A 57,671-nucleotide genomic window follows, 5' to 3' on the forward strand; every position below is an offset into this window, starting at 1 on the left:
ACTAAACCCAAGCAGCAATGCTTGGGTTTTTTTATACCCGTTATTTATAGTTCGTCCTTCGAACGAGTGAGCCCCGGTCGTGTGCGACCCCATCCCTCCGCCACTTATACTAAGCCCAAGTCTTTCGACTCGGGCTTTTTTACGTTTGGAGTTATTGTTTTGCCTGTGGACGAAGGCGTTCTGCAGGCCTTCGCCATTCAGTCATTTCCCCACGATTTATGAATCACATAACAAGGCATTTCATTCTAGATCATTTGATACGTTACTCTTTACCATCTTGGTACAGCTGGCTCTTCCTCCGGGATGAACAAAATGCTGTCTATACCGTAAGGAATTCCATCAAAATAGCCCCCAACAGGTGAAGAGAGATCGATAAAGCTGTCGGGATATCCGTAAGTATAAAGTTGATGCTCCAATGAGCCATCTGGAAATTGGATGGCGATCTTTTCCGGGTGCCATTTGGATGTATCTGGAGTTTCGGCAGCGATATAGCCGGTGTAGCTGAGTTGAAGCATGCTGTAGGTTGAGATATCGGGGTAGTTTTTATGCGTCGCATCGATTACAGATGAGCCGTAGTAAGGTGTTGCGTGTATATTGTGAGCAAAGATCGCGATTTGACCGGGATTTTGGAACCATTCTTTTTGTAGCCAGTGAAGGTTCTCTGCGGACTGAGCATCGGTAATGTCGTGTGCAAAGTCGTGATGAATAAACTGGACTTGGGCCTTTAAGCTCTTGGTTATTTGCAGCCAGAATGACGCGTATTGACGGAACGGGCGTGGCTGATTTGGATTGTACGGCGGTATAGTTTCTAGTTGTTTTTGGGGTGTGAGTACCTCTTGCAGCTCTTCAAGCAATGGGAGCAGGTTGTCGTGATCCTGGGTGTTATATGGGTCGTTTGGGTAGTACCAGGAACACATTGCCTTCGGGGCCAGGGTTTTGATACTTTCAAAGTCGCTGATATAAAGGTTATTGCGGCTGAGGTAGTGCGCCAGCTCGTCAAACATTACACTGCAGCCGGGATCGCTGTTGATACGTGAATCATAGCCCGTGAGGATTAGCGGATCGCTTCCCTGCTGATCAACATCATTCACATAGTTAAAGAGATCTGCCATTTCCAGGCTCAGGCGATGTCCAAACATGTAGTTCGCATCAGGGCCAGTCACGGCATCCAGCAGTGTTTGTTCTTTGGTCAAATAATTTTGCCAGGCCACCAAGCCATCATAGAGGCCGGCCTCAACGGCTATCAGATCCAAGTTACTTTCCTGGTGCATCGCTTTTAGCATTCGCGCCCTTAGGCTGAACGCTTTTGAGCCTGAGTGGCTCATCTCGCCCAACCCTATCATGTCATAGCCTTTGGTGGCTGCAACAAATTCGGTTAAGTCAGAGTTGCCATAGTCAATATTGGTGCTTACGAGCGGATGAATCCCTGGGTTTTTGTCTGAATCTGATGAATTACATCCAACGAGCAAAGGCAATAGAAGCCAACTGAGTCTTTTCATTACAAGTCCTCCTTGATTTAATTCGTTGATATTAAAGAGATCCCTTGAAAGGAAAATGGTGCCGTAGCGCAAAATGTGAGCGTGGGGCGAATGAAGGAGGATAAATGCGATGAGGTTTGTGATCTTAAGAAAAGCGGAAATGAGGGTTACATAAGCGGTGATATCACCGCTTTATTTAGTGATAGATACAAAATCACAGGTATATCAGTGCGGGGGCTGCAAGCCTGCAACGCAGGAGAGAGAAGAACCTATTTGGGTGTGGGCTGATTGTCAATGATATCCCACAGAGCTTTGATCAGAGGGTTATCAAGCCGGGTACGCAGGCAACAGATTCCGAGCTTGAGTGGAGCGATGGGAGCCAGTTTGAGACGTTCAACCTTTTCTTTAACCGGGCTATTATCGATGACCACATCAGGTGCAATACCCACGCCACAGCCCAGTGCCACCATGCTGACAATTGCTTCATGACCGCCGACCTGGGCATAAATGTTGGGTTTGATTTTATTTTGCTTAAACCATTTGTCAGCGCGTTCTCTAGCTGAGCCAGATTCCGGAAGGATGAAAGGGATATGTGCCCAGTCAGGCGTTTCCGAGAAGCTTTTTTGCAAACCAGGTGGTGGGATGAGCGGCGCAATGACAGACATACTGACCTTGTCCAGTTCAAGAAAGGTGAGCTTGCCCGGCATCTGCTCGGGTAGGGCTGTAATGGCGATATCCGCTTCATCTTGCTGTATTTTTTCTACCGCCTGGGCCGGGTCTCCGGTGAGAAGCTGAATCTCAATCTGTGGGTAGAGTTGACGGAATTTGTTGAGGATCCCTGGTAGGTGGCTATAGCTGGCAGTAACGGAGCAAAAGAGCTTCAGCTTTCCTTTTAGTTGTTGTTCCTGTTGGTTGAGCTGCGCCTTGATATCTAGCCAGCTTGAGACTATTTGGGCGGCGACGGGAAGTAATGCTTGGCCAGCAGAGGTCAGTTCAACACTGCGGTTGTCGCGGATAAACACAGGTTGCCCGGTTTCTTCCTCCAGGCGCTGGATAATGCGACTCAGAGCCGATGGGCTGATATGCATGGCTTGTGCTGTCTGGCTAAAGCTTTTGGAGTCACACAAATGCAGAAATAGTTGCAGATTCTTTACGTTCATCGTCCATGTTGCACTTTTTGCAATGAGTTATTGTGAATATATCACTTTGCGCAACATAGTGCCTGATCTACTATCAGGTTATTCGACAGGCAGATGTCGACCCAAGGAAAAGAATTCACGGAGTTTGTAGTTATGGCTAATTATTTCAATACCCTAAACCTGCGCCAGCAGCTTGATCAGCTAGGTCGTTGTCGTTTTATGGATCGTGCTGAGTTCGCAACAGAAGCCGATTACCTGAAAGGCAAGAAGGTCGTTATCGTAGGTTGTGGTGCTCAGGGCCTTAACCAAGGCTTGAATATGCGTGATTCAGGTCTGGATGTTGCCTATGCACTACGTCAGGCTGCGATTGATGAGCAGCGTCAGTCGTTTAAGAATGCCAAAGAAAACGGTTTTGAAGTTGATAGCTACGAAAAGCTTATTCCGCAAGCAGATCTTGTGGTTAACCTAACCCCAGACAAACAGCACACCAATGTGGTTGAGACGGTAATGCCGCTGATGAAGCAAGGTGCGGCGCTAGGCTATTCGCATGGCTTCAATATTGTTGAAGAAGGCATGCAGATCCGTGATGATTTGACGGTTGTGATGGTTGCCCCTAAATGTCCGGGTACCGAGGTGCGTGAGGAATACAAGCGTGGCTTTGGTGTTCCTACCCTGATTGCAGTCCACCCAGAAAATGACCCGAAAGGTGAAGGCCTGGATATTGCCAAAGCTTGGGCTGCAGCAACAGGTGGTCACCGTGCCGGTGTGCTTGAGTCTTCGTTTGTTGCTGAAGTGAAGTCGGATCTAATGGGTGAGCAGACAATCCTATGTGGCATGCTGCAAGCTGGCTCGATTGTTTGTTATGAGAAAATGGTTGCCGAGGGTGTTGAACCTGCTTATGCCGGTAAACTTCTGCAATTTGGCTGGGAAACGATCACTGAGGCGCTGAAGTTTGGTGGTATCACTCATATGATGGATCGCCTCTCTAATCCGGCGAAAGTCAAAGCTTTTGAGCTATCTGAAGAGCTGAAGGAGCTGATGCGTCCACTGTATAACAAGCATATGGATGATATTATCACTGGCCACTTCTCAAGCACGATGATGGCTGACTGGGCTAATGATGATGCAAACCTATTGGGCTGGCGTGCCGAAACGGCAGAAACTGCTTTTGAAAACTATCCTGATTCAGATCTTCAGATTGAAGAGCAGGAATATTTTGATAACGGTATCCTGATGGTGGCAATGGTTCGTGCTGGGGTGGAATTGGCGTTTGAAGCCATGACGGCCTCTGGCATTATCGAAGAGTCGGCATACTATGAATCTCTGCATGAGCTACCGCTTATTGCAAACACGATCGCACGTAAGCGCCTGTATGAGATGAACGTGGTGATCTCTGATACCGCTGAATATGGCAACTACCTGTTTGCTAACGTCGCAACTCCTTTGCTGCGTGAGAAGTTCATGCCTTCTGTGGGTACTGATGTTATTGGCAAAGGCCTGGCTGAAACCAGCAATCAGGTAGATAACCAGCAGCTGATTGATGTGAACGAAGCGGTTCGCAATCACCCTGTTGAGTGGGTAGGCCAGGAACTTCGGGGTTACATGACAGACATGAAGCGCATCGCAGTCGGTGGCTAACTCCACAAGATAAATAAAAAGCCCGGCTAATGCCGGGCTTTTTGTTACCAGTTCAGTGCTGACGGTTGATTACGCTTCGCTATCTTTGTTGCTGTCAGTCAGCTTGCCTTCCAGCTCGCTCATCTTTTGTTCCAGTTCTGTTAGCTTCTGGCGCGTACGCAGCAGTACCTGAGTCTGTACATCAAACTCTTCGCGGCTTACGACGTCCAGTTTGCCAAGCTGTGCCTGAATTACCTGACGAACTTTCTGTTCAACATCATTGCCGAGCTCTTTGACAGGCTGAGGCATTGATTCATGGATCTGCTTTGCAACTTGCTCAAGCTTTTTTGGATCAAACATAGCTTAGTTAACTCCGTAACGGGATTTAATCTGTTGCGGTTATTTTATTCAAATCAACACGGGTTGTCGTCGGTGAATCGTGAAAATAAAAGAGGCCGCACATGGCGGCCTCTTTTACTTACGATTTCACTTAACAATCACGAGCTTTCAGAGCATTGCGTGCCTCATCAGCTCGCTTGAGCTTTTCCAGATCTTTGTCCTCGACAAAAATTGGCAGTGGCTTGTGGATGCTTGCCAAGTAAGTGTAGATAACTGGCAGCACAAACAAGGTAAAGATAGTACCGATCGCTAGGCCCGATACGATAACAATACCGATGCTGAAGCGCTGAGCCGCACCTGCACCTGTTGCGTAAAGCAGCGGGATCAGGCCGGCGATCATCGCCGCCGTTGTCATCAGGATCGGACGTAGACGTACTTTTGCCGCTTCCATAACGGCAGCCATACGATCTTTCTTGTGGTGTAACTGCTCTTCTTTGGCAACCTCACAGATCAAGATACCGTGCTTGGTGATAAGACCAATCAGGGTGATCAGGCCGACCTGAGAGTAGATGTTCATCGAGGCCGCACCCCAGGAAAGGGCAATCAATGCGCCACAGATAGCCAATGGTACCGATACCAGGATAACCAGCGGATCGCGTAGTGATTCGAACTGAATCGCCAGAACCAGGAAGATGATAGCCAGTGCCAGGGCAAAGGTCATGTACAGGGCATTACCTTCGGTAACGAACTGACGAGCCTCACCCATGAAGTCGTACTGATAACCGGCTGGTAGCTTGTTGGCTGCATCGGTCTGGAACCAGTTAATTGCCGTACCCATCGCCGTTCCTGGCGCAGGAACGGCACCAATGGTCGCTGAGTTTAGCTGGTTGAAGTGAGGCAGTGCACGAGGCTCTGCGACAACATCAATGGTGATCAGACTGCCCAGAGGGATAGCCTTACCGTCAGCGGCACGTACGTAGTAGCCTTTAATCGATTCAGGATTTAGGCGGTACTTACGTTCAACCTGAGGGATCACCTCGTAAGAGCGGCCGTTGAGGTCGATACGATTGACATAACCATCGGCCATCATAGTACTCAAGGTGATACCGATGTCCTGCATGGTCACACCGTAAGCGCCGGCTTTGTCTTTATCGATATTGATCTTCATGGTTGCCGAGTCGTAGTTCAGATCGAGATCGGAATAAACGAACATCGGGTTTGATTTCACATCGGTCAGAATGTCGGTCGCAACCTGGAACAGGCTTTCGAACTGGTTCGGCGTGGTGATAACAAACTGGATCGGCAGGCCTGAGCCCGCACCAGGAAGCTCTGGCATCTGGAATGCTGTCACAGCCATTTCAGGTACCTCTTTCACTTGTTCCGTTACACGCTTAACCACTTCAGCCTGGCTGGCTTCACGCTCACTCCAAGGAACCATAGAGGCAATACCAAACGCCTGGTTGGAGTTAGGTACCCCAGAGAAAACCTGAGCGAAAGCCACCTCAGGCTGATCAGTCAGCATCTGGTTGACCTTGGTCATGGTGTTCTCAATGTAGTCCAGGTTGGCATTAGATGGCGCAGTACCCATCATCATCAGAACGCCTTTATCCTCTGCGGGAGCCAGTTCACTCGGAATGAACTTGAACAGCATCGGTAGGCTGGTAAATACGATGATCGCAAAGACGATAACTACCGGACGCATTTTCATGATACCGCCAAGCATCTTCTCGTAGCGGTTGGTCATGCGGTCCAGGAAGTTATGAACAGACGTTTCAAACTTGCTTGGCTTTTCATTGGCCTTAAGCATTTTTGAACACATCATTGGCGACAGGGTCAGAGCGACAATACCTGAGACAAAAACGGCACCGGCCAAAGTCAGGGCAAACTCTTTGAACAGTGAGCCAGTGATCCCGCCCATCATTGCGATTGGTGCATATACGGCACCCAGCGTCAGGGTCATTGCGATAACCGGTACGGCAATTTCGCGTGTACCGATAATCGCAGCACGAAATGGCGATTCACCCAGCTTGAGGTGACGGTCGACGTTCTCCAAGACTACGATGGCATCATCAACCACCAAGCCGATGGCCAGTACCATTGCCAGCAGGGTCATCAAGTTCCAGGAGAAACCAAAGGCTTGCATGACCATCGCTACACCAATCAGAGATAGCGGAATAGTGATGATTGGAATGATAACCGCACGGAACGAGCCCAGGAACAGGGTGATCACAACCAGTACGATCAGTGCCGCTTCAGCGATAGTCTTGATAACTTCGTTGATCGACTCATTGATAGCGATGGTCGAATCGTACATCACGTTCATCTTGATATTGCTTGGCATGTTACGTTCAAGTTCAGGTAACAGTTCAAGTATATCGGCCGCGATGTTGATTGGGTTGGCACTCGGTGCCGCATTGATCGCTGCAACAACCGCTTCTTCACCATTGGCTGAGGCGCGGTAGATATCATGGCTCTTTTCTAGGGTGACTTTGGCGATATCACCGAGGCGGATAACCTGGCCTTCCTTGGTGGAAACAACCAGTTTTTCCAGATCGTCGGTACTTGATACCTGGGTGTCGGCCGTACCGTTATACAGCACAAATTCACCCACAGCCTGACCTGTTGCGGACTGATAGTTGTTAGCGTTTAGAACGCCCATAACATCTGTTGCAGTTAGGTTGTAGGCAGCCATTTTCGATGGATCTAGCCATACGCGAAGCGCGTATTTCATACCACCGTAGAGATCGACCTTGGAGACACCGTTTACCGTGAAGAACTGCGGGTTGATCACACGCTCAAGGTAATCGGTGATCTGGCTTGATGCCAGTTCGTCACTGGTAAAGCCGATGTACATAACCGCGGTTGTCGAACCTGTTGACATCGTTACTGTCGGGTCTTCGGCTTCTTTCGGTAGTTGAGAACGCACCGAGTTGGTTTTGGCCAGAATATCAGCCAACGCCGCATTCGGATCGGTATTGAGCTTCATTGTCACCGTTATGGTGGATGAGCCTAGTACCGACGACGAGGTCATGAAGTCGATATTATCAGCCTGGGCGATGGCCTGTTCCAGTGGCTGGGTGATAAAGCCCTGGATCAGGTCGGCACTTGCCCCGTAGTAACTGGTTGATACCGTTACTACGGTGTTCGTCATATCGGGGTATTCCCGTACCTGCATCTTGAAGATAGCCTGCAGGCCGAGCAGGGCAATCAGAAAGCTGATTGATACCGCCAGGACAGGACGTTTTATAAAAACATCAGTAAAGCGCATTAATCCTCCGGATTACAGCATTGGTGTTTCTGCTGGCGCCTGAAGTGCATCGCTTTCAACAATATGCACTTTAGCGTCATTACTCAGACGAACCTGACCCGATGTGACAACGGTATCACCGGCCTTCACACCGTCAAGAATGTGGACGATATCTCCCTTACGCTCACCTGTTTTAACAACAGACTGGCGAACGCGTAGATCACCGTTGTCGTCTTTGTTTACTAGGTAGACATTGTCACCATAAAGAGTGAAGGTGATTGCAGTCTGTGGCAGGGTGATCTGGTTTTCCAGTGTCGGCAGAATGATGTGCGCACGGGCAAACATACCGCTACGTAGCTGGCCTTCGTTATTCGGGATATCAGCTTGTACCTGAACGAGACCGCTCTGGTAGTTTACTGCCGGTTCAATCGCGCTGATTTTGCCGCTGAACGGTGTTTCAGGGTAAGCATCAACAAAGATTTCGACATCCTGACCGAGGTGGATATCAGAAATATCGGTTTGCGGTACCGTGAAACGCAGCTTCATCAGGGTGGTATCTTCAAGGCGAACAATATCGTCGCTCGGCTGGATGTACTGACCCAGGAAGACATTACGCAGGCCGACCACACCATCGAACGGTGCTTGGATCATACGGCGGTCAATGGTTGCCTTCAGGCTTTCAATATCTGCCGATAGTGAAAAATAAGATGCTTCGGCATCGTCAAAGGCTTCTTTGGAGATAGAACCTTTCTTATATAGGCCCTGGTAGCGGATATACTTGGCTTTGGCTGCCGGCAGGCGTGCCTCGGCACTTTTCAGGTTGGCAAGCTCGACCTCAGAGTCAAGGCTAACCAGCAGCTGCCCTTTCTTTACTGCTGCACCTGATTCGAAATCAATGTCGTTGATCACACCAGAGACTTCTGACGTGATGGTTACCCCCTGATTCGGCTCGATAAAGCCGATAGCTTCAATCGCCGGGATCCAATTAGTCTGCTGGGTCTCCAGTACGGTGACCGGGAACTCGGGCTCAGGCATGTTCGCCATGTATTGTGCTATTCCTCTCTGTTTCATTATGTTGAAACCAATCACACTGCCGAACAGCAGTAGCGCGAGAAATAACATCACTATCCATTTTTTCATTTTGTGGTGTGCTCCGGAATTACTAATGTTAATGCTGTGTAATGGCATCCCAACAGGCTTCGATCGCTGCATCTAGTGCATCGTCGCTAACTGTGAAGACACCGTTAACATGTTTGCGAGCTAAGCAACCGCTTGGCTCAAGGCTTAAAACACTTAAAATTTCATTATCGAGTTGTTTGAACAGGCCGCAGGCTTTCCCTTCATCAAACAGCTGGTTGACCTTGGCAAATAGCTTTTGTTCAAGCAGGTGTTGTTCCTGACCTTGGCGGCGTGGCAGGTTTTCAAACTGGCCACGGTTGATCAGTGGCGCATCTTCTTGATTTGCCATCTCCCAGATATTTAGCCACATGGTACGAAAGCGTTTTTTCAGAGGCATCTCATCAGACACGCCCTGAGTAATTTTGTTCGCTACATGGCTTAAAATATGATCGTGAAGCTGGTGGAGGAGGTCGTCTTTATCTTCAAAGTAGCGATAAATGGTTCCTGCCGCGACGCCAGCTTCCTTGGCCACCATCTGCATGGAGATACCGTGGAAGCCATACATTGCCAGCAGCTTTTCTGTTGCTTGCAATATGCGTTTTTTCTTATCACTCATAAAGGTCACAAATGTAAAAAAAGGTAATGAATGAATGTTCATTCATTATTCTAGGGGGTGCATTTTTTTGTGCAAGTGTTTTCTTAACCTAGAAAGGTTGTGGCAGTGAATATTCGAGGGTGAATAGACATGTGACAGGAACCCGCTACAATGCGCCTGCTGACCTCTAGATGATCAAAAACGACACAGGATACGCTGATGAAACTGAACCCAAGGCAAACCGAAGCGGTAAATTACGTCGCTGGACCGTGTTTAGTGCTGGCTGGTGCCGGCTCGGGCAAAACCCGGGTAATTACCAACAAAATCGCGTACCTGGTCCAACATTGCGGCTATAAAGCCCGCAATATTGCGGCTCTGACATTTACCAACAAAGCGGCGCGTGAGATGAAAGAGCGTGTCGGGCAGACATTGGGGCGTCAGGAGTCCAAAGGCCTGATGGTCTCTACTTTCCACACCTTGGGGCTGAATATTATCCGCCGGGAATATAAGGTGCTGGGCCTAAAGGCCAGCTTTTCTCTGTTTGATGATCAGGACCAGATGGCACTGCTGAAAGAGCTGACCGAGGCAGAAATTGACGGTGACAAAGACTTACTCAAGCAGTTGCTGTCGACGATTTCTAACTGGAAAAATGACATGCTGTCGCCGGGCGAAGCCATGGCGTACGCGAAATCAGAAAAGGATCAGCTATTTGCTCACTGTTACGATATGTACCAGAAGCAGATGAAAGCCTATAACGCCCTCGACTTTGATGATCTGATCCTGATGCCAGTACTGTTGCTACGGGACAACCAGGAGGTGCGTCAGCGTTGGCAGAACCGAATTCGCTACTTACTGGTGGATGAATATCAGGATACCAATACCAGCCAGTACCTGTTTGTGAAGCTGCTGGTGGGTGAGCGATCGCGCTTTACCGTGGTTGGAGACGATGATCAGTCGATCTATTCTTGGCGTGGCGCCCAGCCGGAGAATCTGGGCTTGCTAAACAAAGATTTCCCCTCTCTGCGGGTGATTAAGCTGGAGCAGAACTACCGCTCGACCAGTCGGATCCTGCGTACCGCCAATATCTTGATTGCCAATAACCCGCACTTGTTCGACAAGGCGTTGTTTTCCGAGATCCCTGATGGTGAGATGCTCAAGGTTATTACTGCCAAGAATGAAGAGCATGAAGCGGAGAAGGTGGTGGGGGAGCTGATTGCCCATCGCTTCCTTAATAATACCGCCTACAAGGATTATGCGATTTTGTATCGTGGTAACCATCAGTCACGGCTGTTTGAAAAAGCCCTGATGCAAAACCGGATCCCTTACAAAATCTCCGGTGGTACCTCGTTCTTCTCGCGGGCTGAAATCAAAGACATCATGGCGTACCTGCGATTGCTGACCAACCTTGATGACGATAATGCCTTCCTGCGCATCGTGAACACACCGCGTCGCGAGATTGGCCCGGTAACGCTGGAAAAACTCGGTACCTATGCCAATATGCGAGGCAAAAGTCTGTTTGCCGCCAGTTTCGAGCTGGGGTTGGAACAGCACTTGAGCGGGCGGGGGTTGGAGTCGTTGCAACGCTTTACCCGCTGGGTGGTGGAGTTGTCTGATAATGCCGAGCGCGGCGATACGGTCGCAGCGGTTCGCCAGTTGGTACGTGATATCAACTATGAAGACTGGTTGTACGAAAGCTCTCCGAGTCCGAAGGCGGCCGAGATGCGAATGAAGAACGTTTCTGATCTCTATAGTTGGATCACTGCCGACCTGGAAGGGGATAACTATGATCAGGAAGAGAAGACCCTGAAAGAGGTGGTACAGCGACTGACACTGCGCGATATGATGGAGCGCGGTGAAGATGATGATGACGCCGATCAGGTTCAGTTGATGACATTGCATGCTTCAAAAGGTTTGGAGTTTCCTTATGTCTACCTGATTGGCACCGAGGAAGGTATCTTGCCGCACCAGACCAGCATTGACGAAGACAATGTCGAGGAAGAGCGCCGTCTGGCGTATGTAGGCATAACCCGAGCCCAGAAAGAGCTGACCTTTACCCTGTGTAAAGAGCGCCGCCAGTTTGGTGAATTGCTGAAGCCGGAGCCGAGCCGCTTCCTGTATGAACTTCCCCAGGATGATCTGGAGTGGGAGGCTGATAAGAAACCGGTCACCCAGCAAGAGCGAATGCAGAAAGGCCAGGCACATATTGCCAATATCCGGGCGCTGTTTAAGAAATAGGTTTTAAAAAAGGGTTGATGCGTAGGCATCAACCCTTTTCATTTTCTAGCTTCTAGCTTCTAGCTTCTAGCTTCTAGCTTCTAGCTTAAAGCCCTTCAATCATGTGGTTGATGGCCGCGATAATTTCGTCATCACTACAGTCCATACAGGATCCTTTGGCAGGCATCGCGTTGAAGCCGTTGATGGCGTGATCCGCCAGGACATCGTTACCCTTGGCAAGACGAGGCTCCCAGTCGGTGGCATCTCCTTTTTTCGGTGCGCCCATAACGCCAGAGCCGTGACAGGCTGCACAGAAGGTGCCGTATACGGTGTCGCCGCTACGCGGGCCTGCAGCAACCGCTGGCGTGGCAGGGGCATCACCTTCTAGATATACAGAGCCCACAGGCTTAATTCTTTCTGCAATAGCTTCGTCTGACATATCGGCGGCCAAAGCAGAGCCGGCAAAGGTCATTGCTGCTACTGCGGCTACCATTAGTTGTCGAAGAGATAATTCCATTGAGCTCACCTTACACTTCCAAAATTTTATGTGCGATTGCCACAGTCGTCTTGCTTGAGTTGTTGTTAATCGTACTGTTGAGACAAGGCAGTGATTATTTACAGATTGTTTAAATTGTAACAACTAAGTGATTATATCCGCTAAATTTGCAGTGATAAACTAGGGGGCTGTATTTGTATGATACGAATCAACAGTTATTTGTTTATATTTAAAGCGAACGATAAAAAAAATAAAAAAAAGACTAGACGAGGGGCGGCCTGATCCGTAATATTCACCTCCGCCGATAGGGCAAGGCGCCCGTAGCTCAGCTGGATAGAGCGTTGGCCTCCGGAGCCAAAGGTCGAAGGTTCGAATCCTTTCGGGCGCGCCATTCCGGATTAAATATTGGCAAAAAATAGTGGTGGCTATAGCTCAGTTGGTAGAGCCCTGGATTGTGATTCCGGTGGTCGCGAGTTCGAATCTCGTTAGCCACCCCATTATTCGGTAACTTAGGTTCCCAGTTTTGATTTATTTCGAAACGAAACGTTCTTACAAAGAACATTGTCGGTGAATAGCGCAGCTTGGTAGCGCATCTGGTTTGGGACCAGAGGGTCGGGGGTTCGAATCCCTCTTCACCGACCACTATTTCAATAATCGCCAAGGCGATTATATAAAAAGTTAGTGGTGGCTATAGCTCAGTTGGTAGAGCCCTGGATTGTGATTCCGGTGGTCGCGAGTTCGAATCTCGTTAGCCACCCCATTAACTCGGTAACCAAGTTTACTCAGTAGATGAGGTTTCCCATTTTGATTGTTCAAAATAAAACTTAGTCGGTGAATAGCGCAGCTTGGTAGCGCATCTGGTTTGGGACCAGAGGGTCGGGGGTTCGAATCCCTCTTCACCGACCACTTTAAGAAAGCCTGCTCAACGAGCAGGTTTTTTTTCGTCTGGAGAAAATCGCAACAAGGTGCCAGTTATCTCCTTCCCTTGTATTAAAGCGAGTGAATAGTCCCGCTGGGTAGCGTGCATCAACCCTTGCTCTGAGCAAAGGCGGACGAGAGGGGGAGGGAGGCCTGAAACCCTCAAACCGTTTCTTCAGCGACGACTTTACGAAAACCTGCTCAATGAGCAGGTTTTTTTTCGTCTGGAGAAAATAGCGAGCTAATGAGTATGTTCTGCTTTAGGTACTTCGATGGATAAGTTGCGTTGCTTGGTAGTGTATCGCTCTGGCTCTGAGCTGAGTAAAAAGGCTAGATCGTGCGGGTTAGATTAGCTCCTCAAAAATGCACATTAGGTTCCCTTTTCCTCTACAGCTAAATGATCAGCTCTTAATTAGTGTGATCAACTGCAAGATTGGCTTGTTTACAGTCTGCTGTCTGGGTTTACCCAAAAAGGGTGACTTTTAACACTGAGTTTATGGCTTTTCCTGGGTTTTTGTTTAATGAATGTTAAGGGGTTAGTTTGTGTGTCTGAGGATTTATTCATCGCTGGTTTTGGGGTTGTAATAGCTTATAACCAGACTTTTAGCTTGATGTGCTGATAAATAAAGGGCTTTGCATTGTTGCAAGCTAAGTTGAAGTATTAGCTTGTTTGCTTTTTGAATAGTCTTGAGTGATTATTTATTCGAATATTATTCAATATTGCAGTTTTTCAGCTTGTTTTGTTGATTTTCTGTGAAATCTTTGCCAAATTGTCTGCTGAACATATATTCAGCAATTTGTGCTGATTGTGAAGGGATTCAATTTTTCAGACAGGGCAGAACGCTGCCAAGCAGTTGGGGTCTGGTAATGGCATTATTAGAAGTTAAAAATCTCCGTATTGAATATCCATCTCGTCATGGTATTCATGCCGCCGTGAAATCACTGTCGTTTTCTATTGAACGAGGTGAGATTGTCGGTGTGGTTGGAGAATCAGGGGCCGGTAAATCGACGGTAGGGAATGCCGTGATTGATCTACTGAGCCCGCCGGGACAAATCGCCAGCGGCGATGTCTATCTCGACGGCGAGAAAATATCAGGCTTATCTCCTGAGCAGATGCGGCAAGTACGCGGGTCAAAAATCGGGTTTATTTTCCAGGATCCGATGACTTCGCTCAATCCGCTGTTTACGGTTGAGCAGCAGCTGACCGAAACGATTTTGACCAACCTGGATGTTAGCAAGGAAGAAGCTTATTCCCGTGCGCTGAGCTTGATGGAGCAAGTGGGGATCCCTCAGCCAGAGCTGCGGATTAAACAGTATCCTCATCAGTTTTCAGGAGGGATGCGTCAGCGGGTGGTGATTGCGATTGCCTTGGCTGGCGAACCGGATCTTATTATCGCCGATGAACCGACCACCGCGCTGGATGTTTCTATTCAGGATCAGATCCTCAACCTTATCCGCGAGCTGTGCGTCAAGAAAAACGTCGGTTGTATGTTGGTCACCCACGATATGGGTGTCGTGTCCAATGTGACGGATCGTGTTGCGGTTATGTATCGCGGGGATCTGGTTGAAATTGGTACCACAGAGCAGGTACTTGGTCAGCCTAACCATGCATATACCCAGAGTTTGATTTCGGCCGTACCGCGTTCGGATATTAAGCTGAAGCGATTCCCGCTGGTCAGCTATATCGAAGAGGCACAGGAAATGAGCCAGCTGGATGTGAAAAATCACTGGCTGGGTCAAAGCGAGGATCAGCGTAGCTATACCGGTGCGCTGCTGCAGGTTGAGAATGTCAATTTGCGCTTTATTACCAAGAACTCATTCTTTGAAAGCCGGCGCGAGTACGTGCAGGCGTCCAATAATGTCAGCTTTGAAATCTTCGAAGGCGAGACCTTCGGCCTGGTTGGTGAGTCCGGTTCGGGTAAATCAACCATTGCTCGGGTGATTGCGGGGCTGTACCCGCCTAATTCCGGCAAGGTAGTGTTTGAAGGTATCGATATGACGGCACTGAAAACAGAAGCCCAGCGCCGCCCGCTGCGTCGCCAGATGCAGATGGTATTCCAGAATCCATATTCATCCATGAACCCACGGATGAAAATTGCAGATATTATTGCCGAGCCGATCCGCTTCCATAAGCTGACAGAAAACGAAGCCCAGACCCGCCAGATTGTGAATGACCTTCTGGATCACGTTGGGCTTGGCCGAGCGGCTGCAGTGAAATATCCCCATGAATTCTCCGGTGGTCAACGCCAGCGTATTTCTATCGCCCGCGCATTGGCAACCCGTCCGCGTTTGTTGATTTGTGATGAGCCAACGTCGGCGCTGGATGTATCGGTACAGGCGCAAATACTTAACCTGCTGAAGGATCTGCAGGATGAGCTCAACCTTACCATGCTATTTATCAGCCACGACTTACCGGTTATTCGTCAGATGTGTGACCGTATTGGTGTTATGCAGATGGGGACTCTGCTGGAAGTTTCACCTACCGAACAGCTGTTCACATCACCGCAGCATGAGTACAGCAAACAACTTATATCGCTGATGCCCGAGTTCAAGGGCATGAGCCAGGAAGGATTGAAGTTAGCTTAACCCCTGTTATTCCTGCGAGCAGGCAGTAACAGGGCTGGTATTAAAACAACCTATAACAAGCAAACACAACAGCAAGGGAGTTATCTCCCCGCATAAAGGAGCTATGCAATGAAAACCATCAAGACCAAGCTGGCAGTCGCTTTAATGGCCGCAGGCCTCAGTTTTAGTGCCGCTGCCGCCGACATCAAAGTTGCCTACGATGCCGATCCTGTCTCACTTGATCCGCATGAGCAGCTATCTGGTGGTACGCTGCAAATGTCACATATGGTCTTTGACCCATTGGTCCGTTATACCCAGGAACTGGATTTCGAGCCGCGTCTGGCCGAGAGCTGGGAGCGTGTCGATGCCAATACCTTCCGCTTTAAGCTGCGTCAGGGAGTGAAATTCCACTCTGGTAATGAGCTGACGGCCGATGACGTTGTCTGGACATTCAAGCGTTTGAAAGACTCACCGGACTTTAAAGCCATCTTTGAACCGTACACCGATCTGAAGAAGGTGGATAATTATACGGTTGAGCTGATCTCGAAAGGCCCTTACCCGCTGGTACTGCAGACAGCAACCTACATTTTCCCGATGGACAGCAAGTTCTACTCCGGCAAGACGGCAGACGGCAAAGACAAGGCTGAGCTGGTCAAGCATGGTAACTCGTTTGCCTCGACCAATGTATCTGGTACCGGTCCTTTCATCGTGACTGAGCGTGAGCAGGGCGTGAAGGTCGAGTTCCAGCGCTTTGCTGATTACTGGGACAAAGAATCAAAAGGTAACGTCGACAAGCTGACGCTGGTACCGATCAAAGAAGATGCGACCCGAGTTGCCGCACTGCTGTCTGGCGGTGTCGACATGATTGCACCGGTTGCACCGAACGATCACAAGCGTGTTCAACAAGCCAAGGGCATTGATCTGGTGACCCTGCCGGGCACCCGTATCATCACCTTCCAGATGAACCAGAGCAGCAACGAAGCGCTGAAGGACGTACGTGTTCGTCAGGCGATTGTCCATGCTATCAACAACGAAGGTATCGTCAAGAAAATCATGAAAGGCTTCGCGACAGCGGCAGGCCAGCAAGGTCCTTCGGGCTATGCCGGCTATAGTGACGAGCTGGTTCCGCGCTACGACGTGAAAAAAGCCAAGCAGCTGATGAAGGAAGCCGGTTACGAGAAGGGCTTCAAGCTTACCATGATGGCACCGAACAACCGCTACGTGAACGATGCCAAGGTGGCACAGGCCGCTGCGGCGATGCTGTCGAAGATCGGCATCAAGGTCGACCTGAAGACCCTGCCAAAAGCACAGTACTGGCCTGAATTTGATGTATGTGCGGCAGACATGATGATGATCGGCTGGCACTCGGATACCGAAGATTCGGCGAACTTCTCGGAATTCCTAACCATGACCCGCAATGAGGAAACCGGTAAAGGCCAGTATAACTGTGGCCATTACTCGAATGCGGAAGTCGACAAGCTGGTTGAGGCTTCTAACGTAGAAACCGATCCGGCGAAGCGTGCCCAGATCCTGCAGAAGGTTGAGGCAACACTGTATAACGAGGCTGCGTTTGTTCCTCTGCACTGGCAAAACCTAGCATGGGGCGCGAGCTCGAGCCTGCAGATCAAACCTATTGTGAATGCGATGAACTTCCCGTACTTCGGCGATCTGGTTGTTGAAGGCAAGTAAGTAGGAATGTTGGCTGATTGAACAGCCAATAGTATTCAGTGCCGGAACGGTTTCCGGCACTGATTTTCAGGATGATAAAAGGGGCAAGGAATGTTTACGTTTCTGGTCAAGCGCCTGTTTCAGGCACTGATAGTGATGTTTGTGATCAGTCTGGTGGCGTTTGCCATTCAGGACAACCTGGGTGACCCATTGCGAGAGCTGGTGGGCCAGTCGGTATCAGAAGCTGAACGTCAACAATTGCGTGATGATCTGGGCCTGAACGACCCGTTTGTGACTAAATACAGCCGTTTTCTCGGCAATGCGCTGCAGGGAGACTTGGGAACCTCATACTTCTTCAAGCGTCCGGCGGCAGAAGTGATCCTCGACAAGCTGGTGGCAACATTGGAGCTGGTCTTCGGGGCAACGCTCATTATTATCGTGGTGTCGATACCACTCGGGGTCTATTCCGCTATCCACCCCAATAGCCTGTTTACCAAAATCGTGATGGCCTTCAGTAGTATCGGGATCTCCATTCCGGTATTCCTGACAGCGATCATGCTGATGTATGTGTTCTCGATTGAACTCGGCTGGCTGCCTTCTTACGGACGGGGAGAAACCTATAACCTCCTTGGCTGGGAGTCGGGCTACTTTACCCTCGATGGCCTAAGGCATTTGGTGCTACCGTGTATTGCCCTCGCATCGATTATGCTGCCGTTGTTTATTCGTTTGGTACGTTCTGAAATGCTGGAAGTTCTGAGCTCGGAATACATCAAGTTCGCCAAGGCAAAAGGCTTGGCGATGAACAAAATTTATTATCAACATGCGCTTAAAAATACCATGCTGCCGGTACTGACCGTCGGTGGCGTGCAGATCGGGACCATGGTGGCCTATACCATCCTGACCGAAACGGTATTTCAATGGCCGGGCACCGGGTTCCTGTTTCTGGAAGCGATCAACCGGGTCGATACCCCGCTGATCACCGCCTACGTCATTTTTGTCGGCCTGATTTTCGTTGTAACCAATACCATTGTTGACCTGCTGTACGGCCTGGTTAACCCGACCGTAAACCTGACTGGCAAGGGAGAGTAAGTCATGAGTAGTACGACAGCAGCAGCCCCGAGCCGTTGGGAGCGTTTTAAAAAATCCGACATTTTGTATTACTTCCTGAAAGACAAAGTGGCGATGTTCAGCTTTGCGGTGTTTATGGTGTTCGTGGTGTCGGCCGTGTTGGCACCTTGGGTCGCACCTACCAATCCGTATGATCTCTCGTCAATCGATATCATGGACTCCGAGTTGCCGCCGTCATGGATGGAAGAAGGCGATAGCCGCTTCCTGCTGGGGACCGACGATCAGGGCCGTGATATTTTCTCGACCATTCTCTATGGCTCTCGCCTGTCGCTGACTATCGGTTTGCTGGCGGTTGGCCTGCAGCTGATCCTCGGGGTGGTCATTGGCCTGAGTGCGGGTTACTTTGGTGGCCGTGTCGATAGCTTCCTGATGCGCTTTGCCGATGTCCAGTTGTCTTTCTCGACCATGATGGTGGCAATCATTGTGTCGGCTATTTTCCGTACCGCGCTCGGGGCCGAGATGTTTGCCCAGTATGCGGTGGTGATGCTGGTGGTGATTATCGGGGTCGCGGAATGGCCGCAGTATGCGCGTACCGTTCGTGCATCGGTACTGGCGGAGAAGAAGAAAGAGTATGTCGAGGCCGCGCGCGTCATGGGATTCAAGGCGCCGCGGATTATGTTCCGCCATATTCTGCCGAACTGTTTGTCGCCAATTCTGGTGATTTCCACGGTACAGGTGGCAAACGCGATAATGTCGGAAGCAGCCCTCTCGTTCCTTGGCCTCGGCCTGCCGGTTGATCAGCCGTCACTGGGATCGCTGATCAGTATCGGTTTCAACTACATCTTCTCCGGTTCATGGTGGATCACGGCTTTCCCTGGTTTTGTGTTGGTGGCTTTGGTGCTGGTGATTAACCTGCTGGGTGACTGGCTGCGTGATGTCTTCAATCCGAAGATTTATAAGGGGTAAGCGTTATCAGAATAAGGTTTATCTGATAAAAAAGCCGGAATCAATTGATGATTCCGGCTTTTCTTATATTGAGATAGCTTTAGCCACCTGCATTATCATTTGTGATTGAAGTGCATGTGATTACAGCTCTTTACCCCATTTTGCCATAATGCTATCAGCCATCGCTTTATCTTTTACTAATAGGCTGAACGCTGCTTTCTCACGAGCGAGGTTGTTAACCGTCATGATGCTGTTATCTTTGGTGACAAGCATTAAGTTCATGTCATTGAACTCATTCGCACTTAACGATAGTGTTTGGATTGTTCCGAACTCGCTATCTGTTGTTTCTTTTACTTCCCAGTTTAGAGTGAAGTCCGCTTCACCCGCTTCGCTGACTGTTGCAGTACCATCCTTATGGAAAGTCATGCTTGCCAGCATTGGGTGTGCTTTTTTGTTGGTGGAGTCATCATCTAGGTAATGCCAAGTTTGATCAACAAAGCTTGCTGTAACCATATCTAGTGCTTTGTAGTCCTTATTGAGATCTACAGTTGTCCAGAAGTTTAGATCGCCTTGTGGCGTAACAGATAGTGAAGTACTTTGCGAGATGTAAACAAACTCTTCTTCGCTCGTTTCGCCTTCTTCAATATGCTTTAGCGTGTTGTTTTCCACACTGTAAGGGGTGCTGAAGATGTCATTTTTATCATTCTTAAACGATAACATACCGTCTTTAAAGCTAATTTGTGCGATCCCTTCTTCCGCGGCATAAGCGTTGTTTAGGCTCGCCATGAAAAGGGTATTATCTTTAAGGTAAGCATCAAGCGATGTGATGATATCTATGCTGTTTGCTTGACCGCTTTCGTCAATTTCGATCACGATTGAATCTAGGTTATCACCTGCATTGATACTGTCAGCAATCGCTTTTCGTAATGTCTCGGTAGTTTTTGTTAGCTCTTGTGCATCGTTGTTTTTAACACTTGGTGCTAATTTGTTGGTCACACTACGTGCAAGTAAATGAGCTTCTTTAGCTTTTTTATCACTGGCTTTCATTATTACGTAATCGCCACTGATTACTTCGCTTGGTAGGTTTAGCTCTGCGGCTAGCTCATCCAGTGTCATGTCTTGTACGGAAGCCATTGTGGTAAACGGGGTTACTACTTTGGAACCTGCTTTTGCGATTAACTCATAGCTGTTGCCTAGTGTGCCCGCTTTGTCGCTATCTGTTGTTTTACCTGCAATCGCACGTGCAATAAGTGGGAATTTAGTATCAGCATCGCTGATTGTTATTTCACCGCTTGTATTGGTTACTGTATCTAGTAGTTCGCTTGCATCACAAACGCTATTTTCATTACGGTCAACACAGACTTCAGCTTGTGATAAGTAACCATCAATGACTTTAATGGTATTTGTCTGAAGATTGTTGTTACCACTGCCATTATTATCACTACCACTGCCAGTATTGTCACTACCACCACAACCTGAAAGAGTAATGGCTGCCGCCAACGACGCTGCTAATACTGAGTATTTAAAGTGCATTGTTTTTTCCTTAATAATGCATTCTGATGCAATTGGAATGTTATTTTGTTTGTTATTAGTACTGGTGTTTTTATCAGTAGGTGCGCATATATACCGGCTATGTTTTTATGAGCAAGATCTCATTTTTATATGTGTGAGATTGGCCATACATTTTCTAACTGAATGTATGGTGCTTGTACGATAAATGGCTTCTTTTACTGATTTATAAAAATAAGTAATTGACTTTACTGGTGAAAATAACATTAGAGGAAATGCGTTAATATGCATCGAGGCAGTAATGTGCTTTGAGACGGGAATGGTAGTGTATTGACGTTGGAAACAGAAAAGCCAGCTGACAGGCAGCTGGCTTTCTTGGTGGATAGACCGAATCTTTGTTTAAAAGAACAGGTGACCCATCAGCGCGATAACCGGCAGGGTGACTAAGGTACGCAGGATGAAAATCATGAACAGCTCCCACGGTTTCACCGGGATTTTGCTGCCGATGATCAGGGCGCCAATTTCTGACATATAAATTAGCTGGGTCACTGACATTGCTGCAATTACGAAGCGGGTCAGATCGCTTTCAATACCTGATGCCAGAATAGATGGCAGGAACATATCGGCAAAACCTACCACAATGGTTTCTGATGCCGCGGCGGCTTCAGGGATCTGCAGCAGCTCCAGGAATGGAATAAACGGTTGGCCCAGAATACTGAATACCGGGGTGTGCTCGGCAATAACTAGTGCAACCGTACCGATTGCCATCACGACCGGCAGAACACCGAAGATCATATCGACCGCATTTTTCACCCCTTCAGCAACAACGCTACGCAGGCTTTTTACCTCACTGGCTTTGCTGAGTGCCTGCTCGAGGCCGAAACCTACTACAGTCTTGCCGGCTGGAACGGCTTCGCAGTCATCGGTAAGATCGGTGCCGTCGATGTACTGGTCTTTTTTCCAGGAAAGTGGCGGCAGGCGCGGCACAATCACGGCCGCCGCAAGGCCGGCAAGGCAGACGGTCAGGTAGAACGGGGCAAACATATGCTCCAGGTTCACTTGGGCGATAACCACCAGGCTGAAGGTGATAGAAACAGCAGTAAAGGTCGTGCCGATAACAGCGGCTTCACGCTCAGTATAAATCTTGCCTTCGTATTGCTTGCTGGTCATCAGTACGCCGACGCTGCCATCACCGAGCCATGAAGCGATACAGTTAACGGCAGAGCGACCAGGCAGGTTAAACAGTGGGCGCATGATGCGGGTGAACAGGGCGCCAACAAACTCAAGCAGGCCAAAATTCAGTAGTAGTGGTAGTAGCAGACCGGCAAACAGGAATACGGAGAACAGCACCGGAAGCAGGTCATTCAGTACCAGGCCGCCAGTAGCGCCGTCGTGGATCATCTTTGGTCCGATACCAAAGAAGGTCATCACAACAAAAACAGCCCCCATTTGCTGGACGACAAACCACACGATGCTTGGGTTCAGCAAGCCATTCAAAAAACTGTTTTCGGTGATCGCGCGGGGCTTGAGCAGTTTAGTTAAAATGGAAGCCACAGCGGTCAGGGCGATCACGAAGGTAACAACGGCTGTCAGCATGCCCTCAAATAGTGCCTGAACGGACTTGGCCAGTACCGCAATAGGAATAGTGATCGTGTCTTGGTACTCGATAGGTGCCATAAACAGAAACACACCTAAGAGTGAAGGGAGAAGGAACATGAGCCAGTTGGCTTTGCTGCCCGATGATGTTGCTATTGCCTGATCCTGCATACTCGACCTTTAACTTACTGTTTGATTGAGAGTAAATAACTGCTTTTATTCTTTGGGAATAAATATTCACTGATCTTCCATAATCAGGAGGTGAAAGATTACCGTTTTTATTCCGAGATTGGAATACTTTGCGTTATTTAATGTGTATTTATTCATTTTGTGCTACGCAGACATGAATATATAGTGATGTGTTTTAACTGAGTGAATTGAAGTTCAGCCAGAGTCCGGCTATTTGCGGGGTGAATCTTATTTTTCAAACTATGTGTCGAGTCAATCTTCTGTGTAAGTGAACTCCCTATAATGTGACTGCGAAAAATTACTTCTAACTTCTATATAAGAACAAGACACAATGAAAATATCACGAAAGGGACTTTCCTTAGCAGTTGCAGCGGCGATGCCGTTTGTTTCTTTTTCGTCAATGGCTATGTTTAACGGGGCTGATGCCCGTGGTGGAGCGATGGGGGGGACTGGGGTTGCCTCGGCTGAATACCTCACCGCCAGCTTCTATAACCCGGCAATGGCTTCTAACTATACCAAAGGTGACAACTTTGGCATGGTTCTCCCGTTGGTAGCGGTTGGTGTCCATGACAGCGGCGAGCTGTATAACAAAGTGGATGACTTCCAGGAGATCAATGATGAGCTCGGTGACAACCCATCTCCGCAGGAACTGGAAGAGTGGCGCGAAGCCTTGCGTGAACTGGATGATGGCGAACTGGATCTTGAGGCGATTATCGGGGCGTCGGTAGCGATCCCGAACCGTTATGTCAGTGCCAATGTCTTTATCAAGGCCCAGGTTGCCAGTATGGTAATGACACAGATTGAAGACAGTGATCTGGACAATCCGAATCCTGACCCAGATGATCTTGACTCGACCGTCCAAGGGCTCGCTGGTGGTACGGTTGATTTAGGTGTTACCCTCGCCAAGGAGTTTGCGCTTCCTTTCCAAGGTCAGCGCCTGTCGGTCGGCATCTCGCCAAAATTCCAGAAAGTGGTCGCGTTAAATTACCTGGCGAGTGTCAGTGACTTCGATGATGATGAATATGATCTTGATGACCATCAGGATAAATCGGTATTCAACTTTGATCTGGGGGTTGCCTATAAACCGGCAAACAACCTGACGCTAGCCTTGGCGGCACAGAATGTGATTAAGCAGGAGCTCGATACCAACATTTCCTTCGGCAGCCAGGCGACGTTTCTTGTTGAGCCTCAATATACCGCTGGTATTGCGTACGATACGGGCTGGCTGTTAGTCGCCGCAGATGTTGATTTGAACGAGCGTGAGTACTTCCGAGAATCGAGCTACAAGACCCAGTTTGCCCGTTTCGGTGTCGAACTTGATGCCTGGCACTGGGCACAGCTGCGTGCCGGTTACAGCCACAGTATGACCGATTACTCGAAAGATATGCTAACGGCCGGTCTGGGCTTTACGCCGTTTGGCCTGTTCGGAATGGATATTGCCGCACAATTTGGTGAAGACGATCACTACGGTGTCGCGACTCAATTTGTGTTTATGTTCTGATAAGTCAGCATCGGCAAACAATAAAAAAGGAGGCCTAGGCCTCCTTTTTTGCATTTATTCCTGCGATATCAACGCATAGTAACGAACTCTTCCGAACCGGTAGGGTGGATTGCTACAACACTGTCGAAATCAGCTTTGGTCGCGCCCATCTTCATGGCAACGCCGAAGCCTTGGATCATCTCATCAACGGTATAGCCGATACCGTGCAGGCCGATCACCTTCTCGTCCGGGCCGGCACAAACCAGTTTCATCTTGCATGGTTGGCGGTGCGAGGTTACGGCGGTGTACATGGCGGTAAAGCCCGATTTGTACACTTTGACGTTCTCTTCGCCATACTCGGCAATGGCTTCTGGCTCGGTCAGGCCGATAGTACCGATTGGCGGGTGGCTGAATACCACGGTCGGAACCAGTTTGTAGTCCATCTTGGCATTGGTCTTGCCGTTGAACAGACGCTCTGACAATTGGCGACCAGCCTTGACCGCAACAGGGGTCAGCTCGATACCGCCTTCCATGATATCGCCAACACAGTAGATACCTTCCACGTTGGTTTGCTGGAATTCATCGACCTTGATGTAGCCACGGTCGTTGGTCGCCACACCGGTGGCAGCCAGGTTGATTTTGTCTGTAGTCGGGTTACGGCCAATCGCCCAGATCAGCACGTCGGTGTTGTGGGATTCACCGTTTTCGAAATGCAGCGTCACGGAGCCGTCGGCTTCCTTAACTACTTCTTTCGGTATTGAATGGGTGTGCAGGGTTGGACCTTCGGTATTCATCACCTCGACCAGAGTGTCGATGATCATCGGATCGAAGCTGCGCAGTGGTGACTCTTTACGGACGAACAGGTGGGTGTCGGTTCCCAGAGCACTTAGTACACCTGCTATTTCAACTGCAATGTAGCCTGCACCGATAACCGCGGTACGTTTCGGTTGCTCGTTAAGTTCGAAGAAACCATTGGAGTCGATACCGTGCTCGGCACCCGGTACGTTTGGAATGGTTGGCTCACCGCCGACGGCGATCAGGATGTGCTCGGCAGTGTAGTGCTCGCCGTTGACTTCGACGGTCTTGGCGTCAACGAATTTTGCAAAGCCGTTGATCACTTCAATCTTGTTGTTGCCCAGGACGTTATCGTAGGCTGCGTGAATACGGCTGATATATGCTTCGCGGCTTTCGACCAGTTTGCTCCAGTTGAAGCCTTTAACATCTACGTCAAAACCGTAGTCTTTGGCATACAGGTGCATGGCTTCAGCAATTTGCGCGCCGTGCCACATGACCTTTTTCGGTACACAACCGACGTTTACACAGGTACCGCCCAGCGCTTTGGCTTCGATTAGAGCGACTTTCGCGCCATACATTGCAGCTCGGTTTGCCGAAGCAATACCGCCACTACCACCGCCGATACAAATGTAATCAAAATGCTTTGCCATGACTTTCTCCGCTTAATTCTACGATTTATTAGCTGACCCTAGTGTAATCAAGAAAGCTGGGAGTTACGAGAGGCGGGGATCGAGAAAGTCGGGTAGGAGAGTAATAACTGATTTCAGGAAAGAATAAGGCGGGTGGATCTCCCGCCTTTGACAGTGGTGGGCTCGACGGATTACTCCGGTACCACCCACTCGACGGTGTGGTGACCGTGGTTCGGGGCAATCGCCTGTTGCAGCCATGGCAGAATTGCCTTCATCTGGCTTTCCAGTTTCCAAGGCGGGTTGATGACGATCATGCCTGATGCGGTCATACCACGCTCGCTGGTGTCGGGTTCCACCCCCAACTCGATTTGCAGGATTTTACGGATGCCAAGCTTTTCAAGCCCTTTCAGCATCTTGTCGATATTCTCGCGATATACCACCGGATACCAGATGGCATAGGTACCGGTTGCCCAGCGCTTGTAGCTTTCTGCGATGGCGTTGACCACATCCATGTACTCATGTTTGAGCTCATAAGGCGGATCGATCAGCACCACGCCGCGACGCTCTTTCGGTGGCAGGCTGCCTTTTAGGCGCAAAAAAGCATCTTCTTTGTAGATTTTAACCTGGCGATCGCTACGGAACTCCTGCAGTAGCAATGGGAAGTCAGCCGGATGCAGCTCGGTCAGAACCATACGGTCCTGTTCGCGGATCTGGGCACGGGCGACACGCGGTGATCCCGGGTAGTAGCGCAGTTCGTCACTGTTATTCAGTGCCTTGATGGCATCGATATAGGAGGCGATTTCCGCGGGAATATCGTCACGCGACCAAAGGCGGGCAATCCCCTGCTTGAACTCGCCGGTTTTCTCGCTGCGCTCGTCTTGTAGATCGTAGCGGCCGACACCTGAATGGGTATCGTGATAGACAAATGGCTTCTCCTTTTGCTTCAGGGCATCAAGGATCAGGCTTTGTACAATATGTTTAACCACATCGGCATGGTTGCCGGCATGGAAACTGTGGCGATAGCTCAGCATGAATGGGATCTCTACAGAAAGTCAGTCAGGGAACAGGGGGCTTATTATGGCGGAATGCGGGCGATGATCCACCAAGCCCTGAAGCGTTTATCTGGTGGGTACTTTACCACACAAGAGAGGTTGAACGGATCAAAATTCTGTGACCCGATGCCAAGTGTTAAATCTAGGTTAAAATAAACAGGTGGGAGAACAATAAGTATTGATTAAGGGATTGAATTTATAAGCCCGAAGACGCATTAATAAAGGAGAGTACCAAACCAACGTTTGGTATCACAGTATAAGGATTAGCGCATGTCGAACCCATTATTAACCATGACGGAACTGCCTCCGTTTTCCCAGATCAAGCCTGAGCACGTTAAACCTGCAGTGGAGCAAGCCATTGCCGACTGCCGTGCCGAGGTGGAAGCCGTGCTGGCCAACGAGGCAGGGCCGAGTTGGGAAACGATTTGTGCTCCGCTGGCAGAAACCGATGACCGCCTGAGCCGTATCTGGTCACCGGTGGGCCACCTGAATGCCGTCAAAAACAGCAATGAACTGCGTGAAGCGTATGAAAGCTGCCTGCCGTTATTGTCGGATTATGGCACCTGGGTTGGGCAGCATAAAGGCCTGTATGAAGCCTATAAAGCGATAAAATCCGATGACAGCTTCGCTCAGCTGACCCAGGCACAGCAAAAATCCATCACTGATGCGCTAAAAGAATTTGAACTGTCGGGCATTGGCCTGCCAGCCGCAGAGCAGCACCGCTATGGTGAGATCAGTAAGCGTTTATCGGAACTGTCTTCGACCTTTAGCAACAATGTGCTTGATGCCACGATGGGGTGGAGCAAGCTGATCACCGATGAAGCCGAACTTGGCGGCTTGCCGGATTCGGCTCTGCAAGCGGCTAAAGCGGCAGCAGAAGCCAAAGAGCAAGATGGCTACCTGTTTACGCTTGAAATTCCGTCTTACCTACCGGTGATGACGTATTGTGAAAACCGCGAACTGCGCGCGGAAATGTATGAAGCCTTCGTGACCCGAGCATCGGACCGTGGCCCGAATGCCGGCAAGTGGGATAATACTGACCTTATTGCAGAGAAGTTGAGGCTGACCCATGAGCTGGGCCGTCTGTTGGGCTTTAACTCCTATAGCGAAAAGTCACTGGCGACCAAGATGGCGGAAACCCCGGATCAGGTGTTGGGCTTTTTGAATGATCTGGCTGCCCGTGCCAAGCCTCAGGGCGAGCGAGAAGTGGCTGAGTTACGTGACTATGCCCAATCAGAGTTCGGTGCCACAGACCTAGAGCCTTGGGACTTGGCGTTTTATGCCGAGAAGCTGAAACAGCACCGTTACAGTATTTCTGACGAGCAGCTGCGTCCGTATTTCCCGGAGCACAAAGTAGTTGCCGGACTGTTTGAAGTGCTGAAGCGTGTATTCGGCATGGACGTGAAGCCACGTGAAGGGGTAGACGTTTGGGATGAAACCGTCACCTTCTACGATATCTTTGATGCCTCAGGTAAGCTACGTGGCAGCTTCTATCTAGATCTGTACGCCCGTGAACACAAGCGTGGTGGCGCCTGGATGGACGAGTGCATGGTACGTCGTGTGCGTACAGATGGCAGCCTGCAACAACCGGTCGCCTATCTGACCTGCAATTTCAACAAGCCTGTTGGTGACAAACCGGCCCTGTTTACCCATGATGAAGTGGTGACCTTGTTCCACGAGACCGGTCACGGTATTCACCACATGCTGACTCAGGTCGATGCCGCGGCGGTTTCTGGTATCAATGGTGTACCATGGGATGCAGTAGAGTTGCCAAGTCAGTTTTTGGAAAACTGGTGCTGGGAAGAAGAAGCACTGGCCTTTATCTCTGGTCACTATGAGAGCGGAGAGCCTTTGCCAAAAGAGATGTTGGAGAAAATGCTGGAGGCGAAGAACTTCCAGTCGGCGATGGGGATCCTGCGCCAGCTAGAATTCGGCCTGTTCGATTTTACCCTGTACAGCAACTACGATCCGGAAATCGGGGCACAGGTGCTCGAAACTCTCCGCGATATCAAGTCCCGGGTATCCGTGGTGCAAAGCCCGGAATGGGGGCGCTTCCCGCACAGCTTCAGCCATATCTTTGCCGGTGGCTACAGTGCCGGTTACTACAGCTACCTGTGGGCGGAAGTACTGTCAGCGGATGCTTTCTCGCGCTTCGAGGAGGAAGGGATCTTCAACACCGAAACCGGTGCCGACTTCCTAGACTGTATTTTGGAGCGAGGTGGCAGCGAGGAGCCGATGGCGTTGTTTAAGCGATTCCGTGGTCGCGAGCCGCAGATCGACGCGCTGCTCCGTCATTCCGGCATCACCGGCTAGAAAGAATAAAAAAGGCTCCCGGAGGAGCCTTTTTTGATCGAACGGGTTTTGCCAAGAGCGGTGTTACTCGCTCTCTTCAATGACCAGTGGCCAGCCCATATCCGTTTGGCGGATGGCTTCCTGCTGAAGCTCCGCGTTGGTCAGCGGGTTGGCAGCAAGCCAGGTGCGAGGTAATGCCAGTGTCAGCGTATTGTCCATCACCGCCAGCGTAAACGGCGGCTGGTGGTGGTGGTCTCGGCGGTGGCATAGGATCACGGCCAGGCGCAGCAGCCGCAAAATACGGGCGGCACTTTGGGCCGACAGGGCGTGTTGCTCGGGCAAGCTGGTTAGCTGTTCGCGGAAGCGGCGCAGCAGCTCGGCGATCAGGTGTTTTTGGGCACGGGTAAAGCCAGGCAGATCACTGTTGTTGATCAGGTAGGCGGCGTGCTCACCACTTTTCTTGAACTCGATGCTGGTGCCTATTTCATGCAAGGTTGCACTTGCATGGAGCAGGTACTGTGCCTGTGGCTCTAATTGCCACTCCTGCTCGCAGCTGGTTAATAGCGACATCGCTGTCTGGGTAACCGCATTCGCATGCTCGGCATCGATCTGGTAGCGGGCCTGAAGGCTCATCAGGGTACGCTCACGCACATCATGATGGCGCATCTGGCTCATCATCTCGTACACCATACCTTCACGCAGGGCACCGCCGGCCAAGGTCATCGACTGGATATTCAGAGATTCAAAAATCGCAATCAAAATCGACAATCCGCTCGGGAATACCAGTGCACGCTCAAGTGTAAGCCCTTCAATATCAAGGTCTTCCAGGCGTTCATACTGCATGGCCTGGTGCTGCATTCGCTTGAGTTTCTGCAGGGTAATAATCTCATCCATACCCTGTGCCAGCATAATTTCCTGCAGCGCCTGAACGGTTCCGCTGGCACCCACGCAGGTATCCCACCCCAGTTTATTGTAGGGGGCGACAATAGGCTCTATTGCTTCTTTTGCTGCATTGATTGCTGCATCAAAGTTGTCTGCGGTCAGGTAGCGATCTTTAAAGTAACGCTCGAGCCAGGTGACACAGCCGATCTTCAGGCTGGTCAGGGCACTGGCATCGAAACCTTCACCGATAATCACTTCGGTACTGGCGCCACCGATATCGACCACTAGCCGTTTGCCACATCCGCCTGAAGTGTGGGCTACACCCTGATAAATGATCCGGGCTTCTTCTTCGCCGGGAATAATCTCGACGTCATGGCCAAGAATATCTTTGGCTTTAGAAAGAAAAGTATCGGCATTAACTGCTGTACGCAGGGCTGCGGTTCCGACTATGCGGATCTTGTCTGCGGGGATGTCTTGCAGCCTTTCTGCAAACAGGCTCAGGCAGTCCCAACCGCGTGCCATGGCTTCTTCACTCAGCTCGTTTTGGCTGTTGAGGCCAGCAGCGAGGCGGACTTTTCGCTTGATTTTCGCCAGTGTCTGCACACTGCCGGCAACTTCCCGCACAATCCACATGTGAAAGCTGTTTGAACCTAAATCAATCGCGGCGTACAAAGGTGATACTGTTCTTTCCATAGCATATCTTACTGTTGTTTTTGGTGCTGTGGGCGGCGACGGTTACGTTGACGCGACTGTCCCTGGCCTTGCCCCTGACGTGATGAACTGTTGCGACGGTTGCCACCCTGGCGTGGTGAGCGTGGGATGCTTACCGGTGCAGGCAGATCGTCTAATAGCGCTTCTCCGTCGTATTTAGAGAGCGGGATCGCATGTTCGATATACGTTTCGATCGCTGGCAGGTTGATTGCGTATTGCTCACAGGCAAAGCTGATTGAGTGACCGCTTGCACCTGCACGACCAGTACGGCCAATACGGTGAACGTAGTCTTCTGCATCATCAGGTAGGTCGTAGTTAAATACATGCGTTACCTGAGGAATGTGCAGGCCTCGGGCTGCCACGTCAGTTGCGACCAGAATATCGACTTCACCCTGAGTAAATTGCTCAAGAATGCGAACGCGTTTTTTCTGTGGTACATCACCGGTTAGCAGGCCTACACGGTGCTGGTCGGCAGCCAGGTGAGCCCAGATATCTTCGCAGCGGTGTTTGGTATTGGCGAAAATAATTGCGCGATCAGGCCACTCTTCTTCAATAAGGGTCTGCAGCAGGCGCATTTTGTCCTGGTTTGATGGGTAGAACAGCTCTTCCTGGATGCGGTGGCCGGTTTTCTGCTCCGGTTCAACAATCACGCTTTCAGGGTTGTTCATGTGCTCGAACGCCAGCTCTTTCACGCGGTATGATAGCGTGGCTGAGAACAGCATGTTCAGGCGCGCCTTAGGTGCCGGCATACGGCGGAACAAGAAGCGGATATCTTTGATAAAGCCAAGATCGAACATTCGGTCTGCTTCATCGAGAACGACAGCCTGGATGGAACGTAGATCGATAACACGCTGCTTGTAGAAATCGATAATACGGCCGCAGGTACCGATCAGGATATCAACACCTTCTTCCAGTGTCTTTTGCTGTTTCTCGTACGCTTCGCCACCGTAGGCAAGGCCGGCTTTCAGGCCCGTGCTTTCAATCAGCGGCTTGGCATCATTGTAAATCTGAATTGCCAGTTCGCGTGTAGGTGCCATAATGATGGCACGAGGGTGGTTAGCTTTGCGCTCTTCCGAGGCTGGGTTGAGTAGCAAATAGTTAAAAGTCGCAGTCAGGAAGGCCAGGGTTTTCCCTGTACCTGTTTGAGCCTGACCAGCAATGTCTCGGCCGGTGAGCAGTACCGGCAATGCCAGGGCCTGGATCGGTGTACAATTGTGGAAACCTTTCGCTTCCAGTCCTTGTAAAACCGTAGGGTGCAAACCCAGGTCGGCAAATTTTTGCTCTGTGATATGAGTCGTCTTCATTCGTATAGAATATCAGCTTAGGGTTGCAATACGAAACGGATTCCATTCAAATAGGGCATCGATTTGCTGGTTAAAATAAAATCAGCTAAGAAAATCAACCATTGGAGTGGAAGATGAGCGACAAGATTGTGCAGCTGACAGACGCTAGTTTTGAGAGCGATGTGATTAATGCTGCGGGCCCTGTACTAGTCGATTTTTGGGCTGAATGGTGTGGTCCTTGTAAAATGATTGCCCCAATTCTTGACGAAATCGCGGATGAGTACGAAGGCAAGCTGACTATCGGTAAACTAAATATCGATCAGAACTCAGCAACGCCGCCGAAGTTCGGTATCCGTGGTATTCCAACACTGCTGCTGTTTAAAGACGGTGGTGTAGCAGCTACAAAAGTAGGTGCGCTATCAAAGAGCCAGCTTAAAGAGTTCCTGGACGCGAACCTATAAGCGATCTCTTACCCGAACCGTGCGCAATTTCTCAGTTGTGCATGGTTTGACTTCCGACTATGCTAGACGGATGGCATCTTTAGTGCTAACTTATTGCACGTTAATTGTTCATTTGTTCATTCCTTGACCAGCCCCATTGGTCAACTCTATCTCAACTAACATAGAACCCCGATTTTGACTGACAAGAAACCCACCACTATGAATCTTACAGAACTGAAAAACCAACCTATTCCGAAGTTGGTTGCGCTTGGCGAAAGCTTAGGATTAGAAAACCTAGCGCGTTTGAGAAAACAAGACATCATCTTCTCTATTCTCAAACAGCATGCAAAAAGTGGTGAGGACATTTTTGGCGATGGTGTTCTAGAGATTCTTCAAGATGGCTTCGGCTTCCTTCGCTCTGCAGACAGCTCTTACCTTGCCGGCCCTGACGACATCTACGTTTCTCCTAGCCAAATCCGCCGTTTCAATCTTCGTACTGGTGATACCATTGCCGGGAAGATCCGTCCTCCGAAAGATGGCGAGCGCTATTTTGCTCTATTGAAAGTAAATGAAGTTAACCACGACAAGCCTGACAACGCCCGTAACAAAATCCTGTTTGAAAACCTGACGCCACTGCACGCGAACGATCGCATGCGTATGGAGCGTGGTAACGGCTCGACAGAAGATATTACGGCCCGTGTTCTGGATCTGGCATCGCCGATTGGTAAAGGCCAGCGTGGCCTGATCGTGGCACCGCCGAAAGCGGGTAAAACCATGTTGCTGCAGAACATTGCCCAGAGCATTGCCTACAACCACCCTGAATGTGAGTTGATGGTATTGCTGATCGACGAACGTCCGGAAGAAGTTACCGAGATGCAGCGTCTGGTTAAAGGTGAAGTCGTAGCATCGACGTTCGATGAGCCAGCATCACGCCACGTACAGGTAGCTGAGATGGTTATCGAGAAGGCAAAACGCCTGGTTGAACACAAGAAAGACGTGGTGATCCTGCTGGATTCTATTACCCGTCTGGCACGTGCCTACAACACCGTAGTACCTTCATCGGGCAAGGTACTGACTGGTGGTGTGGATGCCAACGCCCTGCACCGTCCTAAGCGCTTCTTCGGTGCGGCTCGTAATGTCGAGGAAGGCGGCAGCCTGACTATCATTGCTACGGCACTGGTAGATACCGGCTCGAAGATGGATGAAGTGATCTACGAAGAGTTCAAGGGTACAGGTAACATGGAACTGCACCTATCTCGTAAGATTGCCGAGAAACGTGTTTTCCCTGCGATTGACTTCAACCGTTCTGGTACCCGCCGTGAAGAGCTATTGGCGAAAGCAGATGAGCTACAGAAGATGTGGATCCTGCGTAAGATTGTTCACCCGATGAGTGAAACTGATAGCATGGAATTCCTGATCGATAAGCTGTCGATGACTAAGACCAATGATGAGTTCTTTGACGCAATGCGCCGTCAGAAGTCATAATTTAGCTGTCTGACTCACAGTTTTCTGAAACGCCACCTAGTGTGGCGTTTTTTATTGGGCAGAGATCCTGCATAATCCTATCAAACAGTATTCGATTACATGCCTGACTAGATGCAGATCACTATACTAGGCTACTGTAATTGCTGTACTGACAACTGAGCATGAACCAGGATGGTGAGTGGGTTGCAGTACAGGGGATAAAATAAGCTCTTCACCGTAAGGAGGTGACATGCGACAAGGATGGTGCATGCTGTTAATACTTCTGGTCAGCAGCCTGAAGCCTGCTATGGCCGTTGAAGTTTCCGATCTCGAGGTCAAGCAGATCGCTGCGTCCACCCAGGTACAAAACCGGGTTAGGGCGTTGACCACCCTCTATGACAAGAGCGACTTTCGCGCACTGGAATTTAATCTCTCTCAGTTGTCACTGCTGCAGCAGGAAGCGGTGCGGTTACAGCTGGTGCAGCATGCTGTTGATAGCGGCGAGCTGGATCAGGCCAAGGCCGATTGGCTACAGGCACAGGCCGAGCGCAAACCTTCTTTTACTGTTGTCGAACAGGGGGACGGCTATCAGGTCACTAAAGCTGCCTTCCATTATGGTGCGCAGGCTCGCGGGCTGGTGATAGAGTGGCAGCACATTTTGCTGGCACAGGAGATGGTTGCTCAGGCTGAATCGGGCTCATTGGTATTATCTACCTGGCTGACCGGTGATTTGCGTACCCAGACAACCCGCCGGGACATTTTTCTCCAGCAACTGCCAGCGCTTTCGGATCAGGCGGTAGAGCAACTGATTACCCAGTTTACCTCGGATAGCAAGCTGATGTGGTTGCCGGACAACGGCATTATCGCCCATCTGGCCGCCGCTTCGGGGGACGCGCAGATGTATCATTTGCTGTGGCGCCGTCGTACCGATCAATATAGCCTGGCGGAGCTAAACCGGTTGGCAGCCCAGGCACCGGCCCCGGATGCCGTCGAGCAATTAATGGCCGCGACCATTAACCCTTCGTTGAAACCCCAGGCCTACAAGGCACTGATCACCCTTAAACCACTTCCTGTCAATGCCCGAGCCTTCTTGGCCGAGAAGCTTGATGAGGTCGAGGATGGCCAGCTGGTGGCATCTGAATTGGCACAGCAGGGCTATATAGACTGGCTTGAGCAGCTGGCATCGGCCAGCCGAAGCCAAGTATTGCAAAACAACTTCAAGGCGGCTCAGGCCCAATTACCTTAGGGGCATCTGTTACATTACCCCCTAGTGGCTCTGTCTCGTTGATTTTCCAGTGTGCTTAAGTTAACAACTCGTTATAATGTTGCCAATTTAATTGCAAATCCCGGCTCGATGCATTATCTGGCCGGGATTTGGCACTTTATAGTGGGTAACAGGTAGAGCCTATGAAATTCAAGGATCTGCGAGACTTTATTGACTATCTGGAACTAGAAGGTCAGTTAAAGCGAATCAAGCAGCCAATCGATCCGAACCAGGAAATCACAGAAATTTGTGACCGTACGCTGCGCGCCGGTGGTCCGGCCCTGCTGTTTGAAAATCCGGTGGGTTATGGCATGCCGGTACTGGCTAACCTGTTTGGTACCCCCGAGCGAGTAGCGATGGGAATGGGACGGCAGGACGTCAAAGAGCTGCGAGAAGTCGGTAAATTACTGGCCTATCTGAAAGAGCCTGAGCCGCCGCGTGGTTTTCGTGACGCTGTCGACAAGCTGCCGGTATTCAAGCAGGTGCTAAATATGCCAACCAAGCGCTTGCGCAAGGCACCGTGCCAGCAGGTCGTCTGGGAAGGCGACGAGGTCGATCTGGATAAAATACCGGTGATGAGCTGCTGGCCGGGCGATGTGGCGCCGCTGCTGACCTGGGGGCTAACCATCACCAAAGGGCCGAATAAGAAGCGTCAGAACCTGGGGATTTACCGCCAGCAAAAGATTGGCAAAAACAAGATCATTATGCGTTGGCTGGCCCACCGCGGCGGTGCGTTGGACTTGCGTGACTGGATGGAAACTCACCCCGGCGAACCGTTCCCGGTTACCGTCGCGTTTGGTGCCGATCCGGCGACTATCCTAGGCGCTGTTACGCCTGTACCGGATACTCTGTCCGAGTATGCGTTTGCCGGTTTACTGCGTGGTAGCAAAACCGAAGTGGTGAAGAGCCTCAGCAACGATTTGGATGTGCCGGCCAGTGCGGAAATTGTGATGGAGGGTTATATCGACCCTAACGAGTTTGCCGATGAGGGGCCATATGGCGACCATACCGGCTACTACAACGAGGTCGAACGCCACCACGTGTTTACCATAACCCATGTCACTATGCGCAAGGATCCTATCTATCACAGTACTTATACCGGTCGTCCGCCCGATGAGCCTGCGGTGTTAGGGGTCGCCCTCAATGAAGTGTTCGTTCCGATCCTGCAAAAGCAGTTCCCGGAGATTGTCGACTTCTACTTGCCGCCAGAAGGGTGTTCGTACCGTATGGCGGTGGTGACGATGAAGAAGCAGTATCCGGGCCATGCCAAGCGGGTGATGATGGGGGTGTGGTCGTTCCTGCGCCAGTTCATGTATACCAAGTTTGTGATTGTGTGTGACGATGATGTCAACGCGCGTGACTGGAGCAGTGTTATTGAGGCAATGACAACCAGAATGGATCCGGTGCGTGACACGTTACTGATCGATCACACTCCAATTGATTCACTCGATTTTGCGTCGCCTGTTGTGGGCCTTGGCTCAAAAATGGGGCTGGATGTTACCGTGAAGTGGGACGCTGAAACGGTGAATACCGCGAGTGAACAGAGTCAGGCCAAATCACCGTTCGATATTGAAGAGGGTGTCTGCAGCTTACTCAAGCAATTTCCGGAAATTGTCGACTTTTATTTACCGCCGGAAGCGGACGCAAATAAAATGGCCATCGTGAGTATCAAAAAAGGTGCCGCAGGCCATGCTCGTCGAGTGATGGATGGCGTCTGGTCGTTCATGGAGCAGTTTACGGATGCCAAATTTGTGATTGTCTGTGATGATGATGTCAATGTACGCGATTGGAACGATGTCATTTGGGCGATCACCACGCGTATGGATCCAAGCCGCGATACCTTGTTGCTCGGAAATACCCAGGGTGATCCATCTACAGGGGCCCCTGGCTCGAAAATGGGGCTGGATGCGACCAACAAGTGGCAGGGGGAGACGGATCGCGAGTGGGGCACCCCGATAGCTAAAGATCCGGAAATCGTTGCCAAGGTGGATACTATCTGGGACGAGCTGGGTATTTTAAATTAACTGTTTTAGATTAAGTTACTATGCCGGAAACTGAAACTAAGCACCGGATACACCTGTTGCCTCATGATGTTGTTTTTACTGCTGGAGAGCAGGAAACCGTCCTTGAGGCAGCGCTCAATGCAGGTGTTGCTTTTCCCAACCGCTGTCAGGTTGGGGCATGTGCGATGTGTATGTGCCAAAAAGTTTCCGGCGAGATAAGCTACCAACTTGAGCCTATGCTTACTGAGAAAGAGCAGGCGCAAGGCTGGATGTTTACCTGTCAGGCCGTCGCTCACAGCGATCTGGTTTTACAGTTAGATTAGAGGAAGACAATGTCCATTAAATGTGAAGTAAAGTCAGTAGAACCGTTAGCCTGTAATACATTCCGCATTTTGTTAAAACCAGAGCAAAGTGTGGACTTTAAAGCAGGCCAGTACCTATTGGCCGTTATGGGTGAGAAAGACAAGCGTCCGTTTTCGATTGCCAGCAGCCCTTGCCGTGAAGGCGAGCTGGAGCTGCATATCGGTGCGGCCGAGCATAACCCGTATGCCATCGAGGTGGTCGATACCATGAAGGCGGCACTGGCTGATGGCCAACAGGTTGAGATCGAAGCACCGCATGGCGAAGCCTGGGTACGAGAAACCAGCGACAAGCCGCTGTTGATGATTGCCGGTGGTACGGGTTTCTCTTATGTACGCAGTATCTTGGACAACTGTCTGAGCCGTGGTGTGAGCCAGCCGATTTTCGTCTACTGGGGTGGTCGTGATGCATGCCAGCTGTATGCCCATGACGAGCTGCAGGCACTGGCTGAGCAGCATGCGAACCTGACTTATGTGCCAGTGGTCGAAACTGCGCCGGAAGGCTGGCAGGGTAAAACTGGCAATGTACTTGAGGCGGTGAGCGACGATTTTGTCAGCCTGTCTTCGTACGATATTTACCTGTGCGGCCGCTTTGAAATGGCCGGCGCTGCCCGTGAGATGTTCACCGCCGAGAAAGGTGCCGAGCGCGAACGGATGTTTGCCGACGCGTTTGCGTTTATCTGATGTAAAAAAGGCGAGATCACCGATCTCGCCTTTTCTTTATCGTAACTCGAGCCTAGATGCCCGCTTCAGGAGTTAGGCTCTAGCGAGCTCCACCTTCCGCTTCACCCAAGTCTCGTTGATCCACAATGATGCCATGATGATAACCCCGCCGATGATCAGGCGCGGGTAGTCGACGTCACGGTTCCAAATCACGATATTGACGATAAGGCCTGCTGGCACCAGGGCATTGTTCATGATTGCCAGCGCACCGGCATTGACCAGCGTGGCGCCTTTGTTCCAGATGAAATAGCCGAGGCCGGAGGCAATTGTGCCGAGGTAGAGCAGAATGCCCCATTGGGTGTTGGATGTTGGTAGCCTGTCGATATTGCCGAACAGCAGGAACATCGGTAGGGCTACGCAAATAGCACCGAGGTAAAACAGTCCGAATACTGTGTGCTGCGGTAGTTCGGCCTTCTCCTGCTCCATGATCCGCTTATAGCCGACTTGGCCGATGGCAAAGCACAGGTTGGCTCCCTGGACAATCAAAAAGCCGATAATGAAGTTTTCGTTGATCCCTTCAAACTTGATGACCGCGGCGCCCAATACCGCAATCGCCGCGGTGATCAGGTACCAGGCAGAGAACTGCCGGTGCAGCAGATCGTAGATCAGGGTGACATAGATCGGAGTGAAAATGGTAAACAGCAACACTTCCGGCACGCTCAGGTAAAGAAACGACTGGTAGTAGAAGCAATACATCAAGCCGAGCTGGAAGGCACCGACCACCATCAGTTTGACGGCCAGTTTCGGGTGCAGGTGTTGCTTGCGCAGAAACGGCAGAAATACCAGTGCCGCAAGGGCAACCCGGGTCAAGACCGAGAACCAGGCATCGACCTGACCCGCCAGGTAAACCCCGATCAGGCTGAAGGAGAAGGCCCACAATAGGGTAATAGCAGATAAATATCCCATATGAATGAATAATTAGGTTCCATTGACAATATGGGGGTAGTGTAACCGATAGCGCAGGGATGAAATATGGTCAATTTGTGTGGGTATAGCCAAAGCGCGATCACCTTGGGTGACCGCAAATCATACAGCCGGGAGCCAATGGGTAGTTACTTTAATGGCACCATCAGCAGGTCAACCGGGGTATGGTTGATAAGCTGCTTGGCCGAAGAGAGAATTTTGCTCCAGAAATCCTGGTGATGGCCGCAGACCACCAATTCGACGTCGATGTCATTGATGGCATGGCAGATTTCGTCACTGAGATCGCCACTGCCCACCAGGGTATGCGATACCGGGTAGTTGGCCTTGGCGGCGAGAGACTGCAACTGTTTCTGGGCATCGTCCGCCATCCGGTGCTGTGCCTCGGACAGGTTAATATCAATCAGCCCGGTATAGAGTTCAGCGTAGTTAACATCAATATGGATCAGGGATAGCTTGGCCTCGAGCGACTTGGCCAGTTGGGCAGCCTTGCTGACCAAAACATAGCTGTCGTCAGAGAGATCAATCGCAACCAGAATGTGTTTGTAAGCCATACCTTGCACTCCTTTCCGTGGCATTTATTTTCATGCTAGCACTGAGCATAACGGAATAATATCGCCTAGATCGCATCCTGCCTCGGTGAGGCTAGCCAGGGCGGTGAAGAAGTTGAATTATTTGAATCAGAAGACTTTTTAGCAGAAGTTGCAGTTTCTACTGGGGTAATGGAGAATCTATACCCAGTGTCCCTTTGAATTGCATTATTTCGTTTGCATTGTGACAATGGGGCTGCCAGTGATTTCATACCAATCAGTGAGATTGGTATAAACTAGAATAGATAGGAGTAGTGCGATGTTAGCTCAGGCTATGGTTGAAAAACTTAACGAGCAAATCAATTTGGAGTTCTTTTCTTCAAACCTTTACCTGCAGATGAGCGCGTGGTGTGAAGACAAGGGCTTTGAAGGTGCAGCGGAATTTTTGCGTGCCCATGCCGTTGAGGAAATGGAGCATATGCAGCGTCTATTCACTTATGTAAGTGAAACTGGTGCGATGCCAATCTTAGGGGCAATTGAAGCGCCGAAGCATGAGTTTGCATCCCTGGGTGATGTATTCCGCGAAACCTACGAGCACGAGCAGTTGATTACTGACAAAATTAATAAACTGGCTCACGTTGCGTTCACCACTCAGGACTACTCAACGTTTAACTTCTTGCAGTGGTATGTTGCAGAGCAACACGAAGAAGAAAAACTATTTAAAGGTATTCTGGATAAGATTGAGCTAGTAGGTGAAGATGGTAAAGCGCTGTTCTTCATCGATAAAGATCTTGCCGCGATGGCAAAAGCTGAGTCTACATCTGTAATGGATTCAGTGGCTGGCTAATGTGAATGAGGGCGTGCAGGTCGCGCCCCAAAACCACCGCCAGCATCTGAGTTAAGTTGTTCGGGGGTTGTTATGATCAGTGGTGATGCACTTTTAGTCGCTCTCTTTTTGGTCGCTGTCGTTAATATTTCTCGCTATGTCAGTACGCTACGTACGTTGCTTGCGGTAATGCGCGAATGTGATCCACTTCTCTACCAACAGGTTGATGGCCGGGGCTTTTTCTCGTCCCAAGGCAATGTAACCAAGCAAATTCGCCTGTTTCATTATATCCGCAGCCAGCAATACCAGAACCATCATGATCCGGTATTCATGGAAAAGTGCGCCAAAGTCCGCAAGCTGTTTGTGTTGGCCAGTACCTACCTGATGGTATTTTTCATCGCTATTTTTGTCGTGGCATATTTGGGTATCTAGCAAGTAGGCCCCAAGCTGCCTATTATTGTATTGCTGGTAATTATTAGTTGCTAATTCAAGGCGTTATGATTATTTTATCGCCCCACTCTGAATTGGATAATGATTATTACGGTTTTCTATGAACAGATTAATGCAATGGTGGGAAGCCTTGGAACAAGGTGTCAGCCAGGACTGGATGTCTAATGTCGGTCTGCTGCTTTTATTGAGTGCCTTCTTGTGGGGCGGTTGGTTGCTGATCACTCGCCACCTTTCTGTTGCCGCGGGGAAAACTCGCCTGGTATGGGATGATGCGCTGGTTGGTGCGGTTCGTCGCCCGGTGAGCTGGCTGATCTGGCTATGGCCGGCTGCGTTGTCTGCCGGGGTCATTATCGAGAATACGACGGCCTATTCCGCCGCTTTTCTGGCTGTCGTTCGTCATTTGATGCTGGTGTGGACCTTCATTTGGGTACTGCTGCGCCTGATCACCAACGCCGAAAATGCCATTGCCGCAACGGCGAAAGATGTAACGACCATCAATGCCATTTCCAAAATTCTCCGCTTGTTTGTGCTCGTTCTTGGTGGGTTGGTGATGATGCAGAACCTTGGCCTGAGCTTGTCGGGGATTCTGACCTTTGGCGGGGTCGGTGGCCTGATTGTCGGTATGGCAGCCAAAGATCTGCTGGCCAACTTTTTCGGTGCGATCATGATCTACTTTGACCGGCCGTTTAAGCTGGGCGACTGGATCCGCAGTCCGGATCGCCAGATTGAAGGTACGGTCGAGCGAATCGGGTTCCGGATGACGGTGATCCGTACCTTTGATAAGCGTCCGCTGTATGTTCCCAACTCGGTATTTAGCTCGATTGTGGTCGAGAACCCGTCGCGGATGCTCAATCGCCGGATCAAACAAAAAATTGGTCTGCGCTATTGTGATGCGGCGGTGGTTGGTGACGTGGTCCGGGATATCAAGACGATGTTGCTACAGCACCCTGATATTGATACCAATCAGACCCTGATTGTGAGCTTTGATAATTATGGTCCGTCATCGCTTGATATTCTTATTTATACCTTCACCAAAACAACCCACTGGGTTGCCTATAAAGATATCCAGCAAGATGTGATGCTGAAAATTGTTGAGATTGTGCGTCGCCATGGGGCGGGTTTTGCCTTTCCGACGACCACGGTCCATCTGCCTGAGCATGCTCTCGTGACGGAGGGTGAGCCCGCTTCGGAAGTACTATAGCGGATTCAAATTGGTATTCATCATCGGGGGTAGGTAGAATACCTTCAGTTTATAGGGATGCAGACCTGCGGGCTCTGGCATCCCTTTTTCATGGCTGTGCAAAATAGCATGGTGAAATGATACCAATCAGCATCAGTATTTGCTCAGTATTGCTGGTTAAAATCGCCTACTACTGCGTCATAATTTTGGTAATTAGAACTACTAGTTACTGCAAATTCACCCTTGGATTAGGCGATTTTTTCTGCGCAATTATCTGAACATTTACTTATCCCGATTGGTATAACAGTGAAGCGAAAAACGGTACTGAAATGGCAGACAAGTTTGATGTGGTGATTATTGGTGCAGGTGCTGCAGGGCTCATGTGTGCGGCAGAAGCCGGCAAGCGAGGTCGTTCGGTGCTGGTGGTTGACCATGGCAAGAAGCCGGGGCGGAAAATCCTGATCTCTGGCGGTGGCCGCTGTAACTTTACCAACTATGATGTCGCGGCCAACAACTATGTCTGCCGCAACCCGCACTTTGTTAAATCCGCGCTGTCGCAGTATACCCAGTGGGATTTCATCGCCATGGTTGCCAAGCATGAGATTGCGTATGAAGAGCGCGACCATGGCCAGCTATTTTGCGAAGACTCGGCCAAGGATATCGTCAATATGCTGCTGGCAGAATGTGATTTGCCGACGGTTGAGCAGCGCTATCGTTGCGATGTGCACGATATTGTCAAGACCGATACGGGGTTTAGCCTCAAGCTCAATACCCACACCGTGGAGTGCGAGTCGCTGGTTATTGCTACCGGTGGCCTGTCGATGCCGAAGCTGGGAGCAACGCCGTTTGGTTACCAGATCGCCGAGCAGTTTGGCTTGAAGATGGTGCCGACCACTGCCGGTCTGGTACCGTTTACCCTGCATAAGGAAGAAAAAGAAGCGTATGCGGAGTTGTCTGGTATCGCGATCCCGGCGGTTATTGAGGCGGAAGACGGTACCACGTTCAAAGAGAGCCTGCTGTTTACTCACCGCGGCCTGTCTGGGCCGGTGGTATTGCAGATTTCTTCCTACTGGACACCGGGCCAGAAGGTAACTATTGATCTGTTGCCTGAGCTGGAGTTGGCCGACACATTAACGGCAATGCGTGAGAAGCACCCGAACCAGAGCCTGAAGAACTCGCTGTCGCGCCTGTTGCCGAAGCGGCTGATTGAAGTTTTGATCGAGCGCGGTGATATCCAGGATAAGCCCCTGAAGCAGTTTAACCCGAAAGAGATTGCAGCACTGGCTGCATACTTCCACCAGTGGCAGATCGCCCCTAATGGTACCGAGGGCTACCGTACCGCCGAGGTGACACTGGGCGGGGTCGACACCGACGGCCTGTCATCCAAGACCATGGAAGCCAAGCAGGTGCCGGGACTGTATTTTGTCGGCGAGGTGATGGATGTCAGCGGCTGGCTGGGAGGCTACAATTTCCAGTGGGCCTGGAGCTCGGGCTTTGTTGCCGGGCAGCACGCCTGATCAAAACACCAAGAAGAAAAAGCGGCGTTTGTGCCGCTTTTTTATTTTTTCCTATCGGTGGGCGCTATCGTTCCTCCGCCTTTGCTCAAGGCGAGGACTGGGTTCTTTACCCTTTGTTCACGTCTCTCGAACAGCACAGAAATATCCGTCAAAAAACAGTAAAATTCGGCGATAAATCGCTAGCCAGGCAGCTGGAAATCTCTATAATCCGCGGGCTTTTTAATCTATTGATGAAATCTCGGAGTTAGCCGGAAATGAAAAAAACAGCACTAAAAGTGGTTGCGATGACCGTCCTTGCGACATCACTGACGGGGTGTATCGGCCAGATGGGGACATCCCAGCTAGTGACGAAAGCCAACCTGAGCGCTGTCGATAACCGCTACGGTCGTGCTGGCCTGTTCGTTCTGCTGAGCCCGGTATACGGTATTGCAGCGACTGCCGATCTGTTCATCTTCAATACCATTGAGTTCTGGACCGGCAAAAATCCGATCACCGGTAAATCACCGGCAGTGGCAGATATGCCAGTGGATGCCATCTTCAAGGTAAATGGTAGCCTGGACAAGTCGATGACAACGGCGCCGTTGGCGAGTGTTCAAAATAGCAACATCGAAGCCGCGAGCTTCCGCCAGTTAGACGAACACACGCTGGAAATGAATGTTGCCTACAGCAATGGCGAGAGTGCCGTATTGCGTGGCGAGAAGGCCGGCGAAGACGTGAATTTCTACCTGGACGGTGAGTTCGTTACGGCGGTTAGCGTAGACGAGCTAAACCAGTACGCCCGTAACCAGGCGTAATGACCTGGCTGATATGACAGGCATGAAAAAACGGGAGCATGGCTCCCGTTTTTTATGTCTGGAGAATATTCAGCTTTTGCGATGGCAAGTCGGAGTCAAGCCTTGCCATAGAATCTGGAAAGCCCCGTCTTGATAGGCCGCCTGGCTGGCCAAATCCGGTTGCTCGACAAAGAGGTTGGCGGTGGCGATGAAATGGCTGTGGCAGAAATTGAGTACCAGCTCCAGCGGCAAGGCTGCCAGCTGTTGTTGTGCCTGAGCCTGTTTGATCTGCTCGACCAAGAAGGCCATCGATGTCGCCATCAGTTCCTGCTGCTGGCTGATCCCAAACTGCGGGTCATGGGCGACTTGCTGCATGAAGCGCAGCTTGTCCGGGTGACTTTGTGCCCAGTGCAGAGCCTGCTGCCAGTATTGGCGGATCTGGGTCTGAATGTCCTCGGCCTGAGGACTATGTTGCATCGTTTTTCCCAGTTCGGTTTTGATTTCAGTATACAGGGTGATAATAAGGAGCTGCTTGCTGGCAAAGTGGTGAAACAGGGTGCCTGTAGCGACATTGGCCTGCTTGGCGATACTGGCGGTCGAGGTAGCCTGAATCCCCTGTTTGACGAATAACTGGAGAGCGGTGTCGAGAATTTGCTGTTTCTTGTTGCTGGCCATACTCGGTACTTATTGCTGGCGACGATGGAATATGAAGCCCCGGCAAGCGAGAATTGCCGCTGCCGGGAGTGCGTCTAGTGACTGTTTCAGGCGCCTAGCGCAGGAAGAAAGCCAATACCAGTTTCTGCAGCCAGCCGCCATAAGGTGGGGCAACCAGCTTGGCGGAGCTGAACTTGCCGCGGCTGAGTACGGTTTTGGCTTTGGACAGTGTCAGGAAGCCTTCTTTACCATGGTAATGTCCCATGCCTGACGGGCCGATGCCGCCGAATGGCGCATCGTCGGCACCGACGTGGAAGACGGCTTCATTGATACACATCCCGCCGGCATGGGTGGTGGTTTTAACCTGCTGTTGCAGCTCGGGGTCAAAACTCATCAGGTATAGGGCCAGCGGACGTGGGCGCTGGCGGATAAAGTCCAGAGCCTGATCAATGTGCTGATAAGGGATCACCGACAGTAGCGGGCCGAAAATTTCTTCCTGCATCAGGATCATCTCTTCGCTGGTGTCGAGAACAAGGTGGGTGATCATCCGGTGCTGCTGATCATTGCTGGACTGCTCATGGCACGGGATCACCTTGGCACCTTTTTGCCTGGCATCTTTCAGCCATTCCTGCAGGCGTGAATACTGGCGGGGGTTAACCACCGAGGAAAAGTCCTGGCTGTCGATCCCCTGCGGATACATTTTGCGAAATTGCTTTTGATACTCCGCGACGAAGTCCTCCACCTTGTCATCCGGGACCAGCACGTAGTCCGGGGCAACACAGATCTGGCCGGCATTCAAACTCTTGCCGTGAATCATCCGCTCGACGGCAAGCGCCATTGGCATGTCCGGGGCGATCAGTGCTGGTGATTTGCCCCCCAGCTCGAGGGTGACCGGAGTCAGGTTGTCGGCGGCTGCGCGCATCACATGGCGGCCGACGGCAGTCGAGCCGGTAAACAGCAGATGGTCGAACGGCAGGGCGGTAAACGCCGCGGCGGTATCGGCCTCGCCCTCAAAGGTCGCAACCTCATCATGGCTGAAGGTTTCGGCGAGGAGCTCGTGAAGAACCTTGTTGGTATACGGCGTGAATTCACTGAGCTTGATCATCGCACGGTTGCCGGCGGCCAGGGCGGTGATCAGCGGCCCGATACTCAGCATTACCGGAAAGTTCCATGGTACCACGATGCCCACCACCCCCAGCGGCTGGTACACCACTTCGACCTTGGCCGGAGCCAGCATCATACCGGCATGGCGGCGGGATGGCTTCATCCACTTTTTCAGGTGCTTGACGGTGTAGTTGATATTCATGATACACGGCAGGATATCGGCCAGTAGGGTGTCTTGTGGGCTGCGGCGGCCATAGTCCTGATTCAGGGCATCGCATAGTGGCTGTTTGTGTTTCAGCAGGGCTTTTTTCAGTGCTTTGAGCTTGTCGAGCCGCTGCTGGAGAGAGGGCATTGGTTCGGCCATATATCGGGTTCGCTGTTCTAGCAGGGTTTTTTCCATTACGGCGGTATCGATACTGCTGGTGGTAATGTTTTCTGCTACTGTCATTGCCCCTCTCCTTTGCTGCCCGCATTCTAAAAAAGTAAAACCGACTAGTCAGTCGGTTTTAGTATAGCGGATAAAACTGAATCAGGGATGATGGAGTAGATTATGAATAATAATAATCAATATTAAGATTCTTAGAGATACACCTTAGAGTTTGGAATGACCGCTTTTGTCGGCATGGAAGGTGTCGATAAAGCACTGAAAATAATGCTGTAGCTGATCTGCCTGCTGGTTCTCGCCCAGTAACTGCAGCAAGGCGATGCCGGCCTCGCAGGTACACAGGTTGCCGGCCTGCTGGTTGCGGCGAAGCTGATAGGCTGATGTCGAGTCCGGCGTCAGGCTAAGTCGTGGCAGCGATGCCAGCCAGTCACTTTTCCTGACCATCTTCCTTGCTTCCTGCCAGGTTGCATCGAGCAGGACAAACAACGGCTGTTTACTGTCAGCGGCTTGGTAGGCAGCAGCCGGGTGCTGTTCATCACTGGGAAATAGCAGCCAGGGCTGATAATGCGGATTGCGGAGCTGATCCAGTAGCTCTGTGGGCGGGTTGACCCTGTCCCAGGTATAGCGCTGGCAATTCGGCAGGGTGCGCAGCATCAGCTCGCCGGTGTTGGTGTCCTTGTTGAGCTCCTTCGGGTGGGTCAGCAGCACAAAACGGGCATCGCAGCTGAGCCTGGGTTCGGCATCACAGATGCAGTTGTGGTGGAAGCCGCAGCGTAGGCAGGACATAGCAAAAATACTCATGGTAGACCAAAACTGGGGAGGAGTGTGACACACCCCCGCCAGTTTGGGCAATTCGGCTTCGGCCGGGCGATCACTGCTTGTACAGGCTCAGCCCTTCACCGCCAAGGCTGTAGGCCTGACCATTGACGACTTCTTCACTGACAGTGATTTGTTTGCCCTTGCGGACAAATAACCGCTCGCTGATCAGGCGTCGTCCCTGATGCTTGGTCATGATGACCTGAACGTGGTTTTCACCGGCCTGCTGCCAGAAGCCGGTTTCGTTCAGGCTTGGATCGCCTGACGGGTAGTCGTAGCGGGTGGTGGCGGAGTGATCCGGATGCAAGGTGACGGTGGTGGTCAGTACCGGGTTGTCATTGATATAGGATATCCCCTGATAGCTGCCGGCCCAGCCGAGGGTGATATCGCTTGCTCCCAGGGTGGCACAGCCTTGGTATTGGTTTCCTTGCCATGTCAGACGTGCCTGCCAGCCGAATAGCGAGTCACTCATGGTGTCGTTGCATTGTCCCTTGGTCAGATCGAGTGAGAACTGCTTGCCCTGGTAGGACTGCTTGCCGGAGACGATACTTTTTCCGGTGATTGCCTGTTGTTGGCGTTGCTGGCCGGGGCGCAGCAGGCTGGCCGTTTCGCCGTTGATTTCAACTACCCAGCCGGGCTCATGGCCGAAAGCCCGGGTATTATGGGGGAGCTGGTGGCAGCCGCGAGTCATCTCAGATGAGATCAGGTTGATTTGTTTGACGTTAAAACGCCCGTCGTAGTCTGCTGCAAACCCTTCGGATGGGGCGGGCTCGAGGTAACCGATAAACTCGCCGTACATAGGCTGGTACCCCGGCCGGGTAATTTGTGCCAGTGCCTGGCGATCTGCAAGAGGGGTGTTGAGCCAGTATTGCTGCGAGCTGCCGCAGGGCTGAATACTGTTCGATTCATGGCCAAGCACCACGGTTCCCCGCATCATAAAGGCCTGAACTTTGCCGTTGTCGGCAGTGGTTATCGGCTCGCTGGCGGCCGGGGCGGCTTCAACCGGCCCGGAGGTCGACGAGGGAGCTGAAGTCGTGCAGCCCGCTATCAGTGCCAGTAGAGCGGCTGCAGGAAGAGCCTGTCGCAAATGTGTCATTCGATTCCCTCGGTGTGGTAGTCTGAAAACAGTAAAGTCATTAATACCTAACTGAATGAGCCGCTAATACTCGCAAGAGTTATAGCTTAGTTCGGTAACAATAACGAGAACGATTATGGCCTATTGGTTATTTAAAACAGAGCCAGATGCTTTTTCGATAGACACCCTGAAGCAGCAAAAAGTTTCCTGCTGGGAAGGAGTACGCAACTATCAGGCCCGTAATATGATGCGGGACGAGGTTAAGATCGGCGATCAGGTGTTTATCTACCATTCATCTTGCAAGGATGTCGGCGTCGTCGGGATTGCCTCGGTGGTGAAGGAAGCCTATCCGGACCACTTTCAGTTCGACCCCGAAGGGCCGTACTTTGACTCTAAATCTAATCCGGATAATCCCCGCTGGATCATGGTCGATATTGAGTATCAGCGCCACTTACGATTGGTATCACTCAAGCGGATCAAGGCCAATCCGGCCCTGGCCGAGATGCCGTTGGTTAAACGCGGCAATCGGCTGAGTATCATGCCGGTGACCGAGTCGCAGTGGGAAGAAATCTTACAGATGACGGGGCAGTTCTGATGCTGTAATAAAAAAGGCTGCCGGGCAGCCTTTTTCCTCTATTGGGGCGTATTAGCGCGGCCTGTCGATGTACCGTCTTTTATACCAAGAACTACAGCAGGATCTCTGCCAGGTAGTGAGCAACGGCCTCATCATCGCAAGCGCCAATCACGCCGTTCTCCGGCAGGGCCTGTTTCACTTTATCGTGTGCCGTTCCCATCACCAGCCCTTTGCCGGCCATACTGAGCATTTCGACATCGTTCATGCCGTCACCGAAGGCAATGCAGTCCTGCAGTCCGTAGCCTTTTTCTTTTGCGACGGCTTCGAGGGCATGACCTTTGGAGACATTGGCATCCATGACTTCCAGGCACCATGGGGTTGAAAAGGCAATATTCGCTTGCTGGCCAAAGTGTTCGTTGAGGCGATCTTCCCATTCGACCAGCTTGTCGTGATCTCGGTCATCGCGGATGAAAAAGATCTTGGCGACGCCTTCCAGCGGCGGGTTGTCGACATCGAACAGCTGGTAGCTAAAATCTTCGTGGAAGTCGCTGAGGCTAGGATCTTCGGTATTTAACAGCCAGTCATCATTGCGGTAGATATGGATTTTCAGTTCGGGATCCTGTTTTGCCATGGCAACAATGCCGCTGATCACATCGGGTTGGACATCCTGCTGGAAAATGACTTCTCCTTTGCAGTTGTGAACTCGAGCACCGTTGGAGGTGATCATGTAGGCCGGGATCCCCAGGTGCTCGCGCATACTGGCGACATCGATGTGGTGACGGCCGGTGGCAAAAATAAAATCTTTTCCCTGTTGGTGAAGCTGATTGAGCACATCCTTGGTAAAAGGTGCGATTTTGTGGTCGGGGGTTAACAGGGTACCGTCCAGATCTGAAGCAACAATTTTGTACATGGAAAATCTCGGCTAGCTATAGGAACAGGGGGACCCTTAACCCTGAAGGCTAAGGGGAACACGATGAATTTTAAACCAGATTAAGGTAGAGAAAAGAGGTTAATCTAACGTTCTGCCTTTTCCGCTTTCCTGAAGTGATTGATGGTGGCCGCCAGGGCTGGGTGGCGATATTGATCGGCTTCAAATAGCAATTCGTGGCGTGCCCCATCGATCACGGTCAGCTGGCAGGAGCGGTCTGCCTGTTGCATGGCCTGACAGAAAAGATTGTGTGCTCGATTATCGACGATAAAGTCGTCGCTCCCCTGCAGCAGGAGGATTGGCGTAGTGATGTCGGGGGCTTGAGCGATACAGCGTTTGGCGGCTGCAATACCCTGCCAGACCCAGCGCGCACTTGGTCCGCCTATTTTCAGTTCCGGCTTATGTTCATAGAGGTCACGGAACCACTTGTAGCGGGCTTGGCTTTGACATAACGGGTTGTTGGGAAACGGTTTCGGATAGTAAGGAACCTGCCCCGGAGCGTAGTCTGGCTGGCGTTGCACTTGCTCGACGACGCGGGCAAGGGGAGAGGCAATGGGTTTCATCCAATTGTTAATATTGATGCCGTGCATCGGAGCACTGAGAACCGCACTGTCAATCAGGGTGGGGTGCTCGGCCATAAACAGGCTGCCGATAGTACCTCCCATCGAGTGGGCCAGCATGAAGTGCTGCAGGTAGCCTTTCGGGGCTATTATGGTATCAAAGAAGGTCTTCAGATCACTGACATAATGATCAAATTCTTCGATATGGCCCAGCTCGGTATCTTCAGCCATTCGGTCTGACACCCCTTGGCCGCGGTGATCCAGCGCAAAGACATCGTAACCCTGCTGAACCAGATCATAAAACAGCTCCTGATACTTCCAGTAACTCTCAATGCGTCCGTTTACCACGATAATGGCTTTGTCGTGGTTGAATCCGGTTAGGCTGACCCAGCCGATGTTGAGCTGATCAACGCCCAGAAACATCCCCTCCTGCCGGTGTTGCCATAACTCAGCAACGGGACCGGCCATGGTATCGCTGAACTGAGATTCCAGGGAGAAGTGAAAGAAGTGTGGCGGTTGAACAGTCATGGCATTTCTCAGCGTAATGAATTTATTATTCGACGGTTACTACGGTTACTACGGTTACTACGGTTACTACGGTTACTACGGTTACTACGGTTAGTCGCAATAATTAATGGCAAAATCTATGATGAGTATAACGTAAAGTGGTCGCCTTCTATAACTGAGGGTGAGTTGCTTTAGCGGTTGAACTACTGTTAACTAAGATCATGTTTTATGCGCGATGATCAGTTTAATCTTCATCTGATGAAATTTTTTAGATAGATCGCAGTGAGTTTGCAGCAAGATATGGGGAGTTGTAGTGAATATTGAAGTATGGCTGGCATATCTGGCGACGGCGGTTGTCTTTAGTCTGGCGCCGGGCTCCGGGACGGTCAACTCGATCAGTAATGGTATGGTCTATGGCTGGCGTAAGTCATTAGCCTCCATTCTTGGCCTTCAGGCTGGCTTGGCGTTCCATATTGTGCTGGTCGGGGTGGGGCTAGGGACGATAGTGGCCCAGTCGGCAACGGCGTTCACCCTGATCAAATGGGTCGGTGTCATATACCTGCTGTGGCTGGGGGTGCAGAAGTGGCGGGAGAGAGCCTCTCTGGATGTTACGGCAACGGCAGACAATGTTTCAGCTTGGCACCTGTTTCGACAGGCCGTGCTGGTCAATCTGACAAACCCCAAAACCATCGTTTTTCTGGTTGCCCTGTTTCCTCAGTTTCTTAACCCGGCCGAGCCGCAATTATTGCAACTGACCGTGCTGGGGATCACCACGATAGTGATTGATACCGTGGTTATGATGTTTTATGTCAGCCTGGCATCAAGATTGACTGGGTATATTCGCTCTGCAAGGGTCATGGGGGGATTAAACCGCCTGTTTGGCTCGATGTTTATTGGCTGCGGAGCACTGCTCGCGACTGCCCGGGCTTGATAATAGCCATAAATCCCTGAACGACTATTGTCAGGATAGTGTTTTTATCAACATTTCAACTAATTAAGGATCTTTGCTCGCATCATGTACTCTTATGTCGCGCGCCAGCCTATTTTTAATCGCCAGCAACGTACGGTAGGGTACGAGTTGCTGTTTCGTGACGGAGAGAGTAATGCGTTTCCGGCTATCGAGGCGAATACTGCGACATGTCGGCTATTGGTTGAAAACTATATGGCGGTCGGCGATAACTTAGCCACGGCCGGCCAACGGACTTTTATCAATTTTCCCCAAGAGAGCCTGATCCGACTGCTACCGATGTTGTTACCCAAAAGAAAGGTGATCATCGAGGTTCTCGAAACCTGCACTCCCGATGAAGAGCTGTTTCTGGCGATCAAACATTTGTATCGTCAGGGATATGTGATCGCACTGGATGATTTCGAGATGGAGCCGCAATGGCAGCGTTTCCTTCCTTATGTGCATATTATCAAGCTTGATTTGATGAAAGTCGGTATCAAGCAAGCATGCGATTTTGTCGCCCAGAATCGTACGCGAAAAATGAAGTTTCTCGCGGAAAAGGTGGAAACTCACCAAGACTTTGCTGCCGCTTATGAGGCCGGATTCCAATTTTTCCAAGGTTACTATTTTAGCAAGCCGGAACTGCTGAAAAACCGCCAGGTTGAACCGGAGAAGCTGACCACGCTGCGTTTGCTGCAGGAAATCTGCCGTGATGAGGTTGACTTTAGCCGGGTGGAGCAGATCATCGCCAGTGATGTGTCACTGTCCTATCTGTTGCTGCGCTATGTCAACACCGCAACCCACCGCACGATTGAGCCGATCAGCTCGTTTAAGCAAGCCCTGGTTTACCTCGGTGAGGAAAAAATCAAAATGTTCGTCAGTGCTATCGCGACCGCGCATGCAGCACTTGATAAGCCGAGGGAGCTGTATACTCTGTCCCTGCAACGGGCCAGAATGTGTGAGATGCTGGCCGCCAGCAGCCGCATACCGAGGATGAAGGATAAGGCCTTCCTGACCGGGATGTTTTCCCTGCTCGATGCCCTGCTGGATAATTCACTGGAGCAGTTGATGACCCTGCTGCCTTTGGAGCCGGAGGTACAAGAAGCTTTGCTCAATCATCACGGTGAACTGGGGCAGATGCTGGCCTTGCTGGAGGCTTATGATCAGGCCGACTGGCCACAAGTGAGTCTGTATTGTCAGGCGCTGGGGATCAAGGAAGAGATGGTGGCCAAGAGTTATCAGCATGCGTTGAAATGGTCCTTGCAATATCTCAGTAACTCATCCAATCCGGGCTAGGTTCGGTCGCCCTTTTCTTCGTCTCTGCAGCTGTGGCGTTGAAAAATAGCTTCTGGCAATGAATCTTTTTGAAAGATACCTTTTTCATTGCTCAGGATGGATTAACACCGGATTAAGCCCTTCCAGTTGCCGGAAAGCCTGTAACTGCAATATTGGATTCTTGAGCAAGGTGATATGCATCCGCGTCAGCCTGAACGTGAATAACGATTAGGAAGTGACACAGATTAGGGTGAAAGCTTCAGTGATTTTTTTTCAATCTGCTCGAAATAGTCTTTCATGAAGTTAATGAATGCGCGAAGTCGCTGTGGCTGATAGCGGTCGCGATGATAAATGGCTGAAAATTCAACGTTGGGAATCGTCCATTCATTGAATACATGTTGCAACTCACCACGCTGTACTTCTTGCTGGCAATAAATCAGCGGTACACGAATGATGCCGTTACCTGTCAGGGCCGCTTTGAGCAAAACTCGGCCATTTTTAGATTCCATCTGACCATTAACTTGCACACTATAGCTTTGGCTAGGTGTGTTTTTTTGTTGAAAGTGCCATTTTTTAATCGAACCGGTAATGCATCGATGATTGATTAAATCTTTTGGATGCTCAGGCAGCCCGTGGCATTTTAAATAGGCAGGGCTGGCTAATGTGGCCATTTCAAGGCTAAGTAGTCGCTTTGCCACATAGCCGGCATCATCGAGTTTGCCCATGCGAAATGCGATATCAAACTCGTCACTAATTAAATCAATGTGGTGGCTGCTAAATTCAAGGTTTACCTCAATACCTGGGTGATGAGTCATAAACTCGCACACCATTGGTGATACCACCTCTTCCCCCAAATAACCGCCGACACAGTTGATACGAATTTTACCCCGCACTTCCTCAGTATCATCCACAGCCGCAAGTAGTGCTTGGTCAATCTGGCCTAATGCCGCTTCACATTGCTGGTAAAACTGCTTTCCCGCTTCGGTCAGCCGTAACGTGCGGGTGGTACGAATGAGCAGCGTTACGCCCATTTGCTTTTCAAGCGCGCTAATTTGGCGAGAAACATGTGAGCGAGAAACTGATAACACCTCAGCCGCTTTGGTGAAGTTGCCTTGCTGGGCAATCAATACAAATGAGCGGATATCATCAAGGTTAACTTTGTTGAGCATGGACGACGACACTATATCGATAGAATAACCATTGTTGCAATATGACAACAGTGTTTGAACTTGGGCAGTATATATCAACAATCCTGATTCTCGTAACATAAAACCATCGCAATGAGCCAAGTCATTCACGCTCGTTGGTTTATATAAATATCGGAGAGTTCGGCATGAAAAAGTTAATCGTGATCACAGGTGCAAGTTCGGGCATTGGCGAAGCAACGGCACGTAAATTATCCGCTGACGGTCACCCGTTGTTATTGTTGGCGCGTCGTGTTGAACGTCTTGAAGCTCTACAGCTACCAAATACCCTATGTCGTCAGGTTGATGTGACTGATGCCGAGGCGTTTGCGGCGGCGGTTCAAGAGGCCGAAGTCCAGTTTGGCCCGGTGGACTGCCTGATCAACAATGCCGGTGTCATGCTGCTGGGGCTGGCACATGAACAGGATCCGGCCGAGTGGAAAACGATGTTTGATGTTAACGTGATGGGGCTGCTTAACGGTATTCATGTGGTGCTTGCGGCGATGAAGGCTCGTCAGCATGGTACTGTCATTAATATTAGTTCGGTTGCCGGGCGTAAGACATTCCCGAATCATGCGGCTTATTGCGGAACAAAATTTGCCGTTCATGCGATCACCGAGAACATCCGTGAAGAAGTTGCCGATGATAATGTGCGCTTTATTACCATCGCGCCGGGTGCCGTTGAAACTGACCTGTTGAGCCATACTACCAGCGACGAGATCAAAGCGGGTTACCAGGACTGGAAAGAAGGTATGGGCGGGGTGATTGCGCCGGAAGATATTGCCAATGCGATTAGCTTTGCTTATCAGCAGCCACAAAACCTGTGTATTCGGGAGATTGTGCTAGCGGCGACACGTCAGCAGCCATAATGTCATTATTCTGTTAGTTATTGCCTAAAGCCAGAGTAAGTTCAGGTACTTACTCTGGCTGGCTGCTATATTAACTACAGGATTGATGTTTGGAATGTGGAGACTGACGGGTGAGGCAAAAGGTTGTCTTTTTTGATTTACTGCGCTGTGTTGCTGCCATTGCTGTGGTGGTGATCCATGTCCTCGGCCCCTACCGTGAGTTGCTCGGTGAGATCTCTGACAGTGCCTGGATAACGGCCACGACGTTTAATAGCTTCAGTCGTTGGGCGGTACCGGTCTTTATTATGATCACCGGCGCCCTGATGCTCAGTGATACCCGCGAGTTTGATGCCGGGTATTATGTCAGGCGGCGGCTCGGCAAGGTGTTGGTGCCTTTTCTGATGTGGTCGCTGTTTTATGCGGTGTTGTCAGGTTTGACAGCATCCGGCTATGATGCTGCCACCGCGCTTGAAACCCTCAAGACAATGCCTGAACATGAAACCTACTATCACCTTGGTTTCTTCTATTATTTTATCCCGCTATATTTCGTTGTGCCTTTCTTCCGCCACTATGTCCAGCATACCGATCGTACCGGAGCGATAGGGCTGACGTGTGTCTGGCTGATTCTGACCACCTTGTTTCTCTTTAAGGTGGATGGCTTCTGGACACATCAGCTGATTTTGTATAGTGGTTACTTACTTCTTGGCTACTGCTTGTTTCAATACCAGTGGCCGGCGCTAAAGTGGCTGGTGGTGCTAGGCAGTGCCGGTTTGTTCCTGACCGACTATATGGTGCTCAGTAATAGTTTTGCTGTTGGTGAATATACGGTTGGACGGTGGATGTCCTATAAAACACTCAATACTGTGTTTATTGCCGCGATGATCTTCTCCCTGTGCCGGTACTATAGCGAACGGTTCAGCCCGAAATGGCTGGAGCGGGCTGCATTCATGAGCCGCTATAGCCTGGGTATTTATCTTCTGCACCCGATTTTTTTATGGCCGGTCCGTGAATATGACCTGTATTTTGCTCATCCACTTATCATGATCCCGTTTTGGACGGTGATTGCTACCGGGTTGGCCCTCACGGCGAGTTGGATGCTGGCTAAGAGCCCAAAGACAGCGTGGCTGGTTCCTTAGTTCAGGGCCACCGCTGTCTGGGAGCGATTGATAAAAATTAGTCACGATGTAGGGCAAAATGAACGAAATTAAGGCCACTATACGTCAATAGGCCGCGATCGCCGGGGGTGAGTGCGTGGTAGTAATGAATGCCGACCATAAATTCGCGTTTGGGGCCGCCTTTGGTCGGCTGAACATAAATCCAATATTTCTCGTCATCTTCACCGGGTTTGGCGCCAATGACCGCGACACTTTGTTTGTCCAAGACTTCGACGTCAATTTTTTTCTCGGGGGCATTTTCACCCAGCATATGACGGCGGTAGAAACGAATGTAGTAAAGAATGGCAATAATAAGCAGAGCGACAAGCGTTAGCACAATCCCTATTGGCATGAATGAACTCCTTGATTAACCGGAAAACCCGGTGCGCATCATTATTATTGAGCTCTGCGTCTGACAGTACATTTGAAAGGGTAAATCGTGATCTCGGTGGGCTTTTACCTTGGGCCAAATAGGCAAATATACGGTGAGCCAATATTGTTGTTTAGAGGCCTGACCTGACATGGAGCAGCGTGTAAATCAGTGTCATCAGGCTTTGCATGACTATCAAGTCACGGTAAGGTAATACCAAGCTGAACAATTAGTTATGACAGAGAGCAGAAAGGAAGTCAGTTTATGGCCAATATAGAGTTAGTGGTGACTCGCTCAAGACGGATTGAGCACTTGCTACGCCAGCATTATCATGCCGAGGGAAAAGGGTTGCACCAGCTGATTACTAGCTGTGAAGAGCGCTTGCCTCACGAGATCATTCCCAAGCTACGCTTTATTGCATCGGTGCGAAATAAGACCGTTCATGAAGAGGGATATAAATTGGACGACAAAGCCGGCTTTCTTTCTGCCTGCCGCGCCTGCGAGGATGAACTGACACCCCGTAGTGGGCGTTTTGTGTGGACGGTAGCGGCAATGGTCGTGCTGGGGTTTACCGCTTTGGCTATCTGGTTTTATTCAGAACATTGGCACCATATAGATCTCACCCCCTAACTTTTTACGTATTGTCACAGGCGTCTTCATAACTGATTGTTTTTCAGTTTTCTAATTCTTCTGGCTAAGTCCGCTATCTGTCAAATATCACTCAAAACGAAAAAAGGTGCCTATAGGCACCTTTTTTTTGAATTTTTTATTTTGCTTAGTAGATAACAGGCAGCGTCATTAAACCGACAACCACTGCGATCATCATAAGCCCTTGTTTTTGAGATGAGGTAAACATAGTGAGGCTCCTTGTATTGCTGCTTGATTCGTCTTGTTATTTACAATAGCACTATTTTTGGCTTTTAGGCAAGTTCTGATGCTGTTTTTCTTCAATAAAAACATTTTTCATGAGTCTTATGGGGCTATAAAAGGTCTGAATGGTGTTACTTTTGGCTGG

The 57,671-nt window shown here is 50.4% G+C and carries 49 protein-coding genes and 5 tRNA genes; 31 read left to right on the plus strand and 23 right to left on the minus strand.

Going from position 1 to position 57,671, the window contains the following annotated elements; all coding sequences use genetic code 11:
- Positions 1 to 222: hypothetical protein (locus MD588_RS11715; RefSeq protein WP_265697457.1), on the plus strand; the 222-nt coding region annotated here is incomplete at its 5' end.
- Between the two features lie 47 nt (positions 223 to 269).
- Here MD588_RS11715 and MD588_RS11720 read toward each other — a convergent pair.
- The gene (locus MD588_RS11720) at positions 270 to 1,499 is read right to left on the minus strand and encodes an erythromycin esterase family protein (protein ID WP_265697459.1); all 1,230 of its coding nucleotides are present in this window, start codon (positions 1,497 to 1,499) and stop codon (positions 270 to 272) included.
- A 248-nt stretch (positions 1,500 to 1,747) separates the two neighbouring features.
- Positions 1,748 to 2,638 carry an HTH-type transcriptional activator IlvY gene (gene ilvY / locus MD588_RS11725; RefSeq protein ID WP_265697460.1) on the minus strand — a complete coding sequence of 297 codons (891 nt, stop codon included), beginning with the start codon at positions 2,636 to 2,638 and terminating at the stop codon, positions 1,748 to 1,750.
- Positions 2,639 to 2,770: 132 nt separating this feature from the next.
- On the opposite strand from ilvY, the gene ilvC reads away from it, so the two are divergent.
- Positions 2,771 to 4,255, plus strand: coding sequence for a ketol-acid reductoisomerase (ilvC, locus tag MD588_RS11730; protein WP_265697461.1), 1,485 nt, complete (start codon positions 2,771 to 2,773; stop codon positions 4,253 to 4,255).
- Positions 4,256 to 4,324: 69 nt separating this feature from the next.
- On the opposite strand, the gene ubiK is transcribed toward ilvC, so the two are convergent.
- The 4 genes from ubiK to MD588_RS11750 all read right to left on the minus strand — a co-directional run bounded on the left by ubiK (position 4,325) and on the right by MD588_RS11750 (position 9,555).
- Positions 4,325 to 4,594 (minus strand): ubiquinone biosynthesis accessory factor UbiK, encoded by a 270-nt coding sequence (gene ubiK, locus MD588_RS11735; protein WP_265697462.1) that lies wholly within the window; start codon positions 4,592 to 4,594, stop codon positions 4,325 to 4,327.
- A 130-nt stretch (positions 4,595 to 4,724) separates the two neighbouring features.
- Positions 4,725 to 7,841 carry a multidrug efflux RND transporter permease subunit gene (locus tag MD588_RS11740; protein WP_265697463.1) on the minus strand — a complete coding sequence of 1,039 codons (3,117 nt, stop codon included), beginning with the start codon at positions 7,839 to 7,841 and terminating at the stop codon, positions 4,725 to 4,727.
- A gap of 12 nt (positions 7,842 to 7,853) precedes the next feature.
- On the minus strand, positions 7,854 to 8,960 hold the full coding sequence (locus tag MD588_RS11745; RefSeq protein ID WP_265697464.1) for an efflux RND transporter periplasmic adaptor subunit: 1,107 nt from the start codon (positions 8,958 to 8,960) through the stop codon (positions 7,854 to 7,856).
- Between the two features lie 28 nt (positions 8,961 to 8,988).
- A complete protein-coding gene (locus tag MD588_RS11750) occupies positions 8,989 to 9,555 on the minus strand; it encodes a TetR/AcrR family transcriptional regulator (RefSeq protein WP_265697465.1) in 567 nt (188 codons plus the stop codon).
- Between the two features lie 198 nt (positions 9,556 to 9,753).
- On the opposite strand from MD588_RS11750, the gene rep reads away from it, so the two are divergent.
- Positions 9,754 to 11,769 (plus strand): DNA helicase Rep, encoded by a 2,016-nt coding sequence (gene rep, locus MD588_RS11755; protein WP_265697467.1) that lies wholly within the window; start codon positions 9,754 to 9,756, stop codon positions 11,767 to 11,769.
- 85 nt (positions 11,770 to 11,854) lie between these two features.
- Here the strand turns inward: rep and MD588_RS11760 are convergent, their stop codons facing one another.
- Entirely contained in the window at positions 11,855 to 12,265 is a 411-nt protein-coding gene (locus MD588_RS11760; RefSeq protein WP_265697468.1) for a c-type cytochrome, read from the minus strand.
- A 293-nt stretch (positions 12,266 to 12,558) separates the two neighbouring features.
- On the opposite strand from MD588_RS11760, the gene MD588_RS11765 reads away from it, so the two are divergent.
- The 9 genes from MD588_RS11765 (at position 12,559) to MD588_RS11805 (ending at position 19,429) form a co-directional block, all read left to right on the plus strand.
- Positions 12,559 to 12,635 (plus strand) — tRNA-Arg (locus MD588_RS11765).
- A 30-nt stretch (positions 12,636 to 12,665) separates the two neighbouring features.
- Positions 12,666 to 12,741: transfer RNA gene (locus tag MD588_RS11770), tRNA-His, on the plus strand.
- Between the two features lie 68 nt (positions 12,742 to 12,809).
- Positions 12,810 to 12,886: transfer RNA gene (locus MD588_RS11775), tRNA-Pro, on the plus strand.
- Positions 12,887 to 12,928: 42 nt separating this feature from the next.
- Positions 12,929 to 13,004: transfer RNA gene (locus MD588_RS11780), tRNA-His, on the plus strand.
- A 69-nt stretch (positions 13,005 to 13,073) separates the two neighbouring features.
- A tRNA-Pro gene (locus MD588_RS11785) sits at positions 13,074 to 13,150 on the plus strand.
- Positions 13,151 to 14,029: 879 nt separating this feature from the next.
- Positions 14,030 to 15,748: a dipeptide ABC transporter ATP-binding protein gene (locus MD588_RS11790; protein WP_265697469.1), complete on the plus strand. Its 1,719-nt coding sequence runs from the start codon at positions 14,030 to 14,032 to the stop codon at positions 15,746 to 15,748.
- 108 nt (positions 15,749 to 15,856) lie between these two features.
- A complete protein-coding gene (locus MD588_RS11795; RefSeq protein ID WP_265697470.1) occupies positions 15,857 to 17,416 on the plus strand; it encodes an ABC transporter substrate-binding protein in 1,560 nt (519 codons plus the stop codon).
- Between the two features lie 90 nt (positions 17,417 to 17,506).
- A complete protein-coding gene (locus MD588_RS11800; RefSeq protein ID WP_265697471.1) occupies positions 17,507 to 18,484 on the plus strand; it encodes an ABC transporter permease in 978 nt (325 codons plus the stop codon).
- Positions 18,485 to 18,487: 3 nt separating this feature from the next.
- Complete coding sequence (locus MD588_RS11805) at positions 18,488 to 19,429, plus strand: ABC transporter permease (protein WP_265697472.1); 942 nt, start codon at positions 18,488 to 18,490, stop codon at positions 19,427 to 19,429.
- A gap of 120 nt (positions 19,430 to 19,549) precedes the next feature.
- Here the strand turns inward: MD588_RS11805 and MD588_RS11810 are convergent, their stop codons facing one another.
- Both MD588_RS11810 and MD588_RS11815 read right to left on the minus strand, forming a co-directional pair.
- Positions 19,550 to 20,941 (minus strand): hypothetical protein, encoded by a 1,392-nt coding sequence (locus MD588_RS11810; RefSeq protein ID WP_265697473.1) that lies wholly within the window; start codon positions 20,939 to 20,941, stop codon positions 19,550 to 19,552.
- A gap of 375 nt (positions 20,942 to 21,316) precedes the next feature.
- The gene (locus MD588_RS11815) at positions 21,317 to 22,684 is read right to left on the minus strand and encodes a YjiH family protein (RefSeq protein WP_265697474.1); all 1,368 of its coding nucleotides are present in this window, start codon (positions 22,682 to 22,684) and stop codon (positions 21,317 to 21,319) included.
- 349 nt (positions 22,685 to 23,033) lie between these two features.
- On the opposite strand from MD588_RS11815, the gene MD588_RS11820 reads away from it, so the two are divergent.
- Positions 23,034 to 24,203 carry a conjugal transfer protein TraF gene (locus MD588_RS11820; RefSeq protein ID WP_265697475.1) on the plus strand — a complete coding sequence of 390 codons (1,170 nt, stop codon included), beginning with the start codon at positions 23,034 to 23,036 and terminating at the stop codon, positions 24,201 to 24,203.
- A gap of 68 nt (positions 24,204 to 24,271) precedes the next feature.
- On the opposite strand, the gene gorA is transcribed toward MD588_RS11820, so the two are convergent.
- Both gorA and MD588_RS11830 read right to left on the minus strand, forming a co-directional pair.
- Positions 24,272 to 25,627: a glutathione-disulfide reductase gene (gene gorA, locus MD588_RS11825; protein WP_265697476.1), complete on the minus strand. Its 1,356-nt coding sequence runs from the start codon at positions 25,625 to 25,627 to the stop codon at positions 24,272 to 24,274.
- A 170-nt stretch (positions 25,628 to 25,797) separates the two neighbouring features.
- Positions 25,798 to 26,637, minus strand: coding sequence for a 23S rRNA (adenine(2030)-N(6))-methyltransferase RlmJ (locus tag MD588_RS11830; RefSeq protein WP_265697477.1), 840 nt, complete (start codon positions 26,635 to 26,637; stop codon positions 25,798 to 25,800).
- A gap of 291 nt (positions 26,638 to 26,928) precedes the next feature.
- Between MD588_RS11830 and prlC the strand changes: the two genes are divergently transcribed.
- Positions 26,929 to 28,971, plus strand: coding sequence for an oligopeptidase A (gene prlC / locus MD588_RS11835; RefSeq protein ID WP_265697478.1), 2,043 nt, complete (start codon positions 26,929 to 26,931; stop codon positions 28,969 to 28,971).
- A gap of 63 nt (positions 28,972 to 29,034) precedes the next feature.
- Here prlC and gppA read toward each other — a convergent pair whose 3' ends face one another.
- Positions 29,035 to 30,525, minus strand: coding sequence for a guanosine-5'-triphosphate,3'-diphosphate diphosphatase (gene gppA, locus MD588_RS11840; RefSeq protein WP_265697480.1), 1,491 nt, complete (start codon positions 30,523 to 30,525; stop codon positions 29,035 to 29,037).
- Positions 30,526 to 30,533: 8 nt separating this feature from the next.
- A complete protein-coding gene (rhlB, locus tag MD588_RS11845; RefSeq protein WP_265697482.1) occupies positions 30,534 to 31,847 on the minus strand; it encodes an ATP-dependent RNA helicase RhlB in 1,314 nt (437 codons plus the stop codon).
- A 113-nt stretch (positions 31,848 to 31,960) separates the two neighbouring features.
- Between rhlB and trxA the strand changes: the two genes are divergently transcribed.
- From trxA to fre, 6 genes are all read left to right on the plus strand, one after another.
- Entirely contained in the window at positions 31,961 to 32,287 is a 327-nt protein-coding gene (trxA, locus tag MD588_RS11850) for a thioredoxin TrxA (RefSeq protein ID WP_265697483.1), read from the plus strand.
- Between the two features lie 198 nt (positions 32,288 to 32,485).
- A complete protein-coding gene (gene rho, locus MD588_RS11855) occupies positions 32,486 to 33,751 on the plus strand; it encodes a transcription termination factor Rho (RefSeq protein ID WP_265697485.1) in 1,266 nt (421 codons plus the stop codon).
- Positions 33,752 to 33,998: 247 nt separating this feature from the next.
- A complete protein-coding gene (locus MD588_RS11860; RefSeq protein WP_265697486.1) occupies positions 33,999 to 34,976 on the plus strand; it encodes a hypothetical protein in 978 nt (325 codons plus the stop codon).
- 161 nt (positions 34,977 to 35,137) lie between these two features.
- Positions 35,138 to 37,018, plus strand: coding sequence for a 4-hydroxy-3-polyprenylbenzoate decarboxylase (ubiD, locus tag MD588_RS11865; protein ID WP_265697488.1), 1,881 nt, complete (start codon positions 35,138 to 35,140; stop codon positions 37,016 to 37,018).
- Between the two features lie 20 nt (positions 37,019 to 37,038).
- Positions 37,039 to 37,320: a 2Fe-2S iron-sulfur cluster-binding protein gene (locus tag MD588_RS11870; protein WP_265697489.1), complete on the plus strand. Its 282-nt coding sequence runs from the start codon at positions 37,039 to 37,041 to the stop codon at positions 37,318 to 37,320.
- 9 nt (positions 37,321 to 37,329) lie between these two features.
- Positions 37,330 to 38,040, plus strand: coding sequence for an NAD(P)H-flavin reductase (gene fre / locus MD588_RS11875; protein WP_265697490.1), 711 nt, complete (start codon positions 37,330 to 37,332; stop codon positions 38,038 to 38,040).
- 72 nt (positions 38,041 to 38,112) lie between these two features.
- On the opposite strand, the gene MD588_RS11880 is transcribed toward fre, so the two are convergent.
- Positions 38,113 to 38,985 (minus strand): carboxylate/amino acid/amine transporter, encoded by an 873-nt coding sequence (locus MD588_RS11880; RefSeq protein ID WP_265697492.1) that lies wholly within the window; start codon positions 38,983 to 38,985, stop codon positions 38,113 to 38,115.
- Positions 38,986 to 39,131: 146 nt separating this feature from the next.
- Complete coding sequence (locus MD588_RS11885; protein ID WP_265697493.1) at positions 39,132 to 39,554, minus strand: universal stress protein; 423 nt, start codon at positions 39,552 to 39,554, stop codon at positions 39,132 to 39,134.
- 295 nt (positions 39,555 to 39,849) lie between these two features.
- Here MD588_RS11885 and ftnA point away from each other — a divergent pair, with 295 nt between their 5' ends.
- From ftnA to MD588_RS11910, 5 genes are all read left to right on the plus strand, one after another.
- Positions 39,850 to 40,377: a non-heme ferritin gene (gene ftnA, locus MD588_RS11890; protein WP_265697494.1), complete on the plus strand. Its 528-nt coding sequence runs from the start codon at positions 39,850 to 39,852 to the stop codon at positions 40,375 to 40,377.
- Positions 40,378 to 40,449: 72 nt separating this feature from the next.
- Complete coding sequence (gene uspB, locus MD588_RS11895) at positions 40,450 to 40,788, plus strand: universal stress protein UspB (RefSeq protein ID WP_265697496.1); 339 nt, start codon at positions 40,450 to 40,452, stop codon at positions 40,786 to 40,788.
- A gap of 118 nt (positions 40,789 to 40,906) precedes the next feature.
- A complete protein-coding gene (locus MD588_RS11900) occupies positions 40,907 to 42,007 on the plus strand; it encodes a mechanosensitive ion channel family protein (RefSeq protein WP_265697497.1) in 1,101 nt (366 codons plus the stop codon).
- Positions 42,008 to 42,315: 308 nt separating this feature from the next.
- Positions 42,316 to 43,503, plus strand: coding sequence for a BaiN/RdsA family NAD(P)/FAD-dependent oxidoreductase (locus tag MD588_RS11905; protein ID WP_265697498.1), 1,188 nt, complete (start codon positions 42,316 to 42,318; stop codon positions 43,501 to 43,503).
- A 254-nt stretch (positions 43,504 to 43,757) separates the two neighbouring features.
- On the plus strand, positions 43,758 to 44,297 hold the full coding sequence (locus MD588_RS11910; protein ID WP_265697499.1) for a DUF3332 domain-containing protein: 540 nt from the start codon (positions 43,758 to 43,760) through the stop codon (positions 44,295 to 44,297).
- 69 nt (positions 44,298 to 44,366) lie between these two features.
- On the opposite strand, the gene MD588_RS11915 is transcribed toward MD588_RS11910, so the two are convergent.
- From MD588_RS11915 to MD588_RS11930, 4 genes are all read right to left on the minus strand, one after another.
- Positions 44,367 to 44,951, minus strand: coding sequence for a TetR/AcrR family transcriptional regulator (locus MD588_RS11915; RefSeq protein WP_265697500.1), 585 nt, complete (start codon positions 44,949 to 44,951; stop codon positions 44,367 to 44,369).
- A 94-nt stretch (positions 44,952 to 45,045) separates the two neighbouring features.
- Positions 45,046 to 46,482 (minus strand): coniferyl aldehyde dehydrogenase, encoded by a 1,437-nt coding sequence (locus MD588_RS11920; protein WP_407676565.1) that lies wholly within the window; start codon positions 46,480 to 46,482, stop codon positions 45,046 to 45,048.
- A gap of 144 nt (positions 46,483 to 46,626) precedes the next feature.
- Entirely contained in the window at positions 46,627 to 47,205 is a 579-nt protein-coding gene (locus MD588_RS11925; protein WP_265697692.1) for a tRNA-uridine aminocarboxypropyltransferase, read from the minus strand.
- 85 nt (positions 47,206 to 47,290) lie between these two features.
- Positions 47,291 to 48,331, minus strand: a complete 1,041-nt coding sequence (locus MD588_RS11930) for a COG3650 family protein (protein WP_265697501.1) — start codon at positions 48,329 to 48,331, stop codon at positions 47,291 to 47,293.
- A gap of 115 nt (positions 48,332 to 48,446) precedes the next feature.
- Here MD588_RS11930 and MD588_RS11935 point away from each other — a divergent pair, with 115 nt between their 5' ends.
- Positions 48,447 to 48,905 (plus strand): EVE domain-containing protein, encoded by a 459-nt coding sequence (locus tag MD588_RS11935; RefSeq protein WP_265697502.1) that lies wholly within the window; start codon positions 48,447 to 48,449, stop codon positions 48,903 to 48,905.
- A 91-nt stretch (positions 48,906 to 48,996) separates the two neighbouring features.
- Here MD588_RS11935 and MD588_RS11940 read toward each other — a convergent pair whose 3' ends face one another.
- Together MD588_RS11940 and MD588_RS11945 are read right to left on the minus strand one after the other, a co-directional pair.
- The gene (locus tag MD588_RS11940) at positions 48,997 to 49,794 is read right to left on the minus strand and encodes a Cof-type HAD-IIB family hydrolase (protein ID WP_265697503.1); all 798 of its coding nucleotides are present in this window, start codon (positions 49,792 to 49,794) and stop codon (positions 48,997 to 48,999) included.
- 104 nt (positions 49,795 to 49,898) lie between these two features.
- Complete coding sequence (locus MD588_RS11945; protein WP_265697505.1) at positions 49,899 to 50,900, minus strand: alpha/beta fold hydrolase; 1,002 nt, start codon at positions 50,898 to 50,900, stop codon at positions 49,899 to 49,901.
- Between the two features lie 292 nt (positions 50,901 to 51,192).
- On the opposite strand from MD588_RS11945, the gene rhtB reads away from it, so the two are divergent.
- Positions 51,193 to 51,810: a homoserine/homoserine lactone efflux protein gene (rhtB, locus tag MD588_RS11950; protein ID WP_265697506.1), complete on the plus strand. Its 618-nt coding sequence runs from the start codon at positions 51,193 to 51,195 to the stop codon at positions 51,808 to 51,810.
- A gap of 84 nt (positions 51,811 to 51,894) precedes the next feature.
- Positions 51,895 to 53,121 (plus strand): EAL and HDOD domain-containing protein, encoded by a 1,227-nt coding sequence (locus tag MD588_RS11955; RefSeq protein ID WP_265697507.1) that lies wholly within the window; start codon positions 51,895 to 51,897, stop codon positions 53,119 to 53,121.
- A gap of 224 nt (positions 53,122 to 53,345) precedes the next feature.
- Here MD588_RS11955 and MD588_RS11960 read toward each other — a convergent pair whose 3' ends face one another.
- Complete coding sequence (locus MD588_RS11960; protein WP_265697508.1) at positions 53,346 to 54,269, minus strand: LysR family transcriptional regulator; 924 nt, start codon at positions 54,267 to 54,269, stop codon at positions 53,346 to 53,348.
- 164 nt (positions 54,270 to 54,433) lie between these two features.
- Here MD588_RS11960 and MD588_RS11965 point away from each other — a divergent pair, with 164 nt between their 5' ends.
- Together MD588_RS11965 and MD588_RS11970 are read left to right on the plus strand one after the other, a co-directional pair.
- Complete coding sequence (locus MD588_RS11965; protein ID WP_265697509.1) at positions 54,434 to 55,153, plus strand: SDR family oxidoreductase; 720 nt, start codon at positions 54,434 to 54,436, stop codon at positions 55,151 to 55,153.
- A gap of 110 nt (positions 55,154 to 55,263) precedes the next feature.
- Positions 55,264 to 56,268 carry an acyltransferase gene (locus MD588_RS11970; RefSeq protein ID WP_265697511.1) on the plus strand — a complete coding sequence of 335 codons (1,005 nt, stop codon included), beginning with the start codon at positions 55,264 to 55,266 and terminating at the stop codon, positions 56,266 to 56,268.
- A gap of 37 nt (positions 56,269 to 56,305) precedes the next feature.
- On the opposite strand, the gene MD588_RS11975 is transcribed toward MD588_RS11970, so the two are convergent.
- Positions 56,306 to 56,638 (minus strand): DUF2500 domain-containing protein, encoded by a 333-nt coding sequence (locus MD588_RS11975; protein ID WP_265697512.1) that lies wholly within the window; start codon positions 56,636 to 56,638, stop codon positions 56,306 to 56,308.
- Between the two features lie 282 nt (positions 56,639 to 56,920).
- Here MD588_RS11975 and MD588_RS11980 point away from each other — a divergent pair, with 282 nt between their 5' ends.
- Positions 56,921 to 57,286, plus strand: a complete 366-nt coding sequence (locus tag MD588_RS11980; RefSeq protein WP_265697513.1) for a DUF4145 domain-containing protein — start codon at positions 56,921 to 56,923, stop codon at positions 57,284 to 57,286.
- Positions 57,287 to 57,671 lie beyond the last annotated feature (385 nt).

It is taken from the genome of Photobacterium obscurum (assembly GCF_026191635.1).
Taxonomy (GTDB): domain Bacteria; phylum Pseudomonadota; class Gammaproteobacteria; order Enterobacterales; family Vibrionaceae; genus Photobacterium; species Photobacterium obscurum.

Coding starts and splice junctions, on each gene's coding strand:
- MD588_RS11720 (WP_265697459.1), bottom strand. CDS start 1,499: ATGAAAAGACTCAGTTGGCTTCTATTGCCTTTGCTCGTTGGATGTAAT.
- ilvY (WP_265697460.1), bottom strand. CDS start 2,638: ATGAACGTAAAGAATCTGCAACTATTTCTGCATTTGTGTGACTCCAAA.
- ilvC (WP_265697461.1), top strand. CDS start 2,771: ATGGCTAATTATTTCAATACCCTAAACCTGCGCCAGCAGCTTGATCAG.
- ubiK (WP_265697462.1), bottom strand. CDS start 4,594: ATGTTTGATCCAAAAAAGCTTGAGCAAGTTGCAAAGCAGATCCATGAA.
- MD588_RS11740 (WP_265697463.1), bottom strand. CDS start 7,841: ATGCGCTTTACTGATGTTTTTATAAAACGTCCTGTCCTGGCGGTATCA.
- MD588_RS11745 (WP_265697464.1), bottom strand. CDS start 8,960: ATGAAAAAATGGATAGTGATGTTATTTCTCGCGCTACTGCTGTTCGGC.
- MD588_RS11750 (WP_265697465.1), bottom strand. CDS start 9,555: ATGAGTGATAAGAAAAAACGCATATTGCAAGCAACAGAAAAGCTGCTG.
- rep (WP_265697467.1), top strand. CDS start 9,754: ATGAAACTGAACCCAAGGCAAACCGAAGCGGTAAATTACGTCGCTGGA.
- MD588_RS11760 (WP_265697468.1), bottom strand. CDS start 12,265: ATGGAATTATCTCTTCGACAACTAATGGTAGCCGCAGTAGCAGCAATG.
- MD588_RS11790 (WP_265697469.1), top strand. CDS start 14,030: ATGGCATTATTAGAAGTTAAAAATCTCCGTATTGAATATCCATCTCGT.
- MD588_RS11795 (WP_265697470.1), top strand. CDS start 15,857: ATGAAAACCATCAAGACCAAGCTGGCAGTCGCTTTAATGGCCGCAGGC.
- MD588_RS11800 (WP_265697471.1), top strand. CDS start 17,507: ATGTTTACGTTTCTGGTCAAGCGCCTGTTTCAGGCACTGATAGTGATG.
- MD588_RS11805 (WP_265697472.1), top strand. CDS start 18,488: ATGAGTAGTACGACAGCAGCAGCCCCGAGCCGTTGGGAGCGTTTTAAA.
- MD588_RS11810 (WP_265697473.1), bottom strand. CDS start 20,941: ATGCACTTTAAATACTCAGTATTAGCAGCGTCGTTGGCGGCAGCCATT.
- MD588_RS11815 (WP_265697474.1), bottom strand. CDS start 22,684: ATGCAGGATCAGGCAATAGCAACATCATCGGGCAGCAAAGCCAACTGG.
- MD588_RS11820 (WP_265697475.1), top strand. CDS start 23,034: ATGAAAATATCACGAAAGGGACTTTCCTTAGCAGTTGCAGCGGCGATG.
- gorA (WP_265697476.1), bottom strand. CDS start 25,627: ATGGCAAAGCATTTTGATTACATTTGTATCGGCGGTGGTAGTGGCGGT.
- MD588_RS11830 (WP_265697477.1), bottom strand. CDS start 26,637: ATGCTGAGCTATCGCCACAGTTTCCATGCCGGCAACCATGCCGATGTG.
- prlC (WP_265697478.1), top strand. CDS start 26,929: ATGTCGAACCCATTATTAACCATGACGGAACTGCCTCCGTTTTCCCAG.
- gppA (WP_265697480.1), bottom strand. CDS start 30,525: ATGGAAAGAACAGTATCACCTTTGTACGCCGCGATTGATTTAGGTTCA.
- rhlB (WP_265697482.1), bottom strand. CDS start 31,847: ATGAAGACGACTCATATCACAGAGCAAAAATTTGCCGACCTGGGTTTG.
- trxA (WP_265697483.1), top strand. CDS start 31,961: ATGAGCGACAAGATTGTGCAGCTGACAGACGCTAGTTTTGAGAGCGAT.
- rho (WP_265697485.1), top strand. CDS start 32,486: ATGAATCTTACAGAACTGAAAAACCAACCTATTCCGAAGTTGGTTGCG.
- MD588_RS11860 (WP_265697486.1), top strand. CDS start 33,999: ATGCTGTTAATACTTCTGGTCAGCAGCCTGAAGCCTGCTATGGCCGTT.
- ubiD (WP_265697488.1), top strand. CDS start 35,138: ATGAAATTCAAGGATCTGCGAGACTTTATTGACTATCTGGAACTAGAA.
- MD588_RS11870 (WP_265697489.1), top strand. CDS start 37,039: ATGCCGGAAACTGAAACTAAGCACCGGATACACCTGTTGCCTCATGAT.
- fre (WP_265697490.1), top strand. CDS start 37,330: ATGTCCATTAAATGTGAAGTAAAGTCAGTAGAACCGTTAGCCTGTAAT.
- MD588_RS11880 (WP_265697492.1), bottom strand. CDS start 38,985: ATGGGATATTTATCTGCTATTACCCTATTGTGGGCCTTCTCCTTCAGC.
- MD588_RS11885 (WP_265697493.1), bottom strand. CDS start 39,554: ATGGCTTACAAACACATTCTGGTTGCGATTGATCTCTCTGACGACAGC.
- ftnA (WP_265697494.1), top strand. CDS start 39,850: ATGTTAGCTCAGGCTATGGTTGAAAAACTTAACGAGCAAATCAATTTG.
- uspB (WP_265697496.1), top strand. CDS start 40,450: ATGATCAGTGGTGATGCACTTTTAGTCGCTCTCTTTTTGGTCGCTGTC.
- MD588_RS11900 (WP_265697497.1), top strand. CDS start 40,907: ATGAACAGATTAATGCAATGGTGGGAAGCCTTGGAACAAGGTGTCAGC.
- MD588_RS11905 (WP_265697498.1), top strand. CDS start 42,316: ATGGCAGACAAGTTTGATGTGGTGATTATTGGTGCAGGTGCTGCAGGG.
- MD588_RS11910 (WP_265697499.1), top strand. CDS start 43,758: ATGAAAAAAACAGCACTAAAAGTGGTTGCGATGACCGTCCTTGCGACA.
- MD588_RS11915 (WP_265697500.1), bottom strand. CDS start 44,951: ATGGCCAGCAACAAGAAACAGCAAATTCTCGACACCGCTCTCCAGTTA.
- MD588_RS11920 (WP_407676565.1), bottom strand. CDS start 46,482: ATGACAGTAGCAGAAAACATTACCACCAGCAGTATCGATACCGCCGTA.
- MD588_RS11925 (WP_265697692.1), bottom strand. CDS start 47,205: ATGTCCTGCCTACGCTGCGGCTTCCACCACAACTGCATCTGTGATGCC.
- MD588_RS11930 (WP_265697501.1), bottom strand. CDS start 48,331: ATGACACATTTGCGACAGGCTCTTCCTGCAGCCGCTCTACTGGCACTG.
- MD588_RS11935 (WP_265697502.1), top strand. CDS start 48,447: ATGGCCTATTGGTTATTTAAAACAGAGCCAGATGCTTTTTCGATAGAC.
- MD588_RS11940 (WP_265697503.1), bottom strand. CDS start 49,794: ATGTACAAAATTGTTGCTTCAGATCTGGACGGTACCCTGTTAACCCCC.
- MD588_RS11945 (WP_265697505.1), bottom strand. CDS start 50,900: ATGACTGTTCAACCGCCACACTTCTTTCACTTCTCCCTGGAATCTCAG.
- MD588_RS11955 (WP_265697507.1), top strand. CDS start 51,895: ATGTACTCTTATGTCGCGCGCCAGCCTATTTTTAATCGCCAGCAACGT.
- MD588_RS11960 (WP_265697508.1), bottom strand. CDS start 54,269: ATGCTCAACAAAGTTAACCTTGATGATATCCGCTCATTTGTATTGATT.
- MD588_RS11965 (WP_265697509.1), top strand. CDS start 54,434: ATGAAAAAGTTAATCGTGATCACAGGTGCAAGTTCGGGCATTGGCGAA.
- MD588_RS11975 (WP_265697512.1), bottom strand. CDS start 56,638: ATGCCAATAGGGATTGTGCTAACGCTTGTCGCTCTGCTTATTATTGCC.
- MD588_RS11980 (WP_265697513.1), top strand. CDS start 56,921: ATGGCCAATATAGAGTTAGTGGTGACTCGCTCAAGACGGATTGAGCAC.